The organism is Streptomyces sp. NPDC097107 (assembly GCF_044762405.1).
Classification (GTDB): domain Bacteria; phylum Actinomycetota; class Actinomycetes; order Streptomycetales; family Streptomycetaceae; genus Streptomyces; species Streptomyces thinghirensis.
The window spans coordinates 113,040-170,710 of the sequence record NZ_JBIWEF010000002.1; the positions used below are offsets into that span (position 1 = coordinate 113,040).

The following is a 57,671-nucleotide window of genomic DNA, read 5'->3' on the forward strand; positions in this document are numbered from 1 at the left end:
CCCCCACGGCGGCCGGCCCACGGCCCGCCTCCTCGATCCCGAAGACGCCCGCGTGGTCGATCCCGAAGACGCCCGCGTGGTCCACGCCCCGGAACGGCTCCGGCGTCAGCGACTCCGGCCAGCCGCCGAGCGCCACCGCCCGCGCGTGCAACTCCGCGATCTCGGCCGCCCGCTCCGCCTCCGTCCCCGGCAACCCGGCCCGCACCGCCCGCTTGTGGGCGTACGGGATCCGGTCGGGCACGCCCAGCGCGGCCCGCAGCAGCTCCTCGGTCCGGCGCGCGGACATCAGGGGCCCGCAGCCCAGCCAGCTGAAGCAGACGGCTCCCTGCTCCAGCAGCCGGGCGGCTCCCCGCTCGTACGCGGTGATCCCCACCTTGACGAGGCCCGGTCCGAACCACGCCAGATAGACGCGGTACGGCCGCGGATCGTCCGCGATCGTGTCGGCGGCCACGGAGTGCGCCCGGTCCAGGCGCGCACACTCCTCGCACCGCGCCCCCGTACTCCGCCCCGTCACACCGGCCCGCACCGGACACGCGTGCCCCCGCGCTCCCACGCATGTCCGCACACCCCCCTCGGCGACCCCGAAGGCCACCCGCTTCCCCCGGGACAGCGCACTGCCGCGGCCCCCGACCCACGTCAGCACGGGACCTTCGCCCGTCCAGCGAAGCCCCGCGCACTTCCATGCCTGTGCCATCGCCGTCGAGACTAGAGGCAGCCACCGACAACGGCGGAAGTACCGTATGGGTATGGCAGAGAGTGAGCCGATGTGCCCCGAGCGGCTGGTCATGGAGCACGTCACCAGCCGCTGGGGCACCCTGGCCCTGATCGCGCTGCTGGAGCGCCCGTACCGCTTCAGCGAGCTGCGCCGTGAGATCGGCAGGGTCAGCGAGAAGATGCTGGCCCAGACCCTGCGCACCCTGGAGCGCGACGGTTTGGTCCACCGGGACGCCAGGCCGGTGATCCCGCCCCGCGTCGACTACTCCCTGACCGGCCTCGGCCGCGAGGCCGCCGAGCAGGTCAGGGAGCTGGCGCTGTGGACGGAGCGGCGGATGGCGGCGGTCGAGCGGGCCCGCGAGGCGTACGACGCCGCGGAAGCCTGACCGCCACCGCCTCCGGCTCACTGCCGCAGGACCGCCTCCATGACGCTCTTGGCGATGGGCGCACCCAGACCGCCACCGGAGATGTCCTCACGGGAGATGTCCATGTCGGTCGGGTCGATGAAGACGGCCACGGCGACGGACGACCCGTCGTCCTTCTTGCCGTAGGAGACGAACCAGCCGTACGGCACCTCGTCGTCCACGTTGACCCCGCGCTGGGCGGTGCCGGTCTTGCCGCCGACCGTGATGCCCTCGATCTGGGCGCGGCGGGCGCTGCCCTCCTTGGCGGTGAACTCCATCATCTGCTGGACCTTCTGCGCGGTCTCGGCGGAGACCGCCTCGCTCATCACCGCGGGCTCGGTCTTCTCGAGGGTGCCGAGATCGGGGCCCTTGACCTCGTCGACGATGTAGGGCTGCATCACCTTGCCGTCGTTGGCCAGCCCGGCGGTGACCATGGCCATCTGCATGGGCGTACTGGTGAGGCTGCCCTGTCCCATACCGGTGAGCGCGGTGCCCGGCGCGTCGAGGTTCTCGGGGTAGAGGCTCTTCGTGGCGAGCAGGTCACCGAAGTCGTCGGAGTAGACGTTCTCGTTGAAGCCGAACTTCTCGGCCGTCTCGCGCAGCTTGTCCTGGCCCAGCTTGGCGGCGGCGTCGAGGAAGACGTTGTTGCACGAGTACTGCATCGCGGTCTTCATGGAGGCCTTGTCGCAGACCGCGTCGCCGGCCTCGCTGCCGATCTTGTTGCTGGACTGCGGCAGGGGGTACGGGGAGACGGCGTCCGTACGGGCGTCGACATCGGTGACGGCCCCGTGCTCCAGCGCGGCGGCCGCGGTGAGGATCTTGAAGGTGGAGCCCGGCGGGTAGGTCTCCCGCAGCGCGCGGTTGGCCAGCGGCTTGTTCTTCTTCTTGTCGAGCGCCACGAAGCGGTCGGACTCCTTGAAGGTGCTGCCCGCGAACACCGACGGGTCGTAGGAGGGCGCCGACACCATGGCCAGCACCTTCCCCGTCGCCGGATCCAGCGCGACCACGGCGCCCCGCGCGCCCTTCAGGTCGGTCAGCCCCTTCCAGGCGGCCTTCTGCGCCTTCGGGTCGATGGTGGTGACCACCGACCCGGCCCGCCGGCCCTCACCGCTGACGACGTCGGCGAACCGCTGGAAGGCCAGCCGGTCGTCCTTGCCGGTCAGGATGGAGTCGTAGGTCTTCTCCAGCAGCGTCATGCCCTGGGCCTGCGACGCGTATCCCGTCACCGGCGCGTACATCAACCCGTCGACGTAGGTGCGCTTGTACTTGAGGTCGGTGCCCTCGGTCTCGGTGGAGCCGGTGATGGCCCGGCCACCGACGATGATGTCCCCGCGCGCGGTGGCGAACTGCTCGATCTGCACCCGCCGGTTCTTGGTGTCGGAGGCGAGCTCCGGGGCCCGGACGTACTGCAGCCAGTTCGCGCGGATCAGCAGGCCGAGCACCAGCAGCCCGCAGAAGATCGCCACGGCCCTCAGCGGCTTGTTCACCGGCGTCCTCCGTCGAGGCTCGGCCGGATGGATATCCGGTTTGATATGAAGAAGCGTCCTCGCAACATGGGCACACCCTAGACACAGTCGCGAACGGCGATCACCCCGCGGTGGAACGCCAGAGGCCCCGTCGATCAACTCGACGGGGCCTCTGCTCTGCTGTGCACTCGGCAGGATTCGAACCTGCAACCTTCTGATCCGTAGTCAGATGCTCTATCCGTTAAGCTACGAGTGCTTGTTTTGTTCAGTTTTACCGCCGCTTCCGGCCCTTTCGGCCCGCTCGCGGCGACAGGAAGAACATTACATGACTGCCGCCGCCATGTGAAATCCATTGGCCGCACCGCTTGTGACCTGCGGAAACGAGCTATCGAGGCCGCACGTGCCCGGACAGCACCGAAGCCCCGGCCGAGTGGGCCGGGGCTTCGATGATCCGTGCGGAGGCGGAGGGATTTGAACCCTCGATGGGCTTTAAGACCCAAACCGCATTAGCAGTGCGGCGCCATAGACCGGACTAGGCGACGCCTCCAGACAACATCACCATCTCGCGTGCGAGCGCGAGTGGCGCGTGCCGATGATGACACAGTTGAGCGCGCTGTCACCAATCGACCCCTACGGTACTAGGCGGGCAGGCCGCAGGGCAAAGCCTTACGGCCCGGTCGCGCAACGTCCGGCAGGTCGGCGCGTTAGTCAGGTCATGGTCCAGGTCACCCGCCTCCCCGCCGCCGCCCGTCTCCTCGGCGCCGCCGCCCTGTCCGTCGCCTCCCTCGCTTCCCTGTCCGCCGCGCACCCGGTCGCCACCGCCGCTGCCGAGGCGCCGAGCGTCGATCACCTGACGGTCACCGTCCGGGACGCCGGCGCGGGCGCGGACGGCACGTACGAGCTGTACTGCCACCCCCGCGGCGGCAGCCACCCCGACCCGGACGGCGCCTGTGCCGTCGTCGAGCGCGACACGCGGTGGGGGGAGGACACCTTCGCCTCCGTCCCGGAGGGCAGCGTCTGCACCATGCAGTACGGCGGCCCCGCCACCGCGCACGTCACGGGGGCCTGGGCCGGACGCCCTGTCGACGTGACGTACGACCGCCGCGACGGTTGCGAGATCTCCCGCTGGGACCGCATGGTGCCGCTGCTGCCCGAGGTGGGGTCGCAGGCCCGGGGACGGTCGTAGGCGCTCCGGTACGGCATCGGGAAGGTGGCCCGGGCAGCGCCGGAGGACATGCCGGTACGGCACCGGGAGAGTGGTGCGCGGGCGCTCGGTCACACGTTCTGCGTCACTTTCTCGTGCGTCCTCCCTGCCATCCCACGCCGCCCGCCCGGCCCCAACCCTTAGACTCCCTCGCGTGACACGCTGTGGGCCGATTGGCAAGATGGCCCAGGCGGTCGGCAAGTGCGGTAACAGGAGGGAAGCGTCTCGTGAGCAGCAGGCCATCCCGAGGCACTGCTCGCCTCGCAGCCATACTGGACGCTCTGCCGGACGCGTTGGTACTGGTCAACGCCAACGGCACCGTCGTCAACGCCAACGCCATCGCGCTGGAGGCCTTCGAGACCCCGGGCACCGCGCTGGTCGGGCGCGGGCTGCTGGATCTGCTGCCGCAGTTCGACTCGCGGCTGATCCCCGGGTCCATGCGGCGGCCGGACCACATCGATCCGCGGGCGCGTACGAAGCCCACGCGGATGGTCGCCCGGCGCACCGACGGGACCGAGTTCCCGGTCGAGGTCACCAGCGCCAACCTGGAGACCGGCCAGCAGGCCTACGACAACTACGGCTACTCCGGCGACGAACTGCTGATGCTCGTCGTCCGCGACCTCTCCGGCACCGTCGACACCGAGGCCGAGCTGGCCCGTTCGCAGCGGCAGACCGAAATGATCCTGCGGGCCGCCTCGGAGGGCGTCGTCGGGACCGACACCGACGGCCGGATCGTCCTCGTCAACCCGGCCGCCGCCCAGATACTGGGTTACCGGGCCAGCGACCTCGGCGGCCGTGAGCTGCACACCCTCATCCTGCACTCGCGGGCCGACGGCTCTCCCTTCCCGTACGACGAGTCCCCGCTCGCCGACACCCTGCGCTCGGGTCGCAAGCACCGGGTGCGCGGGCAGGTGGTGTTCGCCAAGAGCGGCGACCAGCTGCCGGTCGACCTGACGACCGCGCCCGTCCGCGACGGCGACCAGCTCGTCGGCGCCGTGATGACCTTCACCGACCGGCGCCCCTACGACGCGCTCGTCAAGGAGCACGAGGACGCGGAGCAGCGGCACGCCGAGGAACTTGAGCGGCTCGCCGAGGAGCACGCGTCCGAGCTGACCGCGCTGCGTCAGCAGCACGTGAGTGAGCTGGAGGAGCTGCGGGAGAAGCACGCGGAGGAGGTCGCCGCGGACGCCGACCGCTACGCCGCGCTCGGCGAACGGGAGAAGGACCGCTACGAGGCGATCGCCGCCCGGCACGAGCAGCTGCTCACCCTCCTCGGCGGCTCCCTGCGCGGGCCCCTGGACGAACTGCGGCAGGAGCTCGCCGCACTGGCCGCGGACGACGCCGGGCAACTGTGGCCCGAGGCCAACCAGGTACTGCACCACCTCTCGGCCGGTTACTCGCGCATCACCACCCTCATCGACAACGTCCTCGGCTATCAGCGCCTCGACGTCGGCAACGAGAGCGTCTCCCGTTCGAAGGTGATGCTCGACGCCGTCGTCGCCGCCGGTGTCGACGGGGCCGTGGATCTGATCGGGCCGGGACGGGTGCAGTTCGCCGTGCACGCGCCGCCCATCGAGGCCGAGGTCGACGCCCGGCTGCTGGCCACCGCGCTCGCGCACCTCGTCGCGGACGTCGCGGGCGTCGACGCCACCGGCAACTCGCCCGTGTCGGCGACTGGCGGCTACCTGGACAACACCGTCGTGGTCGCGGCGGCGCAGCGCGGCGAGGTCGTACGCATCGAGGTGCGCGGTCCGTACACCGGGGGCGACCCGGTGCACGAGCCGATCGTGCGGGGAATCGTGCGGGCGCACGGTGGCGTCCTGCAGACGCACGAGGTGCCGGGCATGAGCGGCAACGCGTACGTGCTGGAGGTGCCGATCGGTGGCGGGGCGGGGGCCGTTGAGGCCCGGGCTCCGGGCGCGGCCCACGGACAGGCACAGGCGCAGGCGCAGGCCGACGACGTCGAGGGTGCGGCGCATGCCGCGGGGGTGGGCAACGCCCTGGCCGTTCAGGAGCCTGCCCATGGTGGCGGGCGGCGGCGGGCTCGGCGGGCATCCGTCGACGCGTTCCTGGAGAGCGAGGTCGCGGGCGCGGCGGGCGAGGACGACGAAGGGGCCGTCGCCGGTCCCGAAGGCTCGGGTACCGCCCCGACCGGACGGCGCAGGCGGCGTGCGGCGCAGGCTCAGGCTCATGAGCAGGGACAGGGGTCGCTGGAGCAGGGACAGGGGTCGCAGCCGCAGGGCCCGGGGTCGCTTGAGCAGGGTCAGGTGTCCGTACCGCTTCCGGTTCCCGCGCAGGCGGCGCCGGGCGAGGGGGCCGGCGGTACCGGGCGCCGGCGCGGGCGGCCCGCCGAGGCCGTCGGCGCCTCCGTCGAGGGGCTGCCCCAGGGCCTGCCCGCCGAGGGCGCCGTCGTCATGGCCGGCGAGCACGGCGGAGGGTCCGCGGCCTCCAACACCGGTCTCGGCGGGACCGTACCGCCGCAGGGCGTGCCCGCACCCGGCGGTCGGCGCGCCCGGCGGGACGGTGGTGAGCAGCAGGCGCTGCCGCCGGCCCTGCCCGCGCAGGCCGGCGAGTCGGACCCGGACGACGAGTCCCGGCCGACCGGACGCCGGCGCCGCGCCCTGGCGTCCGCGAACGAGCGTGCCGCCGCGCAGGAGGCGGCGCCGCGTCAGGTGTTCGCGCTGCCGCCCGCCGACGCGGACCGGCCGTCCGACGGGGCGGCGCAGCCGCACGGGGCAGCCGGCGCCGTGGCGCCCTTGACGGCTTCCACGGGGCAGGCCCAGGTGCCCGGTCCGGCCGCTTCCGGGGACGCCCTGCTCGACGACGGCCGGCACGACGCCGCACCGCACGACCAGTCCGACGACCACACCCCGCCGCAGCCGCACCCGGCCGAGGCACCCACGGGACGGCGCCGCCGGGCCGGTGCCGCCGCCCCGCAGCCCGGAGAAGCGGTGCCGGCGGCGGCGCGAGGTGCCCGTCCGGCGGAAGGCGGCCTCGCGCCGGGCGGCCCCGCGCGGGAGGCAGCCGTGCACGGAGCCCCCATGCACGGAGCCGCCGTGCACGGAGCCGCCGTGCACGGAGCCGCCGTGCACGGAGCCGCCGTGCACGGAGCCCCCGTCCCTCCGCAGACCACCGCCGCGCAGAACACGGCCGCGCAGAACACGGCCGGTCAGGGCATGCCCGCCCAGGCCGCACCGGCGCCCGAGCCCGCTCCCGGGACCGCACCCGCCGCCCAGCCCGAGTCGCCCCACCCCGGATCGCCCCACCCTGTCGAGCCCACCGCCGATACCGCGCACGCCGCTGCCGCCGGTCAGCCGGCACCGCAGCCGTGGCCCGCCGCAGCGGATGCCACAGGCGTCGGCACCCCCGTACCCCCGGGCACCGGCACCCCCGTACCCCCAGGCACCGGCACCCCCGTACCCCCAGGCGGCACCCCCGTACCCCCAGGCGGCACCCCCGTACCCCCAGGCGGCACCCCCGTACCCCCAGGCCGCGCCACCGCCCCCGCACCTGCCGCGTCCTCCGCCACGGCGCCCCCGCAGGGCGTCCCCGCCTCCACGCCGAGCCGGGGAACGCCGCTGCCGCCGGAGAACGCTCCCGCTCCGCGCGCGGCTCAGCCCCTGCCCGCCGAGGCGTCCGCGCCCGTCGACCCGGGTTCGACGCAGGGACGGTCGATCAGCGTGCGGACGCTGGGCCAGGGCGTGCCGTTCAACCGGCAGGCGGTCCAGGTGCAGCAGCCGTCGGCCACCCCCGCCCCGCACCAGCCAGGCGGCTCGGGCCGGCGCCGCAAGCTGGGTACGCCGCCCGACCCGGCCGCCACGCACTCGGAACCGTCGGCCCGCCCGCATCCGTCGGCCGAACAGCCGCCCGCCGCGGCGCAGCAGCAGCCCCAGCCCCAGGGCCGGGCGCACGGGCAGGAGCAGCCGTCGCCGGCCGGCGGTCAGCCCCGGCGCGCGCCGGTCACCGAGGGCGCCGGACGGTCGTACGCCATAGGAGCGCCGGACAAGAACGCCGCCGAGGGGCCCGAGCCGCTGGACGGGCCCGGCGGGGCCGTGGAGGTGGCGGACCCGCCTCGTCCGCAGCCGATGGACGACGAGCTGCCGCCGGAGCCGCTGGACAACCCGCGCCGGCTGCTGGTGTGGCCCGCACCGGACGTCTCCACGCAGCAGGCGCTCAGCGACCGCGGTTACCGGCCGGTGATCGTGCACTCGCGCGAGGAGGTCGACGCGCAGATCGCGGCGTTTCCCGCCGCGCTGTTCGTGGACCCGCTGACCGGGCCGATCACGCGTACGGCGCTCCAGTCACTGCGCCAGGCCGCCGTGGCGGCCGAGGTGCCGGTGCTGGTCACGGCCGGGCTCGGACAGGCCTCGCGCGATGCCGCCTACGGCGCCGACCCGGCCGTACTGCTGAAGGCGCTCGCGCCCCGGGACAGCGAGCAGCACCCGCCGCGCGTGCTGCTGATCGAGGAGCACGCGGAGATCGCGCTGGCGCTCACCTCGACGCTGGAGCGGCGCGGGATGCAGGTGGCGCGGGCTGCGAGCGACGCCGACGCGGTGACGCTGGCGGGGCAGTTCCGGCCGAACCTGGTCGTGATGGACCTGATGCAGGTACAGCGGGGACAGGCCGGCTACGCCGGGATCATCGACTGGCTGCGCGCGAACGGGCAGCTCAACCGCACCCCGCTCGTCGTCTACACCGCCGCCGTCGACCAGGCCGACCTGCCGCGGCTGGCCTCGGGCGAGACGGTGCTGTTCCTGGCGGAGCGTTCGACGAGCGGTGAGGTGCAGTCCCGGATCGTCGAGCTGCTCTCCCGGATCGGGACCAACTGACGCCGGTACGGGCTCAGCGGACCAGACCGGAGACGATCCTGCGCGCCGCCTCCTTGATCGAGGCGCGCAGGCGGTCGGCGTCCGTGTCCTCGCCACCGACCAGGATGCGCTTGTGAGCACGGACGGCGACAACGGCCGCAGGGACGCGGTGAGCACGGACGGCGACGACGGCCGCAGGGACACGATGAGCACGGACGCCGGGAACGCTCACGCCGGGCAGGTACCCGCCCGGCGTGAGCGCGTCGGAAGTGAGGGTGCCGGCACGCCCGTCAGAGCCGGGTGACGTCCAGTCCCCCGTCGGCGTACTGCCTGCGCAGCACCTTCTTGTCGAACTTGCCGACGCTCGTCTTCGGCACCGCCTCGATGACCGTCCAGCGCTCCGGGAGCTGCCACTTGGCGATCTTTCCGTCCTCGGCGAGGAAGGCGCGCAGGTCCTCGAAGCCGACGCTCGCGCCCTCCTTGAGGACGACGGTGGCCAGCGGGCGCTCGCCCCACTTGTCGTCGGGGACGGCGACCACGGCGGCCTCGGCGACGTCCGGGTGGGACATCAGAGCGTTCTCCAGCTCGACGGAGGAGATCCACTCGCCGCCGGACTTGATGACGTCCTTGGCGCGGTCGGTGAGGGTGAGGAAGCCGTCGGGCGAGATGGTGCCGACGTCGCCGGTCTTCAGCCAGCCGTCCTCGCTGAACTTGTCGGCGGGGCGCAGCGGCTCGGCGCCCGGACCGTTGTAGTAGGCGCCGGCGATCCAGTTGCCGCGGACCTCCAGCTCACCGGCGGACTCGCCGTCCCAGGGGAGGCGCTCGCCACCGGGACCGGTGAGACGGGCCTCGACACCGGCCGGGAAACGGCCCTGGGTGAGGCGGTACGCGAACTCCTCCGGCGTGCCGACCGCGTGGGCCGGCGGGCGGGCGACCGTGCCGAGCGGGGAGGTCTCCGTCATGCCCCAGGCGTGGCAGACCCGCATGCCGAGCGCGTCGAAGGCCTCCATCAGGGACGGGGGACAGGCGGAGCCGCCGATGGTGACCTGGGTGAGGGAGGAGACGTCGCGGGGCTTGGCGGTCAGCTCGGCGAGCAGGCCCTGCCAGATGGTGGGGACGGCGGCGGCGTGCGTCGGCTTCTCGCTCTCGATCATCTCGGCGAGCGGTGCGGGCTGCAGGAAGCGGTCCGGCATCAGCATGTTCACGCCGGTCATGAAGGTGGCGTGCGGCAGTCCCCAGGCGTTGACGTGGAACTGCGGGACCACGACCAGCGAGGTGTCCTCGTCGGTCAGACCCATCGACTGGGCCATGTTGACCTGCATGGAGTGCAGGTAGATGGAGCGGTGGCTGTAGACCACGCCCTTGGGGTCGCCGGTGGTGCCGGAGGTGTAGCACATGGCGGCGGCGGCCCGCTCGTCCAGCTCGGGCCAGTCGTACGCGGTCGGCTTCCCCGCGATCAGGTCCTCGTACTCGTGCACCTGGACCGCCGCCTCGGCCAGCAGGGAGCGGTCGCCGGGGCCGGTGACGACGACGTGCTCGACCGTCTTGAGGTGCGGCAGCAGCGGGGCGAGCAGGGGAAGCAGGGAGCCGTTGGCGATCACGACGCGGTCGGCCGCGTGGTCCACGATCCAGGCCAGCTGCTCGGGCGGGAGGCGAAGATTGAGGGTGTGGAGGACCGCGCCCATGGAGGGGATGGCGAAGTAGGCCTCGACGTGCTCCGCGTTGTTCCAGGCGAGAGTCGCCACCCGTTCGTCGTCCTGGACCTGGAGGTCCTCGCGCAGTGCGTGCGCCAGCTGGGCGGCACGGGCACCGATCTCGGCGAAGGAGCGGCGGTGCGGCTCTTTCTCACCGGTCCAGGTGGTCACCTGGGAGCTGCCGTGGATCGTCGACCCGTGGGTCAGGATCCTCGATATCAGCAGCGGTACGTCCTGCATCGTGCTCAGCACGGTGTCCTCCCGGGGCGACATTGCCTACGCGGCGGTAAGGTTTGCGCTGATTCTGCGCACATACCGCGCGGTATGTCACTACTCCGGGGTGATCGATCAGTGCCCGTTGCCCGGCAAGGCGTCCGACGGGGACATTCACCGACGGCCCACGGAGCGGTTCGTCACCGAACAAAGCCCAGCTCAGGATCCTCCCGGAGCTTGCCGAGCGCTCGCGACACCGCCGACTTCACCGTGCCCACGGAAACTCCGAGCACTTCGGCCGTCTGGGCCTCGCTGAGGTCCTCGTAGTACCTGAGTACGACCATCGCCCGCTGCCGGGCGGGCAGCTTCATGATCGCCCGCCACATCGCGTCGTGCAGGGCCTGCCGCTCCGCCGGGTCGTCGCTGGCGAGGACGGGCTCCGGCTCCGGCAGCTCGTCGCAGGCGAACTCGTCGACCTTGCGCTTGCGCCACTGCGACGTCCGCGTGTTCAGCAGCGCCCGGCGCACATAACCGTCCAGCGCGCGATGGTCCTCGATGCGCTCCCAGGCCACGTACGTCTTGGTGAGCGCGGTCTGCAGCAGGTCCTCCGCGTCGCTCGGGTTCGCGGTCAGCGATCGGGCGGTGCGCAGCAGCACCGGCTGGCGGGCCCTCACGTACGACGAGAACGACGGGTACGGGAAGGTCTGCTGCTTGGCTGCGCCCATGGCTGTGGCCTTGACCGGGGCCTTGGCCGGGGCCGAGGCCGGGGCGGCGTTCGAAGCGCTGGTGCAGACGGGTGTGGTCATGGCTCAACGCTATGAGCGAGAGGGTGTCCGGCGGATCGGCCGCAGGTCCCGAAGCAGAGTCCGCCTCAGGTTGTAGGGGTGGTGCCGGCTGCACCTCCTGTAGGTGGACTAGGGGAGGAGGGGTACTGCGGGTTCCCCCGTGGGGGCTCCCCGGAAGGCAGGGGCCACACGACGTACGCGTCGTGGGCACGAGCCGCGCGCGTCAGGCGGACGTCACGCGCGGGCGTCGTGGGCACGACGTCCGCGTGCGGAAACGCCTGGGCGGCGATACCGGAGTACCGCCGCCCAGACGCCTTGCGACCCCATGAAGCACACCCGCACAGAGACTGAGGGGCCGGCGCGGGAGCGCACCCGCGCCGGTCCCTCAGCTCACCACCACAGCGGGGTGAAGCTGACGGCCACGTTCTCGTTGCCCTGGTTGACCGCGGTGAACGCGGAACCGTCGACCTGCGCGGTGTTGCTCTGGTTCGAGGCCCCCGAGCCGACCGCCTGCTGCTGCGTGGTGGACGAGTTGCCGTTGTTGTCCCCGCCGACGCCGCTGCCGAGGATGCCCGCGAAGGCCTCCGAAGCGGTCGCGTTCGATCCGTCGTCCGCGAAGGCTCCACTGTCCGCCGTCGCCATGCCGCTGAAGAGGGCGGCGGCGAGCGGAAGGGCGGCGACAGCGGCGACGACGCGGGCGGTACGGATGCTTGCCATGTTGTTCCTCCAGAACAATTGCGCACCGGCTTGTGGCCGACGGCGCGAGAAGTACGTGAAGTAGAGCGGCAGTAGAGCTGTAGTGGATCCGACGTGGGTCCGAACTGGGTCCGAAGTGGAACCTTCGCCAAGGCAGTTGGCCGACCACCTCGACACTGTGCCTGTGCACGACGTCGCGTGATCAGAGTTGCCCACCGAATCCCCGGCGAACCACCCCGGAAGCCCTGATTCGCCCTCAAGCGTGAGGACAAGTCGATAAACCCCTTTGCTTCCCTTCCGTATCAGCTCAGGACAGTGCGGACAGCTCCTCCCCAAGCGCCGCAAGAGGTGAAGCGTTCCGGCACTTTCTCCGCCCGCCACTCCTCCCCGGCGCGTCGCGCGCATTCACCCTTCCCTTTTTCGAACGTACGTACGAACATAGAGCCATGGCCACCACCGACCGGCAGGCCACGACGCTGGCCCTCGCACACGCCCTGTCAGCCGCCGAGCGCGGACTGGCCGTCATCCCCCTGTCCCGGACGAAGCTCCCGGCCCTGCGCTCCCCCCACCGCGACGACCCGGCACCGGCCCCCTGCCACGGCGAGTGCGGCCGCCTCGGCCACGGGGTCTACGACGCCTCCACCGACCCCGCCCGCATCCGCGAACTCTTCGCCGCCGCGCCCTGGGCGACGGGTTACGGCATCGCCTGCGGCCTGCCGCCACACCACCTGATCGGCGTCGACCTGGACACGAAGTCGGAGACGGACTCCTCGGCCGCCCTGCGCGAACTCGCCCTGCGTCACCTGTTCACGATCCCGCCCACCGTCGTCGTACTGACTCCCAGCGGAGGACGCCACCTCTGGCTGAGCGGCCCGCCCGACCGCGTCGTCCCCAACTCGGCAGGCCGCCTCGCCCCCGGCATCGACATCCGCGGCGCCGGCGGCTACCTGGTCGGCCCCGGCTCACGCACCCGGCACGGCGCGTACGCCGCCGCCCCCGGCACGGCCCACCTCGCCCCCGCGGCCTGCCCACCCTCGCTCCTGCGCCTCCTGCTCCCACCGCAACGCGCACACCAGCCGACCCTCTCCACGACGGAAGCGCACGGTCAGGGACTCGTCCAGTTCGTCCTCGCCGCCCACGAGGGCCAGCGCAACACCCGCCTGTTCTGGGCCGCCTGCCGCGCCTACGAGGACGGCATCGGCCCCGCCCTCGTGGACCCCCTGATCGAGGCGGCCCGCGACACCGGCCTGGGCGAACGCGAGGCCCGAGCGACGATCGCCTCAGCGGCCCGCATGACGGGCCACCACCCCTGACACGACGACCGGCACACACCAGCCGGGACACACACCGGCCGCGCCCGCAGGGCCGACCAGAGCGCCAGTACTCATCTCGCCCCCGAGTACGCGAGACCGTCCACGTAGGCCACCCGGGCGCCGCCCGCCCGATCAGCCCTCCCGGGCGACGCGGCGCCCGGAGAACCAAGCCCGTCGGCGGATGAGCCACGGCGGTGTCCGGCGGGTAGCGCGCACGACGACAGCCCCCGACCATAACGCCTGGTCAGGGGCCGTCAAACACCGCGGTGGGTGTGGGATTTGAACCCACGGTGACATCGCTGCCACGACGGTTTTCAAGACCGTTCCCTTAGGCCGCTCGGGCAACCCACCTTGGCCCCGTCCCACCTGGGGCGGAGCGGCTACAGCCTACCGGCCTCCAGCCTCGCACGGGGGCCGTGGTCCACACGGGGTCCACTGGCTCCGTTTCGGGGCACTTCCTGACCTGTAGCCCTCCACACGCGGCACGCGGCCTCGGTGCCGTCAAGGGTAGAAGCCCCGACGGATGGAGCAAGATGCCTCGCCGCCTGATGGACTGCCGGCGCCTCACTTACAGGGGGGCGCGCTGATGCTGGAAGAAGCCGAAGAGATCGGCGACCGCGTACGCCGCGCTCGGCTCCGCCTGGGCAAGACTCAGGCCGACCTCGCTGCCGCCCTGGGCAAGACGCAGGGCTGGGTGTCCAAGATGGAACGGGGACTCATCGAACTGGATCGCGTCGGCCTGCTCAACCTGATCGCCTCGGAGCTGCACGTACACCCGAACGACTTGATCGGGCGGCCGTACAACAGCTCCCCGGCCGAGAATTCAGTGGCAGATCTCTGCCGCAGCCATCTTGCGCGAACTGCGCCGTTACGACCTTGCTCCCGTCTTCGACGGGACGCCTCGCCCAGCTCGTCAGCTGTGGCAGGAAACCACTCGGCTTCATCGCCTCCGCGATGCTGCGGCCAACACGGCCATCATGGAGGTACTTCCCGACCTGTTCCGCGAGACGCGCGCCCTGGCCGAAGTCGCCACGGGCCACGAACGGGAAGAGGCGTATGCGATCTACGCCGTGTGCTGCAAGTTCGCTCACACGTCCGCGCACGCCCTGGGGCACCCGGAGCTGGTCGCCATGGCGTGTGAACGAGCCGCTTGGTCAGCGCGACTGTCGGGCGACCCGGTCATGCCTGCCGTCGCCGACTGGATGCGCGTGTGGGACATGTGGGCTACCGCGGACTGGGATGACGCGATTGCCCTGTCTGACCGGGCGCTCCGCAGCATGCAGCAGGAATACGACCGTGGTGAGCCGCTGGCCGTGCGGGCGTGGGGGTCGCTGCAACTGCGCGCGGCTGTCTCGGCTGCGCGGGGCGGTCGCAAGGCCGAAGCAAAGGACCGAATCAAGCACGCGCGGGCTGCCGCCAAGCGGATGACGGAGGCCGCCGGCCCTCCGGTCTACGACCGCCACAGCCTCACGTTCTCGCCAGGCAACGTTTGTACGCCGAGCGGACGAGCACCCGCGAGAAGCTGCGCCGCATGTCAGACCGCTTCCACCTCGACGGATGAGGGTCGTATTGAAGTTTCCCCGTGATGCTGGACACTCGATGCTTACGCTGCGAGGGCGTGTTCTTGCTCGTGTCGCTGCCGGGTCTCCAGCGGGGTGAGGTAGCCCCAGACTGGATGCCTCCGCAGCCGCTTGCGGTTGTAGAAGGTCTCGATGAAGGTGAAAATCTCAGCGCGGGCGGTAATCCGGTCGGGCCGGCGGCGGGTGCCGATCTCCGCTTTCAGCAGCGCGAAGAAGCTCTCGGCGGCGGCATTGTCGTAGCACGAGCCAGTTCGCCCCATGCTCTGCCGCAGCCCCAACCGGCTTACCTCCCGGCGGAGTTCGTCAGCGGTGTACTCCGCTCCGCGGTCCGAGTGCACGACGCAGCCGGGCTGGAGGTCGCTGCGGCCGTCGGCCATCGTCAATGCGTCGACCACCAGGGAAGCGCGGTGGTGGTCGGCCATCGAATAGCCCACGATCTCGCGGGTCGCCAGGTCCAGCCAGGTCGCCAGATACAGCCAGCCCTCGTCGGTGGGGATGTAGGTGATGTCACCGACCAGTTTCTGCCCCGGGGCGGCGGCCGTGAAGTCGCGGCCGATCAGGTCGTGAGCAGGCACCGCCTTCTTTGCCGGACGGGTCAGCGACCGGCGCTTGCGCCGCGTGACCCCGGTGATGTCGCGCTCACGCATGATCCGCTCCACTCGCTTGCGGTTGACCCGCCGGTCCAGCCTGCGCAGTTCGGCATGGATGCGCGGCACTCCGTAGGTGCACCGGGAGGCGATGTGCAAGACGGTGATCTCGTGGGCCAGGGCGTCGTCGGCGGCCCGGCGGACGGCGCGGGCCTGCTCGCCGGCCATCCAGGCGTAGAAGGAGGAGCGGGCCACCTTCAGCAGCCGGCACAACAGAGCGACTGAGTGGGTGGTCTTCTCCGCCTCGATGAACGCATACACGTCGTTCATCGATCGCTCTCCTTCGCGAAGAAGACCGCCGCTTTTCGCAGCACCTCGATTGTCTCGGCCTGCTCACGGTTCTGCCGCCGCAGCCGACGCAGTTCCTCCCGCTCCGCCCTCGTGAGCTCGCCCGGCACCCCTGCCCGCGGTCGATCGTGTCCTGCCTGACCCAGTTCCGCAGGCCCTCGGCGCTGACCCCGATCTCCCGGGCCACCTCGGTGACGGTCTTGCCGGAGGAGCGGACCAGCGCGACCGCGTCGCGCTTGAACTCCTCCGAGTACCGCCTGCTGCGGTTGCTCTTGCTTCCCACCTGGCACTACTTCCTCTGGAACCTCACGTCCCAGTCTCCAGGTGTCCAACATCAAGGGGAAGCTTCAGAAGCAGCTTCCCCCCTGGCTGACGTCCCTTACTCACTGCGTCACGCAGGCGTCTCGCTCTGGCTTGAGTCAGGAGTCTCCCCGGCTGAGGTCGCGCGGCGGGCTGGCCACAGCATCGCAGTCCTCTTCCGCTTCTACGCCAAGGCGATTCACAGGAATCAACAGCGCTCGAACGAGCAGATCGAGCGAGCCTTGGAGGCTGCCGAAGGCGAGTAGTTCGAGTCTCACCCGACCACAGACGCCATCCTCAGCCTCACTGGGGCGAGGATGGCGCCCTACTTGGTGGGACGCATCCTCCATCGCCGCCCAAGGCCAGAACATCGAGGCTGCCGACGTCGCCCGCGAGCCCGTGAACAGGAAGCGGATCGATCAGTTCCCGCCAATCGGCACCCTGCGGGTGATGACAGGGTCCGGTAGCTGCACCGTTGTGTCGCTGTCTTCCTCCCTTGATCCGTTTCGGTCCAACACGTCAACTCCACAAAGGCTGAGCATCGTTCGCAACTCATTCCGTTTCCTACACCCTCTCACCGTATGTGTCCGGGTCAATCCGGTCAGTGGTTCAGGTCGGCAATCAGTCTCCCCTTCGCAATCCCCTGGCTCACTGAGCGTCACCTATGTGATCGTTTTGGCAACTGGGACGACGGCGCGGGATCGTGGCATGGCGCCATGCCACGGCAACTCAGCCCGTCCACCAGACAGATGTCCAAGGAGGGGAACGGAATGAAGAGAGTCAAGTTCGTCGCAGCCACCCTGCTCACCGCCGCACTCGCGGTACCCACGGCCACGGCCGTCGCCGCGGACTCCTACGGCGGCGGCGCCCACGCCTGGTCGCCCGCAGCCGGCGACAGCGGGAGGATATCCGTCAAGGACGGCAGCTCGGACGGTGACCCGGCGAAGGCCGAGTACTACCGGACGGCCAGCGCGGACACGAAGCGGACCCTGTGGAACAAGAGTGGTCCGGGAACCACGGCCACCTCGGGTGACGGGTCGCGGATCTACAAGTTCAAGGCGTGCGACGTGAACTACGGCGACCCGGACGACTGCGGCGGCTGGGTCATCCCGTAACGGGACATCCACGGATACCTCGCCGCACCAGCCTGCCCGGGCTGGTGCGGCGTTCCCCTGTTTCTGAGACAAAAGGCTAGATTCTGTGAAACCAATCGATTCGTCTGGGCTCCAGGTGAGCGGCCTGTGCTATCAGGTCGAGGGCCGTACCCTCCTCGACGGTGTGGAACTGTCTGTCGCGCCCGGCGAGTCGGTCGCGGTGACCGGTCCCAGCGGGTCCGGCAAGTCGACGCTGCTCATGTGCATCCTCGGCCTCATCAAGCCGCAATCAGGCACGATCACCGCTGGCGGCCGGGAGATCACCGGGCTCGGGGCCGCGCGGCTTGCGCAGGCGCGTCGGGACGCTCTCGGCATGGTGTTCCAGTTCGGCGAACTCCTCCCTGAACTCAGCCCGGTGGAGAACGTGGCCCTGCCGGTGTTGCTCGACGGGGGCCGCCATCAGGACGCCTACCAGCGTGCGGAACAGCTTCTCGGCGAACTCGGCGTCCCGGCCGGTTCCACCCCCACCGGAATGCTCTCGGGAGGCGAGCGCCAGCGCACCGCCGTCGCCCGTGCTCTCATCACTGAGCCAGCCGTACTCCTCGCTGACGAGCCCACCGGCGCCCTTGATCCCGAGGCCAAAGAGGGGGTAGCCCAACTCCTCTTCACCACCGCCCGCGACCGGAACTGTGCGCTGCTCCTGGTCACGCACGATCCCTCGGTCGCCGAGCGGGCCGATCGGCGACACGAACTCCACGGCGGGATCCTGGCCGAAGTAGGAGTGCTCTGATGCGCACGCGCATGCGCACTGCGGGCACACTGATCCGGATCGGCCTGGCCGCGAGCCGTTCCAGCCCCGGCGACCGACTGCGCCGGTGGGGTCTGTTCGGCGCGTCTCTCGCCGTCACCTTCGTCGTCCTGGCGAACGTGGCCACGTTCGCCACCTACGACGGGCGCGAGACCCGAGCGGACTCCAGAGGGCCAGTGATCACCGACAGCAAGCACGCTGCTCTGCTGTACCGGGAGGGCGCTGACACCGTCGGCACCCGTCCTGTGTCTGTCGTATTCGTTCACCCCCTCACCTCCAGGGCCCCAGTCCCGGCCGGTGTCACCCGCTGGCCCGAGCCGGGCGGGGTACTGCTGTCCCCCGAACTCCTGAGAACAGGGGACTCAGAGGGGATCCGCACCCGGTACGGCTCGTTCGCCGGAACCATCACCACTGATGGCCTGGTAACTCCCTCCGAGCGAATCGCCTACGTCCGGGTAGCCGACATGCCACCGCCCAGCGACCATCGATGGCTGCCGGTAGCCGCCTTCGGGAGCAGCGGCGGTGCAACAGGGGAAATGGTCGATCAAGTCGCCGTGACGTCCCCCCTCACGGCGCTGTGGGCTCTGGCCGGCCTGCCCGCTCTCGCCCTGGCGGTGATCAGCGCGCGAGTCGGTTCTCGCTCCCGGGACCGGCGCAGCAGCCTGCTGCAAGCGCTCGGCGGCACATCGCGGCACCGGATGATGGTCAACGTCGGTGAGGCTGCGTTCCCTGTTGCACTGGGAACCCTCGTCACATTTGTCCCGTACGCCATCGCCTCCCTGCGCGACATCCGCCTTGGCCCCACCGGATACATCCTGGACCACCGCGACGTATGGGACGCGTGGCCCATGGCCGCCGGGGCGGGCGTCATCTCGTTGCTGGCCGTGGTGGCCATCGTCGTGACCACGCACCGTGTCCAAAGGGACGGCAGGTCCACCCGCCCGACCTCGTTCACGTCCCGCGTTCCGGCATGGCGCCTGCTGGCATGTGGAATCGGCGTCGCGCTGGTTCTGACCAGTCAGTATGTTCCCCGCAAAGCGCAACTCATCGTGTTCACCACTGGAACCGTCGTGATGTGGGCGTTCCTGTCCTCCGTCGTGGCTCTGGCCACCCGCCATCTGGGCGCCTGGCTCGCCGAAAACGGCAGACGTCGGGGACACGCGGGCCGCCTCATCGGCGGGCGGTGGACACACGCTCACCCCGGAGTCATCGTGCGCCTCGCACTGGCCATGGTGATCGGCATCGGAATCGTCGCCCAGATGCAGGTATGGACGAGCCGACTCGGAGAGCACTCCAAAGCGGCTGTAGCTACCCACCAGCGCATCAAAGACACCGTGATCGAGTTGACCACCAGCGGCATGACCTCGGCGCAGACCGAACGATTCCGCGCCTCACTGCCATCCGGATCACTCCTACTGACCCGCACCATGCACGACCCCGGACCGCCCAAAGATCCATGGGTGTCGATCGAGGGCTCTTGCGACGACCTTCGCGCCCTGCACGTGGCCTGCACCGGAGACACCAGCCCCGCAGCAACGAGCGTCCAAGTGGAAGAGCTGCGCCGCTGGTACGGCGACGTCAAGTTCACCCAAGCCTCCCAGATCACGGTGAGGCCGGACGGCACGCAGTCTCTCCTCGTCGTGACTCCCACACCAGGCCACCTCGCCGCGGTGAAGAAGGCCGCGTACACACTCCCCAACCCTTCGGTGCAAGTCACCGAACTGGGCGGAACCTGGCTGGGTTCCTCGCGGACCCGCCTTCCGAACTGGATCCAGCTGTTCGGCGTCACCGGCCTTTTCTTCCTCCTGGTCGCCGGCGCCGTGAGCGCTGCGGCGGAATTCGTCCGTATCCGCCACGCACTCGCACCACTGTCCGTCCTGACCGGCCGCCGCCACGTGTTCCGGTCCGTGAGCTCCTGGCATCTGACCGTCCCCCTCCTGATTGCCACGGTCGTGACCGGCGCCGTAACGGCGTGGCACTCGGTGTTCTTCATCGCCCTGGTACAGGAGGGCTCCGTGTCCTGGACCGTCCTGGCCGTCGGCGTCACGACCTGCGCTCTGGTTTCTCTCGCCGTCGGGTTCCTCGGCGCTCGCGCAGCGGCGCGAGAGGCCGACCAGTGGAGGCCCGCGGCCGACTGAACAAGAGGTCTCCCGGTGGCTCGCATCCACCGGTTCTTGGTCCACAGCCGGTCCACACGCACTGATCCACAACGCGACATGACCGGATAGAACGAGACAGGCTCCATACAGAAGGGGTGCCCCTCGTCGAAGGACGCCCCTTCTGACCAGCAAGTCTATGAACTGGGAAGTCGTCGAGTCCGGACTCGCGGGAACCGGGTTCACGTCCTCACGTTTTTCAAGACCGTTCCCTTAGGCCGCTCGGGCAACCCACCCCGCGCCGTTCGTGATCGACGGCGCGGGACCAGGGTAGCGGGTCGGCGCGAGGGTGCGTGGGTCAGTCGTCGCCGATCTTGGAGCCCAGGGTGAGCTCGGTCGTGCGCTCCTTGCCGCCGCGCTCGTAGGTGACCGTGACCTTGTCGCCGGGCTTGTGGGTCCAGATCTCGCCGATCAGGGTCGGGCCGCTGTCGATCACGCGGTCGTCGAGCTTGGTGATGACGTCACCGGGCTTGAGGCCCGCGTCGGCGGCGGGGCCGCCCTGCTCGACCGGCTCGGAACCGCCCGCCCCCTGCTCGGTGAGCTTGGCGCCGTTCGTCGTCTCCTCCAAGGAGACGGAGGCGCCGATCTTCGCGTACACCGGCTTGCCGGTCTTGATCAGCTGCTTGGCGACGAACTCGGCCTGGTTGATGGGGATGGCGAAGCCCAGGCCGATCGAGCCGGCCTGGCCGGTGCCGAAGCCGCCGTTGCCCGTGGACTGGATCGCGGAGTTGATCCCGATGACGTTGCCCTGCGCGTCCAGCAGCGGACCGCCGGAGTTGCCCGGGTTGATCGACGCGTCGGTCTGCAGGGCGCTCATGTAGGACGCCTTGCTGCTGGCGCTGCCGTCGCTGGAGGCCACGGGGCGGTTCTTGGCGCTGATGATGCCCGTGGTCACCGTGTCGGACAGCCCGAAGGGGGCGCCGATGGCGATCGTGGAGTCCCCGACGGCGACCTTGTCGGAGTCGCCGAGGGCCAGCGGCTTCAGGTCCGAGGGGGCGTTCTCCAGCTTGATGACCGCCACGTCGTAGCCCTGGGCGTGGCCGACCACCTCGGCGGCGTACTTCTTGCCGCTGGGGAAGGTCGCGCTGAGCCTGCCGCCGTCGACCGCCTCCGCCACCACGTGGTTGTTGGTGACGATGTGGCCCTGCTTGTCGAAGACGAACCCGGTGCCGGTCCCGCCCTCGCCGTTGCTGCCCTCCGCCTGGATGGTGACCGTGCTGGGCAGCGCCTTGGCGGCCACGCCGGCGACCGTGCCCGCGTCACGCTTGACGGAGCCGCCGGTGTCGGAGGCGGAGACCGTCGTGGAGCCGGACTCGTCGTTGTTCTTGGCCAGGGTGTAGCCGAGGCCGCCGCCCAGACCGCCCGCGACCAGCGCGGCGACCAGGAGCGCGGCGACCACGCCGCCACGTCCGCGGCCCGGCTTCGGCGCGGGCGGCTGGTACGAGGAGCCCCAGCCGCCGCCGGATCCGTCACCGCCTCCGCTGCCGTACGACGGGGTGCCCGGCGGTGGAGGCGGCGGCCAGGAGGCGTCGGGGGCGGAGTACCCCTGGGGCGCCGCCGGGCCGTGGGCGGCATGCGGACCGTGGGCGGCGCCGGGGTCCTGCGGGGCGGCCTGGTGCGGGGCGTCGGTGGGAGCGGCGGCCTGCCCGAAGCCGTCGAGCGGTCGCGGTCCCGCGGGTGCGTGGGAGGGCGGCTGTTCCGGGCGCGGCACGGCCGGCTGGGCGGGGGCTGCGGGAGATTCCACCGGCACGGGAGGCGCGGACGGGGCCGGGGGTACCGCGGTGCCCTCGTTCTCGGTGCTCACAGCTTCTCTCCTCGTTCCACGGCTGTTGTCGGTCGCACTGGTCACACTGGTCGCGCTCAGCGACGCTCACGCGGCGCTCCACGGTCCGGCGCGACGCAGATGTGCAGTGTTTTCGTATGCCATCAGCTTTTCCCATGGGCCGTCAGAGCACCATAAGCGGTTGCTGTGGGTTCACGACCGACCTTTACATGGGTCATCCAAGACTAAACGGGCATGTTGTCGATGACTCCGATGGCACGTCCACCCGCCCGCGGTGGCACCATGACGCGGTGACTCACGCACGACAGCACCGGATCCAGGTCGTCGCCCACCGGGGAGCCTCCGAGGAGGCACCCGAGCACACCCTGGCCGCGTACCGGAAGGCGATCGAGGACGGGGCGGACGCCCTCGAGTGCGATGTGCGCCTGACCGCCGACGGTCATCTCGTCTGCGTCCACGACTGGCGCGTCAACCGTACGTCCAACGGTCGCGGCGCGGTGTCGGCGCTGGAGCTGGCCGATCTGGCCGCGCTGGACTTCGGCGCCCGCAGGACCCGGGAGTTCTGGCGGACGCGCGACGAGCAGCCCGACTGGGAGCACCGGCCCGAGGACCGGGAGGAGACCTCCGTCCTGACCCTGGAGCGGCTGCTCCAGCTGGTGTCCGACGCGGGGCGGCGGGTGGAGCTGGCCATCGAGACCAAGCACCCCACGCGCTGGGCGGGGCAGGTGGAGGAGCGGCTGCTGGTGCTCCTGAAGCGCTTCGGACTCGACGCCCCGGCCTCGGCCGCCGAGTCCCCGGTGCGTGTGATGAGTTTCTCCGCCCGCTCGCTGCACCGGGTCCGGGCCGCGTCGCCGACCCTGCCGACCGTCCATCTGATGCAGTTCGTCTCGCCCCGGCTGCGGGACGGGCGGCTGCCCGCGGGTGTCCGGATCGCGGGCCCCTCGATCCGGATCGTGCGGAACCACCCCTCCTACATCGAACGCCTGAAGCGGGCCGGTCACCAGGTGCACGTGTGGACCGTGAACGCGACCGCGGACGTGGATCTCTGCGCCGACCTGGGCGTCGACGCCATCATCACCAACCGGCCGCGCGCGGTACTGGACCACCTGGACCGCTGATTCGCCCGCGCCTCGTGCCGCCTTCACCCCGCCCCTACCCCTGATTCGTCCGGAAGTCTTGACCCGACGGCCCGTTTCCGCATTCTCCGGTCTCGGCCACACCGACGAAATCCAGCCACGCGGTTACGGGGAGTGCTCCGGCGCGTTCGGTAGGTGTTCGACCGTGTCGAATGCGTCACTGGGCGGGGACCGGCCGGTTTCCGGTTCAGGCCAGAAGGGCATCCACACCGTGGCGTGGGGCGAAGGAGGTCTCGGGGGTGGCGTTGGTGGTGGCACAGGAGGTGCCCACGTCGTCGAGCATGGCCGTTCCTCATGGTCCTGCGGGCGTGGGGAAAGCAAGGCACCGGATGCGGGAGCAGTTGCGCAGCGGCGGTGTCGCGGAATCGGTCATCGACGACGCCGTACTGGTCCTTTCCGAACTCTTGAGCAACGCGTGCAAACACGGCCGTCCGCTGGGCGACGCCCTGGCCGGTGACGGCGACGTGCGCGCCGCGTGGCAGGTGGACGTGGGCGGCCGGCTCGTCGTGGAGGTCACGGACGGCGGCGGACCGACCCGCCCGGCCCCGGCGACCCCTTCTGTCACCGCACACGGCGGCCGGGGGCTGAACATCATCACCGCGCTCGCCGACGACTGGGGCGTACGGGACGACGCGCGCGGTGAGGTCACGGTGTGGGTCGTCGTCCAGGACGACGTGCACGACCCGGACGCCGGGCACCGGCGCGACGACTTCGCCACCCGGATCACGGCACCGGCGGTGTCGGAGATCCCCGGCCTGGACTTCGCGGAGGTCTTCGAGGACCTGGGCTGACCGGGCCCGGCGAGTGGGCGCGCGCGTCGGCCCGGCGAGTGGGCACGCCGGCCCGGCCGGGGTGAGCGCGCGGAGAAGCCGGAGGGCGGCGGAGGGAAGCCGTAGCGAGAACCCGGGGCGGTTGTCCACGGGAAGCTCGTTGTCCACAGGGTCACGTCGGCCAGGTTGTGAACGGCTAGGCTCGCGCCGTACGAGATGAGCCGCAACCGGGAGACACCCACGATGGCCAAGAAGCGACCCCAGACGAAGGCCAAGCGCCCGCAGCCCACCGGCGCTGACGGGAACTTCCCGGTCGTCGGCGCCCGCGAGCCCTGCCCCTGCGGCAGCGGCCGCCGCTACAAGGCCTGCCACGGCCGGGCCGCCGCACAGGCCACGACCGAGCTCGTACAGCGTCCGTTCGAGGGGCTGCCCGGCGAGTGCGACTGGGTGGCCCTGCGCGAGCTGGTGCCGGCGGCCACGGTCGGGCTGACACTGAAGGACGGCCTGCCCGACGGGGTCCCCTCGGTCACCCTGGCCACGGTGCTCCCGATGGCCTGGCCGGCCCTGCGCCGCGACGACGGCTCGGTCCTGCTCGGCCTGCAGAACGACACGGCGTCGGGCGACATCAGCCGCGACCTCGCCGACACCCTCCAGCGGGCACTGACGGCCGCACCGGGTACTCCGGTGCAGGGCCGCCGCGCGCCGGCCGACGGCCCCCGGCTGCAGGACCTGCTCGCGCCCGAGGGGGCGTTCGAGCCGGACGTGCACGAGGGCTTCGAGTTCTGGGTCCCGGACCCGGAGAACGCCACGCCGGAGGTGACCGCCTCCCTGGAGCGGGCCAACGCCGCCGCCATCCCGACCGTCCGGCTCCACGGCGTGGACGCCGCCTACTGGTGCGAGACGCCGGAGAAGAACCACCTGCGCTGGGTCATGCCGCACGAGGAGGAGCGGCTTCTGGACGCTCTTGCCCGGCTGCACGCCGCAGGCCGGTCGTCCCTCGGCGAGGGCACCCGCCTGGTCGGCTCCTTCCGCGCTCACGGGCTCACCGTCCCGGTGTGGGACCTGCCGAGCGAGATCAGCGCGCAGGACACGGAGAAGCCGGCGGCCGAGTTCGCCGAGCGCCTCGCCGAGGCCCTAGCCACCGACGCCCCGCTCACCCCCGACGAGCGCCGGGCCCGCGGCGGCCTGACCAACCGACAGGTGACGCTCAGCTGACGCACAGCCGCAGGGCCGGCCCGGCTGACCGACCGGTCAGCCGGGGCTCCCGTCCGGGAAGGCGTGACTCCGGTCACAACTCCCGGCGGAGACAGGCCAGTCGGTGACCGGAAAACAAGAGATCGAATTTGCTAACCGCCGATCTCTTGTTACCGTTCGAGTAGCCCGGTTGCTGGTGCATCCCCCGTCGCCAGCAACCGGGTCTTTCCATGCGCCCGGTCGCGCACGCACCGCAGTCGCCCGTCAACTCCCCGTTCCCGCAGGTGAGTTGCTCGTCCCGTCACCGCTGTGCCCAACGGCTCCATCGCTCCCGGCGCCTCCGTTGCCGTCACCGCTCCCGCCACTGCCGCCGCTCTCGTCGCTCCCGTCACTACGGTTGCTGCCGGTGCGCAGCAGCAGTGGCCCGTACCCGGCCCGTACCGCGAACTCCGCGACCGCGGTGTACGCCGTCGGCTCGCCCCGGATGCGTTCCCTGGGCGTCTCGCAGGCGCCCGGAGCGTCCTCGGCCCCCACCGCGCAGCGCGTCCGCACGCTGCGTCCGTCAGGTCCCATGAGGCTCAGCACGGATTCGAGCGGGTCGCCGGTCGCGTTGCGGTAGTAGGTGCGTGCCCAGGTCTCCGTCCCCTGCGTCACGACGCAGGTCTGCGCCTCGACACCCTCGGGCGAGGTGAGTTCGGGGCCACAGCGCACGGCGGTGGCCGGGCCGGGGGGCAGCGGGGACCGGGCAGCCGCGGCCGGGGCGCGGCCGGCTCCTTCGGGTGCCTTTCCGTCCCCGACCCCGACCCCGTCCCTCCCCCCGTCCCCCTCCCCGTCCTGCGAGAGGAGGCGGACGGCCGGAGGGTTCTCCCCGCCCCCGCCGCCCGGGGGCCCCGCGGACGCCACGGCGAACGGCAGCACGACCGCGCACACCACGGCACCGGCGAGCCCGTACAGACGGACCCGCCGGGGGTCCGGGCCCCTGCGGCGTGGCCCTGCGCGGTCCGGCCCGGCGGCGCGGTGCGTCCTGGCGGCGCGGTGCGACCCGGCGGCACGGTGCGACCCGGCGGCACGGTGCTCCCCAGCATGAAGCGGCATGGGGCGGACGATAACGACCACAGGCGTGCGCGGACTTCCGCGCACGCCGGACACCCCTACAACTCGGGCGCGCTCACACCCGTACGAGTGAGGGCGTCGACCACGGCGTCCACCACGGCCTCCACGTCGGGCACCCAGGGTGAGGCGGAACCGGGCAGCGGCGCCCGCTCCCACCGGACGGTGCCGCCACCGGTCTCCGACGGGGGCAGCGCGAGATAGCCGCCCTCGCTGTGGAAGCGCAGTGAGCCGGGGACGAAGTCCTTGGCGTAGAGCAGCTCGCCCAGCTGCTCCATCGAGTACGGCTTGACCAGCAGCGCCCAGCGGGTGGGCGAAGCCACGACCGGGCCGAGCCGCAGGCCCGCGCGGTCGAGCGCGGCAAGGGCGTGGGCGGCCGGCAGGGCGGGCAGGGAGACGGCACACGGGGCGATGCCCCCGGTGGCCAGGACGATCGGCGCGGTGGGGCGGTTGGTCCACCACCAGCGCACCATGCGCCCGTCCGTGGTGGCGGCGAGGAGGCCGGGGTCGAAGGGGTGCGCGCCGGGCACCGTGCACTCCGGGTCCGGGCAGCGGCAGCGCGACCGCGCCCGCGGGTCCGCTGCCACGCCCGGGAGTACGGGCCACTGCCATTGCGTCGCATAGGTCAGGGCCGCGCCGATCAGCTCAGGCTGTCCGTCGTCGTGCTGGGACAAGAGCCTGCGTCGCCTTCCGAGGATCTCGCGCATGAGCGCTCGTTCCTTTCCGTTGCACGCCTGGCAACACTGTGGTCACATCACACCATGTGTCGATCTCTTCGCTGTGCGTAGCTGGTGGCGCATCACACCCCTGCCAAGCAGGTCATCGCTGCCAAGGGCAAGGGAAACCCCTGTGGGTCGAGCACTGACTGCGTCCGCGGCGGTTCCGTCCACACTGCGTCGGTCAAAGCATGGGCCTGGCGCGGGGGTGGCGAAGTCTGGCGTTTACCGTCCCGCGTATTTCTCTCCGCCTCCGCCACGGGAGGATGGGGCACGGTCGTCGGTGGATAGGACGCCCGGGTCCGCCGCCAGGTTCCAGGTGGCCCCCAACCACCCCTGGCCTTCTCCGAGTACGTACCCATCACGACCGCTGTGACGCTCCGTAAAGCACCCTCAGTCGACCGCAACAAGGCGTCCCCTGGGGAAGTTTCAAGCCAATCTCGAATTTCCGCAAGAGGTCGGGAAGGAGGGCACTCGCACCTCACGGACACCAGGAATACCAGCAGGACAATGCTGGACATCCCCTTACGAGTGCGTGTACATGTGGAGACACTGCTAGCGGCGCAGAATGACATGGGGGTTCGCGATGCTTTTGAGCAGTAAGCGCCGGTCGGAAGGCCGGACGCCATGAACGCCCCGCACCCCGCGAAAGTGGCCGGAATCGATTCGACGGTTCCGTCCCCGGCACACACTGTCGCGCCCGCAGCCCCGGGCGCCTCCCCGGCCACCGCGCCGAACGCCACGGACGCCGCAGAGGCCACGGCGGCGCCAGGAGCCCCCTGTGCCCCCGGCGCCCTGCTCCAGGACCGGCTGGCCGGCTGGGTGTCGGACCTGACGACCCTGCACGAGCTGACCGAGCGCCTGGTCCGTACGGACTCCCTCTCCGAGGGCCTCCAGGAAGTACTGCGCGCCGGAGCCGCCCTGGTGGGCGCCCGGCGTGGTCTCGTCGTCCTGGAACCGGCCGACGGACTCGGCCCGCACACCACCGTCGGCCTCGGGCTGACCCGCGCCGACCTCGGCCATATCGAGACCGTCCCCCGAAGTGCCCTGTCCTACGGGCGGATTCTGGACGGGTTGCCGGTCGGCGCGGACGGGATCGCCGAGCCCGACCTGCTCGCCGAGAAGAACCTCGACCCCCGCCACCGCGAGGTCGCCGCCCGCCTCGGCTACACCGCCAGCTACGCGCTTCCCCTGTCCACCGAAGACACCGAGGACACCGGGGCCACCGGGGCCACCGGGGCCACCGGGGCCACCGGGGCCACCGGCCGCCTCGGTGCCGCCGTATGGCTGTACGACGAGCCCGCCGAACCCGGTGAGCGGCAACGCCATCTCGCCGGCCGCTACGCCCGGTACGCCGCCCAGCACCTGGCCCGCCTGCTGGAGGTCGAGCGCACGCGCGCGCGCATGGCGACGATGGCCGAGGAGCTGCTGCCCTCCCGCCTGCCGCGGGTGCCCGGCGTGCAACTCGCCGCCCGACACCGCACCGGCCCGCGTGGGGGCGGCGACTGGTACGACGCCCTGCCGCTGCCGGACGCCGCGCTCGGTCTCGCCGTCGGGTCCGTCACCGGGTCCGGGCCCAGCGCGGTCGCCGCGATGGGCCGGCTGCGCGCCTCCCTGCGGGCGTACGCCGTGATGGAGGGTGAGGACCCCGTCGCCGTGCTGTCCGACCTGGAGCTGCTGCTGCGCCTCACCGAGCCCGCCCGCTCGGCCACCGCCCTGTTCGGCTACTGCGAGCCCGCGCTGCGCCGGATCACGCTGGCCGGCGCCGGGCACAGCCCGCCGCTGCTGATCGGGGAGCGGCGCACGGAGTTCGTCGAGACGTCCGTCTCCGCGCCGCTCGGCATGCTCGCCTGCTGGGAGGCGCCGAGCGTGGAGTTCCAGGCCGAACCGGGAGAGACGGTTCTGCTGTACACCGACGGACTGCTGCACCGCACCGGCGCCCCGGCCGACCGAGCCTTCGCCCGGCTGAAATCGGCGGCGGCCGGCATCCCCCGGGCCGAGCGCCACGACCCGGCCGCCGTCGCGGAGCACGTCCTGCGCACGGTGCTGCCGGACGGGAAGGCCGACGCGGACTCGGAGGAGGACGTCGTCCTGCTGGCGGTCCGGTTCGAATAGCGGGGCACTGACCCCCCGCACGCCACACATAACGGACGGTAGTGCCTCCATGTAACAGGCCCTACGGCCCTGGGCCCCCTTCCGTACGTCCGTACGATGGGGGGTGGTCCAGTGCCGTATCAAGGAGGATGACCGTGTCGGAGGAGCTCACCCCGGCAGTATCCGATCCTGCTGCTGACGCAGCGGGCCCGGAGAACGAGACCGAGGATTCGATCAAGCAGCGCAAGAACGGCCTGTACCCGGGCGTGTCCGACGAGCTGGCCGAGAACATGAAGTCCGGCTGGGCCGACACGGAGCTGCGCGACCTGGAGCCGATCGCCCAGGCCGCCGAGACCGCCGCCCGGCGCGCCGCGCTGTCCGCCCGCTTCCCCGGCGAGCGCCTGGTGATCCCCGCGGGCAATCTGAAGACCCGCTCGAACGACACGGAGTACTCCTTCCGCGCCTCGGTCGAGTACGCCTACCTCACCGGCAACCAGACCGAGGACGGCGTCCTGGTCATGGAGCCCGAGGGTGACGGCCACACCGCGACGATCTACCTCCTGCCGCGCTCGGACCGCGAGAACGGCGAGTTCTGGCTCGACGGCCAGGGCGAGCTGTGGGTCGGCCGCCGCCACTCCCTCACCGAGGCGGAGAAGCGCTACGGCATCCCCGCCTCCGACGTGCGCGAGCTGGCCGCCCGCCTGCGCGAGGCCACCGGCCCGGTGCGCGTCGTGCGCGGCTTCGACGCCGGCGTCGAGGCGGCCCTGACCGACAAGGTCACCGCCGAGCGCGACGAGGAACTGCGCGTCTTCCTCTCCGAGGCCCGCCTGGTCAAGGACGAGTTCGAGATCGGCGAGCTGCAGAAGGCCGTCGACTCCACCGTGCGCGGCTTCGAGGACGTCGTGAAGGTCCTCGACAAGGCCGAGGCGACGTCCGAGCGCTACATCGAGGGCACCTTCTTCCTCCGCGCACGCGTGGAGGGCAACGACGTCGGCTACGGCTCGATCTGCGCCGCGGGCCCGCACGCCTGCACCCTGCACTGGGTGCGCAACGACGGCCCGGTCCGCTCCGGCGACCTGCTGCTGCTCGACGCGGGCGTGGAGACGCACACCTACTACACCGCGGACGTCACGCGCACGCTGCCGATCAACGGCCGCTACAGCGAGCTGCAGAAGAAGATCTACGACGCCGTGTACGACGCCCAGGAGGCCGGCATCGCGGCGGTGCAGCCGGGCGGCAAGTACCGCGACTTCCACGACGCGTCCCAGCGCGTGCTGGCCGAGCGGCTCGTCGAGTGGGGCCTGGTCGAGGGCCCCGTCGAGCGGGTGCTGGAGCTGGGCCTGCAGCGCCGCTGGACGCTGCACGGCACCGGCCACATGCTCGGCATGGACGTCCACGACTGCGCCGCCGCGCGCGTCGAGTCCTACGTCGACGGCACGCTGGAGCCCGGCATGGTGCTCACCGTCGAGCCGGGCCTGTACTTCCAGGCCGACGACCTGACCGTGCCCGAGGAGTACCGGGGCATCGGCGTCCGCATCGAGGACGACATCCTCGTCACCGCGGACGGCAACCGGAACCTGTCCGCCGGACTGCCGCGCCGGTCGGACGAGGTCGAGGAGTGGATGGCCGCGCTGAAGGGCTGATCCACGATGAGACGGCCGGGTACCGCACGAGGTACCCGGCCATCGACGTGCCTGCCGTCAGACCGCCACCAGCGGAGTGCCCTCACGCCACTTGAGGATCTTGTCGAAGCTCACCACGGCCCCGGACCGGCCCGGCGTGCTGCCGATGTGGACGTGGTCGGCGAGTTCCCGGATGAGACACAGGCCGCGGCCGTCCTCGGCGTCGTCGGAGACCGGGCGGGCCACTGCCCCCGGTCGGCCCGGAGCGGACGCGGGGAACCCCGGGCCCGTGTCGGCGACCTCGATGCGGCACAGTTCGCCGTCGAGGTAGGCCGTGACGCGGTACGCCTCCGAGGAACCGTCGGGTGCGTGGTCCCCACCGTGCTCCACGGCGTTCGCGCAGGCCTCGCTCAGCGCGACGGAGAGGTCGAAGGAGATGTCGGGGTCGACGCCCGCGGTCTCCATGGTGCCGATCAGCAGGCGGCGGGCCAGGGGCACGCTCGCAGCCTCGCGCCGCAAATGGAGTGACCACCAGATGCTCATGCTCCAGCCTCCCGGCCGCGGCTCGACATACCGTTACGTATTGCCCCCCGTGGCCGGGCGTAAGCGCGGAGTCCGCGTGAGACCGCCCATACGGCGGATGCGTACATGCCGCCGATCGGTGTATGTGGGACGGCTCGCACCAGAGAGTGATCTTCCGGCGCTCTTCCGGTCGTACGGCATCTTGTGGACCTGCCGTACGGCGCGAGGGGTGCCAGTGCGATGATGAGGCCGCCATGACTGCCCCCCACCCGCCAACGGCGCGCTCCGGAAACGATCTCCGGATCCTGCGGGCCGCGGTGTTCGCCGCGGTCTGCGTCGTGCTGGCCGCGGCGGGGCACACCCTCGCCTCCTGCGCCAGTGTTCCGCTGTGGTCGCTGGGCGCGGGATTCCTCGGGGCGGTCGTGGTCGCCGCGCCCCTCGCCGGACGCGAACGCTCGCTGCCCGGCATCGCGGTGCTGCTCACCGTCGGACAGACCGCGCTGCACACCCTGTTCGGTCTCGGCCAGCACGGTGCCACCGCGGTCACGGCGTCCGGTACGACCGCCGTGTCCACCGGCGGGCCGGGCGCGCTGTCCGACGCGTCACTGGTCCAGCAGGCCGCACGGCTGGTGTGCGGGACCACCGCGGCGGCACTCAGCCCGGCCCAGGCCCAGCGCATCCTCACCGACGCGCGGATCGCCCCGGACGTCCGCGCCGGCGCGGGGCACCACCCCGCCGACGCTCTGTCCACCGCCGGCTCCCCGGCCTCGCTGCTGCCGTCCCTGCCGATGCTGCTCGGCCACGTCCTCGCGGCCCTCGCCGCCGGCTGGCTGCTGCGGCGCGGCGACCTGGCCCTGGCCCGGCTCGTCGAACTGTCGGCGCACTCGGCCCACTCGGTGGCCGAGGCCGCGCTCGTACGCGCACTGCGCGCGGCGCTCTCCCTGGTCCACGCCCTGCACGCCGGGCTCGCCGGCCTCCCCGGGACGGGCCCGCGCCTGCCGCACACCGCTCGGTTGGCGCCGCCCCGGCCCCGCACCACCGCACTCCAGCACACGGTGATCAGGCGCGGTCCGCCGAGCGACGCGTTGGCCCTCGCCGCCTGACACGACGCGACCACCACCCCGCTTCGGCCTCATCGGCCGCCGTGCGGAGGGGCCGCCGTCGTGCGGCACGCGCGCGTTGCGCGCATCCCTCCCGTCACCCGTCACCGGCCCACACCGGTGACCCACTCGAAGCGGAGTGATCCGTCCATGAAGGTCTCTCGTATCGCCGCCGTCGGCGCCGTCTCCGGCATCGCCGTCCTCGCCCTGTCCGCGCCCGCTTTCGCACACGTCAGCGTGCAGGCGGAGGGCACGGCCGCCAAGGGCGGCTACGCGGTCGTCGGCTTCAAGGTCCCCAACGAACGCGACAACGCCTCCACCACCAAGCTGGAGGTCAACTTCCCCACCGACCACCCGCTGGCGTCCGTGATGCCGCAGCCGGTCCCCGGCTGGAAGGCAGTGGTCACCAAGACCAAGCCTGCCAAGCCGCTGGAGTCACACGGGAAGCAGATCACCGAGGTCGTCAGCAAGGTGACCTGGACCGCCGACGGCAAGGGGATCGAGCCCGGCTACTTCCAGAAGTTCCCGGTCTCCCTCGGCGCTCTGCCCGAGGACGCCGACGAGCTGGCGTTCAAGGCGATCCAGACGTACGACAACAAGGAGGTCGTGCGCTGGATCGAGGTGCCGCAGGAGGGCCAGGAGGAGCCCGACCACCCGGCGCCCGTGCTGGAGCTGGCCGCCGCCGAGGACGACGCCCACGGATCGTCGGGCGCGAAGGCCGAGGACGACACCGAGGCGGCCGCGCAGAACACCGCCGCCTCGTCCGACTCCGGTGACGGCAGCGACACCACCGCCCGTGTCCTCGGCATCGTCGGCATCGTCGTCGGCGCCGCGGGCGTCGCGTACGGCGTGCTGGCCGGACGTCGGCGCGACTCCGGTGCGTCGGCGTAGCAACGCCCGTGCCGGTGCGGCGGCGTAGCGACGCCGCCGCATCCTCTCGTCCGGTGCGCGCCGGGCACCCTCCGTCGGTCCGACGGACCCCCGGCGCGCTTCGGAGCACCTCACATCTGGGACATTTTTCTATGCGCAAGAAGACGTTCGCCGCGGCCGCACTGCTCGCCGCCGCCTCCCTGACCCTGACCGCCTGCGGCAGCGGCGCCGACAGCGACGCGCCCGTCGCCGTGGTCTCCGAGGACGCCGGCCAGCAGGCCGCCACCGTCCTCGACAAGCCGTTCGAGAAGCCCGACCTGGTCCTCACCGACACCCAGGGCAAGGAGTACGACCTCCGCGAGCGGACCGCCGGCAAACCCACCTTGATCTACTTCGGCTACACCCACTGCCCCGACGTCTGCCCCCTGACCATGAACAACGTCGCCGTGGCCAAGAAGCAGCTGTCCCAGGCCGAGCAGGACAAGCTCCAGATCGTGTTCGTCACCACCGACCCGGAGCGCGACACCCCGGCCGCGCTCGGCAAGTGGCTCAAGGGCATCGACCCGCGGATCGTCGGTCTGACCGGCGAGTTCGACACCATCCAGGCCGGCGCCCGCACCCTGGGCATCTCCATCGACCCACCGACCAAGGACAAGGACGGCAAGGTCGTCTCGACGCACGGCACCCAGGTCGTCGCCTTCTCCCCGAAGTCCGACGCCGGCTACGTCCTCTACGGCGAGGACGCCACCGTCGAGGACTACACCAAGGACCTCCCCGAGCTCGTCAAGGGGGAGAACCCGTGAGAGGCCGTCCCACCCTCGCCGCCGTGACGGTGATCGGCGCCCTGGTCCTCGCGGGCTGCGGCGACTCGGACTCCGGCTCCGACTCCTCGGCCGCCGGTGCCGAACTCTCCGTCGGCGCCGCCTACATACCGCAGCCGGTGTCCGACTCGATGGCGGCGGGCTTCCTCACCATCACCAACAAGGGCGACGCCGAGGACGAGCTGACCTCCGTCACCAGCGAGGCCGGTGACGTCACCGTCCACGAGACCGTCGACGGGACGATGAAGGAGGTCGACCGCCTCCCGGTCCCCGCCCACGGCCGACTCGTGTTCAAGAGCGGCGGCAACCACCTGATGTTCGAGAAGCTGAAGCAGCAGCTCAAGCAGGGACAGACGGTCTCCGTCGAACTGCACTTCGCCCACTCCGGTCCCGTCACGGTCAAGCTGCCCGTGAAGGCGGCCACTTACCAGCCCACCGCCGGACACTCCGGACACTGAGGGAGGGACCACCTTGACGCAGACCATCGCCCCGCGCGTCCGGACCCTGGTGCTGCTGCTCCTGGCCGCGGCCTGCGCGCTGCTCGCCGGCGCCGGGCCGGCCTCCGCGCACGCCGCACTGACCGGCAGCGACCCCGGGCAGGGGACGGTGGTCGACAAGGCTCCGGCCCAGGTGTCGCTCACCTTCTCCGAGTCGGTCTCCATGGACGACGACTCGCTGCGCGTCCTCGACCCCAGGGGCGAGCGCGTCGACGACGGCAGGCCGTCCGGCACGGGCGGCACGACGTACACCGTGAAACTGCACGCGGGGCTGCCCGACGGCACGTACACGGTGACCTACCAGGTCGTCTCCGCCGACAGCCATCCCGTCGCCGGTGCCTACACCTTCTCCATCGGCGCCCCGTCCGAGACATCCGTCTCCGTCAACGGCACGGAGGCGGGCGGCGGGGCCGTCGGCTGGCTGTACGGCCTCGGACGGTACGTGTCGTACGCCGGATTCACCGTGCTGGTGGGCGGCGCCGCCTTCGTCCTCGCCTGCTGGCCGCGCGGCTCCGGCGTCCGGGCCGTGCAGCGGCTCGTGGTCTCCGGATGGCTCGCGCTGACCTCCGCCACCCTCGTACTGCTCCTGCTGCGCGGCTCCTACACCGGTTCCGGGAAGCTCGGCGACGTCTTCGACCTGAACCTGCTCGGCGAGGCGCTGCAGACCAAGACCGGCGCCGCGCTGGTCTCCCGGCTGCTGCTGCTCGCGGCCGCCGCGCTCTTCGTCGCCGTGCTCTTCGGCGCCTACGACAAGCGGGAGGACGAGGAGAAACGGGACGGCACCTTCGGGCTCGCGGTCGGCGGAGCCGTGGTGGCGTCCGGACTCGCGGCGACCTGGGCGATGTCCGAGCACGCCTCGGTCGGCCTCCAGGCCGGTATCGCCATGCCCGTCGACATCGTTCACCTGCTCGCCGTCGCCACCTGGCTCGGCGGGCTCACCGCCCTGCTCGTCGCCCTGTACCGAGCACCCGCGGACACGCCCGTCGCCGCCTCTGCCGTACGGCGGTTCTCTCGCCTCGCCTTCGGCAGCGTGATCGCGCTGGTGGTGACCGGCACCTACCAGTCCTGGCGCCAGCTCGGCTCCTGGACGGCCTTCACCGACACCCGGTACGGGCAGCTGCTCCTCGTCAAGATCGGACTCGTGGCGGTGCTGGTCGGCATCGCCTACCTCTCGCGCCGGTGGACGGCACAGCTGGCGGAGGCGGTGCCGGCCATCGCCCGCCAGCGGGAGAAAGAGCAGGTCGGGGCGTCCGACGGCCGTAAGACCGCGGAGGCGGAAACCGCAGCGAAGGCCAGGTCCGCCGAGAAGGCGAAGGCCGCCGAGAAGGTGCCCGGGGCAGCGAAGGGGGCCGGGGCAGCGAAGACTTCCGGACAGGGTTCCGGGGCCGGAGCCGCGAAGGGCTCCGGTACCTCCCGGCGCGACGCCCAGCTCGCCCGGCAGCGCGCGGCCGTGGACGCCGCCCGGCAGAAACGGCAACGAGACGCCGACCCCCACCGCTTCGGACTGCGCCGCTCCGTGCTCGCCGAGGCGGGCATCGCCGTCGTCCTGCTCGCCGTCACCACCGTCCTGACCCAGACCGAGCCCGGCCGGACCGAGGAGGAGGCCAAGGCCGCCAACCCGTCCTCCGCCGCCACGACCGGCCGCTCCTCCGGTGCGGTCACCCTGGACATGCCCTTCGACACCGGCGGCCAGAACGGCAAGGGAGTCGTACGGGTCGAGCTCGACCCCGCCCGGGTGGGCGCCAACGACATGCACCTCTACGTCGAACGCCCGGACGGCAAAGCCTTCGACATCCCCGAAGTGAAGGTCGCCTTCACCCAGAAGGCCAAGGACATCGGGCCGCTCCCCGTCGTCCCCGACCACATCACCACCGGACACTGGTCGGCGAGCGGGGTGCAGATCCCGATCGCCGGGGACTGGGAGGTCGCCGTGACCGTCCGGACCTCCGACATCGACCAGGTGACCGTCTCGAAGAACGCGCAGATCGGCTGAACCGCACCATGGCTGACCAGTCCATCCCGGAGGCCCGTACCCCCGAGGCGACCCGCGGCGCGCCCGGCGGACCCGGGCCGCTCGACTCCGAGAACACCACCGCGCGCCAGGGCGTCTCGCGGCGGCGGCTGCTCGGCACCGCAGGCGCCACCGGGCTCGTACTCGGCGCGGCCGGCGGCGCCGCGGGTTACGCCGCCGCGCCCTCCTCGGCCACGCCACTCACCTCGCTGGGCGACGAGGAGGTGATGTTTCACGGGAAACATCAGCCCGGCATCACCACCCCGATGCAGGCCTGCGGGCATCTCGTCGCGTTCGACCTGGTGGCGGGCGCCGGCCGCCGAGAGGCCGCCGCGCTGCTGCGCCGCTGGTCCGAGACCGCCCGGCGGCTGATGGCGGGGGAGCCCGCCGGTAGCCGTGACACGGGCGTGGCCCGGGACGCGGGGCCCTCCTCGCTGACCGTCACCTTCGGCTTCGGGCACAGCTTCTTCGGCCGGACCGGCCTGGCAGAGCGCCGCCCGGTAGCTCTCGACCCGCTGCCCGACTTCTCCTCCGACCACCTCGACAAGAACCGCAGCAACGGCGATCTGTGGGTGCAGATCGGCGCCGACGACGCCCTGGTCGCCTTCCACGCCCTGCGTGCGATCCAGCAGGACGCCGGGTCGGCCGCCCGCGTCCGCTGGCAGATGAACGGCTTCAACCGCTCACCGGGCGCCACCGCCCAGCCGATGACGGCCCGCAATCTCATGGGCCAGGTCGACGGCACACGCAACCCGAAGCCCGCTGACGTCGACTTCGACCAGCGGATCTTCGTTCCCGAGGGGCCCGAGAAGAACGAGCAGGCATGGATGACGAACGGCTCCTACGCCGTCGTACGCCGCATCCGCATGCTCCTCGACGACTGGGAGAAGCTTCCGGTCAAGGCTCAGGAGCATGTCATCGGGCGCCGCAAGTCCGACGGGGCCCCGCTGTCCGGAGGCGGCGAGACGACCGAGATGGACCTGGAGAAGACGGACCAGGCCGGGAACCTGATCGTCCCGATCAATGCCCACGCCCGCATCACCCGCCCCGACCAGAACGGCGGCGCGGCCATGGTCCGCCGCCCCTTCTCGTACCACGACGGCTTCGACGCGGACGGCGTCCCCGACGCGGGACTGCTCTTCATCTGCTGGCAGGCCGATCCGCTGCGCGGCTTCGTTCCGGTCCAGCGCAAGCTGGACCGGGGTGACGCGCTCTCGCGGTTCATCCGGCACGAGGCGAGCGGTCTGTTCGCGGTGCCGGGCGGGGCGGCGGAGGGAGAGTACGTGGGACAGCGGCTGCTGGAGGGGTGAAACCGGCCGGGAACCACCTCGAAGAGCGGGTTGCGCGAGACGCGTGAGCCCGGTCTTCCGGGGCCTATTAGGGTGAGGTCATGCCAGCCAGTTACGCGTATCTCGGCCCCGAAGGAACCTTCACCGAAGTCGCTCTGCGCACACTTCCGGAGACGGCGACCCGGGAGCTGGTCCCCTACGTCTCCGTCCAGTCCGCGCTCGACGCGGTCCGCACCGGCGAGGCCGAGGCCGCGTTCGTGCCGATCGAGAACTCCGTGGAGGGCGGCATCACCACCACCCTCGACGAGCTGGTCGCCGGCCAGCCACTGATGATCTACCGCGAGGTGCTGCTGTCCATCACGTTCGCGCTGCTGGTCCGCCCAGGCACCCAGCTGTCGGACATCAAGACGGTCACCGCACACCCGGCGGCCCAGCCCCAGGTACGCAATTGGATCAAGGCGCACCTCCCGGAGGTCGCCTGGGAGTCGGCCGCCTCCAACGCCGACGGCGCCCGCCTGGTGCAGGAGGGCCGTTACGACGCGGCATTCGCCGGCGAGTTCGCCGCGGCCCGCTACGGCCTGCAGGTCCTGGAGGCCGACATCCACGACGCGGAGAACGCGCAGACGCGCTTCGTGCTGGTCGGTCGGCCCGCCAGGCCCGCGGCACCGACCGGCGCGGACAAGACGTCCGTCGTGCTCTGGCAGCGCGACGACCACCCCGGCGGCCTGCGCGACCTGCTGAGCGAGTTCGCCACCCGGGGCGTCAACCTGATGCTGCTGCAGTCCCGGCCCACCGGTGCCGGCATCGGCAACTACTGCTTCTGCATCGACGCCGAGGGGCACATCTCCGACCGTCGGGTGGCCGATGCCCTCATGGGCCTGAAGCGGACCTGTCTCCAGGTGCGCTACCTCGGGTCGTACCCGCGGGCGGAGGTCGAGCCGGCGGACGTGGACGCGCTGCGGCGGGGCACCTCCGACGAGGACTTCGTGGCGGCGGCGGACTGGGTGGCGCGCTGCCAGGACGGCCGTTTCTGACGTCACGGAACCGGCCAGTCCTACCTGCTGATTTTCGTCGTCCACAGGAGCACTCCGAGTTATCCACAGGTCCGCTTCTCGACCTGGGGACAAGTCGACAACGAAGTGGCACTCAGTCGACAAATCCTCCTACAGCCCCCCACTTCATCCACAGGCGCCCAGGTCACCCTTCGTCCACCCGTTTCTCGCCCGCCATCCTCCGGAGTGACACCGAACGTCCCGTTTCCACTCAAAAGTGGGAGCGGGAAGGGTTTGGGTGGCTCATCTCAGGAATTGGGAATGATCAACTCCGCGAGTCCACAGATCTTTCGCACAGCCTGTGGATAACTTTTCCGGGCTGGGGGATTCCTGTGGACAGACGAGCGCGCGGTAGGCCTCAAGTCCCGTTCCCCACAGGGAAATCCGGTCAACCCGCCGCTCGTCGACCGCTTCGTTCCGGGGAATGGGACGCCTTTCACCGACACGCGTGAACCACGTACTTACAAGAACCACATATGCCGCAATTCCCGCGTAGCGGAACGCTCGGCCCGCGTTCGGCAATAGTGAGTCGAGACCCGTGTCCGCACACCGGTAGCCTTGACCGCGTGATTGACCTTCGCCTGCTCCGTGAGGACCCCGACCGTGTGCGCGCGTCGCAGCGCGCCCGTGGAGAGGATGTCGCGCTCGTCGACTCCCTCCTGTCCGCCGACGAACGGCGCAGGTCGTCCGGCGTCCGCTTCGACGAGCTGCGCGCCGAGCAGAAAAGCCTCGGCAAGCTCATCGGCAAGGCCTCCGGAGACGAGAAGGCCGAACTGCTGAAGCGGGCGAGCGGACTCGCCGCCGACGTCAAGGCGGCCGACGCCGAGCGCGACGCAGCCGACGCCGAGACCCAGAAGCTGCTCCAGCGACTCAGCAACCTCGTCCACCCCGACGTGCCCGTCGGTGGCGAGGAAGACTTCGTCACGCTGGAGACGCACGGCACGCACCGAGACTTCGCGGCCGAGGGCTTCGAGCCCCGGGACCACCTGGAGCTGGGCCAGCTGCTCGGCGCCATCGACGTCGAGCGCGGCGCCAAGGTCTCCGGCTCGCGTTTCTACTTCCTGACCGGCGTCGGCGCGCTCCTGGAACTCGCCCTGGTCAACGCGGCGATCGCCCAGGCCACGGCGGCCGGCTTCACGCCGATGCTGACTCCGGCGCTGGTCCGCCCGCAGTCCATGGCAGGCACCGGCTTCCTCGGCCAGGCCGCCCAGGACGTCTACCACCTCGACAAGGACGACCTGTACCTGGTCGGCACGTCCGAGGTGCCGCTCGCCGCGTACCACATGGACGAGATCCTCGACGCCGACCGCCTGCCGCTGCGCTACGCCGGCTTCTCACCCTGCTTCCGCCGCGAGGCGGGCTCGCACGGCAAGGACACGCGGGGCATCTTCCGCGTGCACCAGTTCGACAAGGTTGAGATGTTCTCCTACGTCCTCCCCGAGGACTCGCAGGCCGAGCACGAGCGCCTGCTGGAGTGGGAGAAGCAGTGGCTGACGTCGCTGGAGCTGCCGTTCCGGGTCATCGACGTCGCCTCGGCCGACCTGGGTTCCTCGGCCGCGCGCAAGTACGACTGCGAGGCGTGGATCCCGACCCAGGGCAAGTACCGCGAGCTGACCTCGACCTCGGACTGCACCGAGTTCCAGTCGCGCCGGCTGTCGATCCGGGTCCGTGAGGACAAGAAGGTGCGCCCGCTGGCGACGCTCAACGGCACGCTGTGCGCCGTACCGCGCACGATCGTGGCGATCCTGGAGAACCACCAGCAGGCCGACGGTTCGGTGCACGTGCCCGAGGTGCTGCGCCCGTACCTGGGCGGCCGGGAGGTCCTGGAGCCGGTGGCCAAGTGACTGACACCGGCTCCGCCACGGGTCCCGGCACCGGTTCGGCCGGGGGGTTCCCGTACCGGCTGATCGCGACCGATCTCGACGGCACGCTGCTGCGCGGTGACGACACGATCTCGCGACGCACCCGCGACGCGCTCACCGCGGCCACCGCGGCGGGCGCGGCCCACATCGTGGTCACCGGCCGCGCGGTCCCGTGGACCCGGCACATCCTCGACGACCTCGGGTACGACGGGCTGGCCGTCTGCGGTCAGGGCGGTCAGGTCTACCACGCCGGGGAACACCGGCTGCTGACCTCGGTCACGCTGGACCGGCAGCTGGCCGGGGTGGCACTGGCCAAGATCGAGGCGGAGACCGGCCCGCTGTACCTGGCCGCGAGCCGTGACGGTCTGGACGGCGACGTCCTGGTCGGCCCGGGCTACGCGGTCGGGGGCGACCTGCCCGCGGTGCCGTTCACCGACGCCTCGGACCTGTGGTCGGCGCCGCTGAACAAGATCTACATCCAGCATCCGACCCTGTCGGACGACGAGCTGGCCGAGGCTGCCCGGCACACCGCGGGCGGCTTCGTCACGGTGACCATGGCGGGCGCGGGCATCGTCGAGCTGCTCCCCCTCGGCCTGTCCAAGGCCACCGGGCTGTCGCTGGCGGCGCGTCGGCTGGGGCTGAGGGCCGCGGACACGATCGCGTTCGGCGACATGCCCAACGACGTCCCGATGTTCGGCTGGGCCGCCCGGGGTGTGGCGATGGCCAACGCCCACGAGGAGCTGAAGGCGGTGGCCGACGAGGTGACGTCGTCCAACGACGAGGACGGTATCGCGGTGGTGCTCGAGCGGCTGGCGGTCTGACTTCGGCCCCGAGGCTCCCGGTCTCTGAGACCAGGTCGCATCCCCCGGTCTCTGAGGCCGGGGGCACCGGGCGCACGGTTCGGACGGCGCCGGCATCCCCGTCGGTCGGCCCACGCGAGGCGTCTCGCGTGCTCGAAGCGGCCGCCCGATTCACCGGCGCCGTCCGGCCTCGTGCACCACAGTGCCGGTATGGAAAGCCGGGCGCCACCGATTAAAAGCGGACGTACGCGCCTTATCGCCGGTGCCACCTGCGACGGCGGCCCTTGCTGAAGAACCATCCGGCGGGCGGCTCGTCGGAGCGCCACGGCTGCGGCTCCGGCTTCTCATCGCGCCAGCGGGCGGCGAGCATCCGGGAGCGGGCCGACGGCTCGGAGGTACCGGCGTCGCGTACGAAGTCCTCGTCCAGGACGAGCCCGTCCCAGGTGTCACCACCGGCGCCGTCCGTGATGCCGTGCCCGGCGGCGTCACCGACACCGTCCGTGGTCCCGTCGCAGGTGTCGTCACCGGCGCCGTCCGTGATGCCGTGCCCGGCGGCGGTCCCCGCGCCGTCCTCCGGCTGTCCGCGGCCGTCCGGCTGAGGTGTCTGGCCCGTCATCCCGGTTCCTCCCAGCCCTGCGTCCCCCGTGTCTCCCCCGTGCCTTCCTCGGCCCAGTGTGCCCGGGCCGGGGTGAAGGCCCCGTCAGGGCCGGGGCCCGGTCACTCCTCCCCGGCGAGCTTCAGCGTCCGCAGCTTCTGGCCCGCGTACCAGGTCGCGAGCACGGTGACCCCGGCCAGCAGAACCGTCGCGGTCGGCAGGCCGACGTCGGAGGTCACCAGGTTTCCGTCGGCGACCTTCTGCGCCACCGCCAGCGACCACTGCTGGACGCTCAGGGTCCGGGCGCCGGGCACCAGGGAGCCGAACAGGGCTTCCCAGACGAGGGCGTAGACGAGCCCGAAGACCACCGCGTGCCGGGACACCGTGCCCAGCAGCAGGAACAACGCGGCGTAGGCGATGGAGGCGACCAGCGCGGCGATGGTGTAGGCGACGGCGACCTGCTGACCGTTGCCGTTGAGAATCAGACCGGCGAGCAGGGTGGGCACGGCGGAGAAGACCATCGTCACGGCGATGGCGACGATCAGCTTGGTGAAGATGATCGTCGGCCGCTTGATCGGCTTGGACAGCAGGTACACCACCGAGCCGTCGTCGATCTCCGGGCCGATGGCTCCGGTACCGGCGATGACACCGATGATCGGCACCATGGTGGCGAGGGCGAATCCGCCCAGCACGTCCGCCGCCGTCTGGTCGTCGGCGCCGGCGAGCGCGCGCACCGCCACGGCGATGACGAGCAGCAGCAGGGGCAACGCGCCCAGGATGAGGGCCCGGCGGCGGCCGAGCAGGGCTCGGTAGGTGAGCCTGGCGACTGTGGGGTCGTACATTCTTCGGCCTCCTACGCCGCGACGAGATACGAGAAGACGGACTCGAGGGACTCGTCGGACGGCGAGACCGTGAGCAGCCGGATGCCGTGGTCGCGGGCGACCTTCGGCAGCAGGGCCGTGAACCGGCCGAAGTCGACGGCCTGCACGCGCAACGCGCCCTCGGCGAGGTCGACCTCGATGCCGGACGTCGACGGGTCGGCGATCAGCGCCGCCGCGAGGGCCCGGTCGTCACTGGAGCGCACCAGGTAGCGGTGCGGCCGGTCGGTCATCAGGCGGCGGATCTTGCGGAAGTCACCGCTGGCCGCGTGCCGTCCGGCGACGATGACCTCGATGTGCCAGGCGAGTTGTTCGACCTCTTCGAGGATGTGCGAGGAGAACAGCACCGTGCGGCCCTCGTCGCCCATACGGCGCAGCAGATCCATCAGCTGCATGCGCTGGCGCGGGTCCATGCCGTTGAAGGGCTCGTCCAGCAGGAGCAGCGAGGGGTTGTGGACGAGGGCGCTCGCCATCTTCACGCGCTGCCGCATGCCCTTGGAGTACGTGGCGATCTTCCGGTCCTGCGCGTACTCCATCTGGACCGTGGCGAGCGCTTCGTGGGCCGCCTTGGCGCCGAGGCCGTGCAGTTCGGCGTTGGCGAGGACGAATTCGCGGCCGGTGAGGAAGTCGTACATCGCCTCACGCTCGGGGACGATGCCGATGTGCTTGTAGATGGCTTCGTTGCGCCAGGTCGGCTGTCCGTCGAGGGTGACGCTGCCGGTGGAGGGGGCGAGGAAGCCGCCCATCATGTTGATGAGGGTGGACTTTCCCGCGCCGTTGGGGCCGAGGAGGCCGGTGACGCCGGGGCCGATCGTCATGGTGATGTCGTTGACGGCGACCACGTTGCCGAACCAGCGGGAGACGTGGTCGATGTTCAGCGTGGTCACAGTCCCACCTTCTGGTAGCGGCGCATCAGCAGGCCGTAGGCGCCGGCGATCAGGCCCAGGGTGACGAGGACATAGACCGCACCCTCGCCGTTGCTCGGGCCGACCCCGCCGGGGAAGGCCGAGGTGGCGCCCAGGAAGGCGGACTGCACGCCGTCGATGAGGGTGATCGGCGAGAACAGGCCGATCCAGGCGACGGACCCGGAGCTGCCCTGGACCTCCGCGATGGCCTGGAGCGTGGAGACCGCGCCGTAGGTGATGGTCAGGACGGCGATGACGGCCGCGATACCGAAGCCGCGGCGCGGGGTGACCGACGCGACCACCAGGCCGAGGCCGGCGAAGAGCAGCGAGAGCAGTGCCACGGAGACAAGTCCCTGTGCGAAACCCTTGGTCTGGTCCGCGAAGTCGAGTTTGGCGAGCAGCGCGCCCACATAGAGCACCAGCAGGGGGGCGGCGGTGAGGATGAACAGGGCCGAGGCCAGTGAAGCGTACTTGGCCCGGACGTAGTCGGCGGTCTCGATCGGCCGCGAGAAGTACAGCGGCACGGTCTTGAAGCGCAGGTCGCGCGAGACGGACTGGGGTGCCTGCGAGGCGACGTAGAGGCTGATGACGGCCTGCAGGACGATCGCGTAGCGCGTGTAGTCCAGGGGCAGGTCGTTCGCCTTGGTGGCGACGGCGACGGCGACCATGATGGCCGCGGGCAGGCACATCACCACGAAGAGCAGCATCGGCAGCACCTTGGACTTGGCCGAGCGGCCGAGGCCGTAGGCGCCGCGCAGGGACTGCGAGTACAGCGAGCGGCGGGCGTAGGCGCGGCCGAGGCGAGGACCGTCGTAGCTGCGGTAGCCGATGTTGTGGATGCGGGTCTGGTCACCCGGCACCGTGGCTGTGGGCTGTTCAGCTGCCATGGCCGACCGCCTCCTTCCGTTCTGCGTCGCTGTCCTGGAAGACCTCCGAGATGTGGTGCCGGCGCTGCTCCATGCGCACCAGGCCGAGGCCGAGATCGGCGATGACGTCTCTGACCAGGTCGTAGGTCTCCTCGCCCGCCGCGGTGAGCAGCAGGACGTGGCCGGCGCCGGGCAGGCCGCTGCCGTCCTGGACGGTCACCCCGCGCGCGTCGAGCGCGTCGCGCACCGCGCGGGTGCCGTCGGGGTGCTCGTCGATGTCGGTGACCTCGATCGCGAGGGTCGTCGTGGTCTGGGTGAAGTCCGTGGTGGAACTGGAGCGCAGCAGCTTGCCGCCGTCCACGACGACGACGTGGTCGCAGGTGCGTTCCAGTTCGCCCAGCAGGTGCGAGGTGACCAGGACGGAGATGCCGAAGTCGGTGTGGATGCGGCGGATGAGGCCGAGCATCTCGTCGCGGCCGACCGGGTCGAGACCGTTGGTGGGCTCGTCGAGGAAGACCAACTGAGGGTCGTGGACGAGGGCCTGCGCGAGCTTCACGCGCTGCTTCATGCCGGTCGAGTAGCCGCCTATGGGCCGGTAGCGCTCCTCGTACAGACCGACGTGGCGCAGGGTGTCGGCCGTGCGTTCGCGGGCGGCGGTGGGTGGCAGGCCGGACATGCGTGCCATGTGGACGACGAACTCGGTGGCCGAGACGTCGGGCGGCAGGCAGTCGTGCTCCGGCATGTAGCCGACTCGCTCGCGGATGTCGGCGCCCTTGGTGGCGACATCGAGTCCGAGCACTTCGGCCCGGCCCTCGGTGGCGGGAGACAGACCCAGCAGGATCTTGATCAGGGTGGACTTGCCGGCGCCGTTGGCACCGACGAGTCCGGTCACACCGGGTCCGACGTCCACGGAGAGCCGGTCGAGCGCGGTCACCCGTGGGTACCGCTTGCTCAGGCTTTCGGTCGCGATCACAGTCACATCCACGACAGTAGTGACGCGCACCACTGAGGTCGTCAGACCGGAGAGCCGTCTTGGAGTCAGACTCGAGTAGTACGGGCCCGTAGGGGATACCGTGCCTGAGAGCTACGGAGCGGTCTTCCGGGGCCGTGTGCCCGCCCTTCGCCCACACTATTGACGCGAGGTCTAACAGCTGCGAGATTCGGCGACGTCACGTTACGCGCGAGTAGCTCGGTCGGCACGGGCCGTGCCCGGCTCGTGGGCGGGTGGACGGACCGACGGGTGGGACGGGGTGGCATGACGATGGAAGTGACACCGGAACCAGGCGCGGAGTCCCGTACGGAGCTGCGCGGATTCCGGCAGGTGCAGCGTCTCGCCTACGAGTGCGCCGAGGCCGTGGCGGCCCGGCTGGAACCGGGGGTGACCGAGCGGGAGGCAGCCCGCATGCAGCGCGAGTGGCTGCGGGAGCGGGGCGTGCGGGACTGGTTCCACCTGCCCTTCGCCTGGTTCGGCGACCGCACGGCCTTCACGGACTTCCGCGTTCCGCTGCAGTTCTTCCCGACTGGGCCCCGGCTGGAGCCGGGCATGCCGTTCATCCTGGACATGGCCCCGGTGCACGGGGGTTTCACCGCCGACATCGGCTACTCCGGCTCGCTCGGCCCCAACCCCGTGCAGCGGCGGCTGATGGCCGACCTGGAGGCGCACCGCGAGCTGATCCTGCGCGAGGTGCGCGAACGCCGCCCGCTGCGGGAGATCTACGAGGACGTGGACCGGCTCATGGTCCGCCAGGGCTACGCCAGCCGACACCGCGCCTACCCGTTCGGCGTGATCGCCCACAAGGTGGACCGAGTGCGGGCACGACGCCTGTCCCCACGCCTGTTCGGCTTCGGCACACAGTCACTCAAGGGCCTGGCGAGCGACGCGCTGCACGGCCACCGCGAGGGCTGGTCCCCGCTGTGGTCGCCGTACCGCTTCTCCGACCACCCGCCCCGGCCGGGGCTGTGGGCGGTCGAACCCCACCTCGGTTTCCGTGGCACCGGCGCGAAGTTCGAGGAGATTCTCGTCGTCACCGACTCCGCGGATCCCGAGCAGAGCGCCTTCTGGCTGGACGACGATCTGCCGCATGTGCGGCACTGGGCGGAGGAGAAATGACGGTGCTGGACGGTGCGCGGGAGCGCTGGGTGCGCACGGGCGGGGTCGAGCTGTGCGTGGCCGAACTGGGCGACCCGCACCAGCCCACGGTCGTCCTGGTGCACGGCTACCCGGACAGCAAGGAGGTCTGGTCCGAGGTCGCCGCCCGCCTCGCCGACCGTTTCCACGTGGTCCTCTACGACGTCCGGGGCCACGGCCGGTCCACCGCGCCGAGCCCGCTGCGCGGCGGGTTCACGCTGGAGAAGCTGACGGACGACTTCCTGGCCGTGGTGGACGCCGTCAGTCCCGGCCGGCCCGTGCACCTGGTGGGCCACGACTGGGGCTCGGTGCAGTCCTGGGAGTTCGTCACGGTCAAGCGCACCGAGGGCCGCATCGCCTCCTTCACCTCGATGTCCGGTCCGTCCCTCGACCACTTCGGCCACTGGATCAACAGGCGTCTGAGGCGCCCCACCCCGCGCCGGGTCGGCCAGCTCCTCGGCCAGGGCACCAAGTCCTGGTACGTCTACCTGCTGCACACGCCCGTACTGCCCGAACTGGCCTGGCGCGGCCCTCTGGGGAAGCACTGGCCGGGCATCCTGCGACGCGTCGAGAAGGTGCCCGGCGGCGATTACCCGACCCCTTCCCTGCCATCGGACGCGGCGCACGGGGCATGGCTGTACCGGGACAACGTCCGGCCCCGGCTCCGCCGCCCGCGCGACGACGCCTACGCACACGCGCCCGTGCAACTCATCACGCCCCTCGGCGACGCGTTCCTGTCGGAGCGGCTCTACGACGAACTGGAGCTGTGGGCACCGCGGCTGACCCGCCGCGCGCTGCCTGCCAAGCACTGGGTGCCTCGCACCCGTCCTGACCGGCTCGCGGACTGGATCACGGAGTTCGTCACCGCCGTCGACGGCGGCCGGCCCGAGGCCGCGGCGAGCGGGAAGTACGCCGAACGCTTCGGCGGCCAGCTGGTGCTGGTCACCGGCGCGGGCAACGGCATCGGGCGGGCCACGGCGTTCGCTTTCGCCGAGGCCGGCGCACGCGTGGTGGCCGTCGACCGGGACGCCGAGGCCGCCGCCCGCACCGCGGAGCTGTCCCGGCTGATCGGTGCGCCCGCGGCCTGGGCGGAGACCGTCGACGTCTCCGACGAGCAGGCCATGGAGAAGCTGGCGGACAAGGTCGCCGCCGAGTACGGCGTGGTGGACGTCCTGGTGAACAACGCCGGGATCGGCATGTCGGGCTCCTTCTTCGACACCACGCCGGAGGACTGGAAGAAGGTCCTGGACGTCAATCTCTGGGGCGTGATCCACGGCTGTCGCCTCTTCGGCAGGCAGATGGCGGAGCGCGGGCAGGGCGGCCACATCGTCAACACCGCGTCGGCGGCGGCCTTCCAGCCCTCCAGGGCGCTGCCCGCCTACAGCACCTCCAAGGCGGCGGTGCTGATGCTGAGCGAATGCCTGCGCGCCGAGCTGGCCGGGCAGGAAATCGGCGTCACGGCGGTCTGCCCCGGCCTCGTCAACACCAACATCACCTCCACGGCGCACTTCGCGGGCGTCGACGCCGACGAGGAGAAGCGACGTCAGCGGCGCACGGCACGGTTGTACGGGCTGCGCAACTACCCGCCGGAGAAGGTGGCCGACGCCGTCCTGGAGGCGGTCGTGCGCAACAGGGCCATGGTCCCGGTGACGCCGGAGGCGCGTGGCGCCCATCTCTTGTCCCGGTTCGCTCCTGGGGCGTTGAGGCGTCTCGCGCGTGTGAAGCCACCACTGTAGTTTCCACAGACTGCTCCAACCAGCCTGTGGATAACCACACTTGGCTGTGGATCAAACATGGGCAGCAAAATCGATCGCGTGACGCGTGCCTCTCTCGGCACGCTGATTCCATGCAACAAGACCACATGGACGACAGACGCACCGTGAAGGTGTCCAGGTATCTGTCGAAGCATCTGCGCCACCAGCCGGAGAGAATCGGGCTCGCGCTCGACGAGGTCGGCTGGGTCGAGATCGACACGCTGATCGCCGCAGCCGCGACGCACGGCCTCCGCTTCACCCGCGAGGAACTCGACCACGTGGTCGCCACCAACGACAAGCGGCGCTCCGCGATCGAGGGCGCCCGCATCCGCGCCAGCCAGGGCCACACCATCGACGTGGACCTCGCTCTGCCCGCGGCGCCCCCGCCGCCGTTTCTCTACCACGGGACCGTGGCCAGGCACCTGGAGGCGCTCCGCGCCGAGGGGCTGAGGCCGATGAACCGGCACGACGTGCACCTTTCGCCGGACCGCGAGACCGCGACCCGGGTCGGTGCCCGCCGCGGCCGGCCGGTCGTGCTGTCGGTGGAGGCCGCCGCCATGCACCGCGACGGCCATGCCTTCCACGTCAGCGCCAACGGGGTCTGGCTGACGAAGAGCGTGCCACCGCGGTACGTGCGCTTTCCCGCTCGACACTGATCTCACACGATCGGTGGCATCCCAAGGGCGCCGCCATGATCACGGTCGAGAACGTATCAACGGGCGCCCCTTTCCGCCCGGCTTCGTCCGGCGATCCTCCTCACCCCGTGGCTGAGCAGTCGCGTACGGTGACGCCGGTGGTTGTTTCACGTGAAACGGGGGCCGGCCGCATAGGCTCGGAAGCATGAGTCTGCGTCTGAGCACCGTCATCCTCCCGTACCGCCGCTGGCACGAAGGCGGCCGTTCGACCTGGACGCGTGCCGAGCAGCTCGGTTTCCACACCGCGTACACCTACGACCATCTGTCCTGGCGGAGCTTCCGGGACGGCCCGTGGTTCGGTGCCGTGCCGACGCTCACCGCCGCCGCGGCCGTCACCGAGCGGATTCGCCTGGGCACCCTGGTGACCTCGCCGAACTTCCGGCACCCGGTGACGCTCGCCAAGGAGCTGATCTCCCTCGACGACATCTCCGGCGGCCGGGTCACGCTCGGCATAGGAGCGGGCGGCACGGGCTTCGACGCCACCGCGCTCGGCCAGGAGCCGTGGACTCCCCGAGAGCGGGCCGACCGGCTCGCCGAGTTCCTCCCGCTGCTCGACCGGCTACTGACCGAGGACGCCGTGTCGTACGAGGGCGACTACTACTCGGCGCACGAGGCGCGCAACGTCCCGGGATGCGTGCAGCGTCCCCGGCTGCCGTTCGCGGTGGCCGCGACCGGTCCGCGCGGGCTGCGGCTCGCCGCGCGGTACGGACAGGCATGGGTGACGACCGGCGACCCGAAGCTGTACGAGAACGGCACTCCCGAACAGTCGGACCGGGCGCTGCGGGAGCAGAGCGACAAGCTGGCCGACGCCTGCGCCGCGATCGGCCGCGAGGTGAGTCAGCTGGACAGGGTCCTGCTCACCGGCTTCACCCCCGACCGCAGTCGGCCGCTGGAGTCCGTGAACGCGTTCGTGGACTTCGCGGGCCGGCACCGCGATCTGGGCTTCACCGAGCTCGTCGTCCACTGGCCGATCCCCGACTCGGATTTCACGGCGGACGAGAAGATCTTCGAGCGGATCGCCATGGAGGCGCTGGCCCAGCTGAAGGAATGAGAGCCGTAGCTCACAGATGTGCGGACTCGCGCACGGCCGTGCAGGCATATGCGTGACAATGACCCGGTGACCTCAGCGACCCGACAGCCCGAGCCCCCGGCCGCCGCCACCCGCCCGCGGCTCATCGCCACCGACCTCGACGGCACACTGCTGCGCGACGACAAGTCGGTCTCACCGCGCACGGTCGCCGCGCTGGCCGCCGCTGAGAAGGCGGGCATCGAGGTCTTCTTCGTCACCGGCCGCCCCGCCCGCTGGATGGACGTCGTCAGTGCTCACGTCCACGGTCACGGCCTGGCCATCTGCGGCAACGGCGCCGCCGTGGTCGACCTGCACGGCGGCCCCGGCACCCACCGGTTCGTGAAGGTCCGGGAGCTGGCCCGGGACAACGCGCTGGACGCCGTGCGACTGCTGCGCGATGCGGCGCCCGGCACGGTGTACGCGGTCGAGCAGACGTACGGCTTCCACCAGGAGCCGGCGTATCCGAAGCTGCACATGGAGGTCCCCGACGACCGCCTGCCTGCCGAGGAGATCCTGGCGCCGGGCGGTCGCGCCGCCGCCGAGCCGGTCCTCAAGATCCTCGCCTTCCATCCCGAGCTGGACCCCGACGGCTTCCTCACGCTGGCCCGCCTCGCCATCGGCGACCGCGCCAACGTCACCCGGTCCAGCCCCAGCGCCCTGCTGGAGATCAGCGGGCCGGAGGTCTCCAAGGCCAGCACACTCGCCCTGTGCTGCGCCGAGCGCGGCATCTCGCACGAGGAGGTCGTCGCCTTCGGTGACATGCCGAACGACGTGGAGATGCTCACCTGGGCGGGGCGGTCGTACGCCATGGGCAACGCGCACCCGGACGTGATCGCCGCCGCGTCGGGGCGGACGGTGGCCAACAACGACGACGGGGTGGCGGTCGTGATCGAGCGGTTGCTGACGGACCTGTCCTAGCGGCCGGCCCCGTCAGAGCAGCACACCACGTTGCGACAGCCACGGCACCGGGTCCAGCCCCGAGCCCATCTCCGGGGTGACCCGCACCTCGAAGTGCAGGTGCGGTCCGGCGGAGTTGCCGGTGCTGCCCGACTGCCCGACCCACTGGCCGGGACGGACCCGGTCGCCCTGGTCGACGGCGACAGCGGCGAGGTGGGCGTACTGCGTGTAGTAGCCGCCCGCGTGCTGGACCAGGACCTGGATGCCGAAGGCGCCGCCGCACGACACCTTCACCACCCGGCCCGTGCCGACCGACCGCACCGGTGTGCCGACCGGCACCGCGAAGTCTTGGCCGGTGTGCCGGTTCGCCCACCGGCTCCCGGCGCTGCCGAAGGACGCCGACAGCTCGTACGTCTCCACCGGGGCCACCCAGGACCGGCTGGAGCGCCCGCCCGGCTGGTCGAGGCGGACCGCACCGGGACACGAACCGGCCGCGACAGAGGCGTCCGCCTGCCCCTCCAGTCGTGACCGCGCCGCCTCCAGCTTGCCCTCGATCTTCTTCTTCAGCTCCGCCAGACCGGCGTTGCGCTCCTCCAACGCCTGCCAGGCCGCCTGCGCCCTGGCCTCGTCAACGGCGAGGCGGGCCTCGGCCCGCAGGCTCTTGCCGATGGCGTTGTTGACAGCCAGATCCGCGCGTGAAAGCGCTCGCTGTCCTCGCATCAGTTCGTCGTGGTCCTCCGCGAGGATCATCTGCGCGCTGAGCGGGAGCCCGCCGCCGCTGCGGTACTGGGCGCGGGCGATGCGGCCCAGGTCTTCGTGCATGGCGTCGATCTTCTGCCGCTGCCGGTCGAGCCGTTTCTCGTACTCGAGGGCCTTCGACCGCTGCGCCTCGGCCTCGCGCCGCCCCTCCTCGTACTGCTGGGTGGCCTTGCCCGCGTCCTCGTACAGCCGCGCCACCTGAGCACCGAGAGGGGGCCCGGAGCCGCCGTCCTCGTCCGTGGCGTCGGCGGGGCGGGCGGCGAGCACGGCGAGTGCGCACAGCAACACCGGAACGAGCAGCGGATGGCTGCGAGGTGAGCGCATGTCAGCGATCGTGGACCGAACGGGGGCGCACGGTCTTGTTCAGGTCGTACGAGCGGGCGCCGATTGCTGCACTCGGCTCAGTGCGGCTGCTGCACATGGGGCAACACCGCGTCGGCAGCCCTCAGTACGGTGCCTCCCACAGCACCGTCGTGCCGGCGCCGTCCGCACCGATGCCCGGCCCGAGCCGACTGCCGCCGCCGACGGTCTCCGCTCGGCGCTCGAGGTTGTGCAGGCCGCTGCGCCGACCGCCCTCGGGGATGCCGACGCCGTCGTCCGCGACGGTCAGCCGCACGCCCCGCCGACCTCCCGCCAGAGTCGCCGTCGCGTCGACGACCACTTCGATCCGGGTGGCGTGGGCATGCCGGAAGGCGTTGGACAGAGTCTCCCGCAGCGCCGCGATCAGGTTCTTGCCGGTCAGCTCGCCGACGGCGGCGTCCACCGGGCCGACGAAGCGGTGCGAGGGCGTGAACCCGAGCGGGACCGCGGCCATGGTGATCTCGCGCAGCACACGGGTGCGCAGCCCCACGGGCGCCTCGGCCGGCTGCCGCAGCGCGAAGATCGCCGAGCGGATCTCCTGGATGGTGACGTCGAGTTCGCCGACGGCCCCGCCCACCCCGTCGCGCACCTCGGGGACGACCGACCTGCGCTGGGCGCTCTCCAGCATCATCCCCGTGGCGAACAGCCGCTGAATGACGAGATCGTGCAGGTCCCGGGCGATGCGGTCGCGGTCCTCGTACACCGCGAGCCGCTCCCGGTCGCGCTGGGCGTCGGCCATCATCAGCGCCAGCGCGGCCTGCGAGGCGAACCGGTCGCCGAGTGCGCGTTCCGCCCGGGTGAACGGATGACCTCCCCGGGCGCGAGGCATGACGAGGCTCCCGAGAACCCGCCCGTCCCGGCACAGGGGCAGCAGCATGACCGGACCGTAAGCGCGCACCGGTCCGGCCTCCAGGCGCGGGTCGGTGGCGGCGTCGTCCACGAACAGGGCTCGCCCCGCGAGTAGTTCGGCGACGATGCCGTTGTCCGGCGGGATGACCCTGCCCAGGTCGTTCGTGGGATGCTCCGCTGCCACGGCCGCGATCTCCAGCCCGCCCCCGTCGGCCGGCAGCAGCACGATTCCGGCGGCCGCTCCGGAGAGCCGGCGGGCCTGTTCGGCGACGACCTGGAGGGCGTCGTCGATGTCGCCGCCGGACAGCAGCGCGGTGGTCACGGCGACCGACCCGTCGATCCAGCGCTCCCGCTGCCGGGCGGCCTCGTACAGACGCGCGTTGCCGATGGCGATGCCGGCCTCCGTGGCCAGGACGCGGACCATGGCGAGGTCGTAGTCGTTGAACGGCTCACCCGCGTGTTTGTCCGTCAGGTAGAGGTTGCCGAAGATCTCGTCCTGTACGCGGATGGGGACGCCGAGGAAGCTGCGCATCGGCGGGTGGTGCTCGGGGAAACCGCACGAGCGCGGGTCCTCGCTCAGGTCCGTGAGCCGGAACGGCTCCGGGTCGCGGATGAGGGCGCCCAGCAGGCCCTTGCGGCCGTCGGGCAGGTGGCCGATGCGTCGGACGGTCGCCTCGTCGACGCCGTGGTGCACGAAGTCGGCGAGGCCGTCGCCGTCCTCGGCCGCGACGCCGATGGCCGCGTACCGGGCGTTCGACAGGTCGGCCGCCGTCTCGCAGATCCGGTTCAGCGTGGAGTGCAGCTCCAGTCCGCTGCCGACGGACCGCATCGCGTCCAGCAGTTTCGGTACCCGTGCCAGGAGCTCGGCCGATATCCCCTCGCCGTGCGGCGGGGGGCCGGGAGGCGGTGCTGGAGGCATGACCCGAGCCTAATGTGACCCTTTTGTGCGGGAAAGTCGAGTTCGCTGAGAATCTTGTCGTGCCTCGGTCCGGATCTGCCGGTCAGTGGGCTCCCACCAGCAGCTCCGCCGCGGCCTCCCGCTCCGCCATCGCCCGCAGCGGCCCCGGCACCGCGGCCAGTTCCGCGTACGGCCCCCGCTGCGCGACCCGGCCCTCGCCCAGGACGATCACCTCGTCCACGGCCTCCAGACCTGCCAGCCTGTGCGTGATCAGCAGGGTGGTACGGCCCTCGGTGGCGGCCAGTAGATCGCCGGTGAGCGCGTCGGCGGTCGGCAGGTCGAGGTGCTCCGCGGGCTCGTCGAGTACCAGGACGGGGAAGTCGGCGAGCAGCGCCCGGGCGAGTGCCAGCCGCTGCCGCTGCCCGCCGGACAACCGTGCCCCGTGCTCACCGACCAGCGTGTCCAGGCCGTCGGGCAGGCCGTCGGCCCACTCCAGCAGCCGGGCCCGGCCCAGCGCGTCGCGCAGCTCGTCCTCGGTGGCGCCCTTCCTGGCCAGGAGCAGGTTCTCGCGCACCGAGCTGTCGAAGAGGTGCGCGTCCTGGGCGCACAGCCCGACCAGGCGCCGTACGTCGTCGCCGGCCAGGGCGTAGGCGTCCACGCCGGCCAGCGTGTAGGAACCCGCGTCCGCGTCGAGGAACCGCAGCAGTACCTGGGCCAGCGTCGTCTTGCCGGACCCGGAGGGACCGACCACGGCGATACGCCGGCCCTCCGCCAGAGTCAGGTCCAGCCCTGCCAGGGCATCCCGGTCCTGCCCGGCGTGGCGCGCGGCCAGCCCCTTGAGGACGACGGGGAACGGCGACGCGGGCGCCTGCCGGGGCGTCTCCGGCTCCCGTACGGGCTCGGGGGCGTCGAGCACCTCGTACACCCGCTCCCCGCTCCTGTGCACGCGCTGCCGGTACTGCACGGCCAGCGGCAGCCCGAGTACGGCCTCGAAGGCGGCCAGCGGCGTGAGTACGACGACGGCCATGGCCACGCCGGCGAGTCGGCCGTCGGCGACCGCCTGGATCCCGACGAGGGCGGCCCCGGCTACGGTCAGGCCGGAGATCAGCGCGGTGAGACCGTCGCCCAGCGCGGTGGCGGTGGCGGCACGCGAGGCGATCCGGGTGAGCGTGCCGTCGGCTCGGCGCGCCTCGGCGGCCCGGGTGGGCAGAGCGCCGGCGACGGTCAGCTCGGCGGTACCGGTGAGCAGATCGGTCACCCTGGTGGCCAGCACGCCTCGGGCGGGGGCGAGCCTGCGCTCGGCCCGCCGTGCCACCGCGCCGGTGACGAGCGGGACCCCGACTCCGGCCGCCAGCAGACCGACCGCGAGGACGACGCCGGCCTCCGGCAGCAGCCAGGCCGTGAAGCCGACCGAAGCGGCGGAGACGACGACTGCGGACGCGGCGGGCAGCAGCCACCGCAGCCAGTAGTCCTGCAGGGCGTCGACGTCGGCGACGAGCCGGGACAGCAGGTCGCCCCGGCGGCTGCGGCGAAGCCCCGCGGGTGCCAGCCGCTCGAGGCGCCGGTACACGGCGACCCGGGTGTCGGCCAGCATCCGCAGCACGGCGTCGTGCGACACGAGCCGCTCGGCGTAGCGGAACACGGCCCGCCCGATCCCGAAGGCGCGCGTGGCCGTCACGGCCATCATCAGATACAGCACCGGCGGCTGTTCGGAGGCCCGCGAGATGAGGTAGCCGGAAGTGGCCATCAGACCGACGGCGCTGCCGAGCGCCAGGCTGCTGAGCAGCAGCCCGAGGACGAGCCGTCCGCGCCGGGCACCGGACATCGCCCGCACCCGGGCGAGGACGCCTCCTCCGGCGGGCATCGAGGGAGCCGCGTCCTCCGGGGGAGCCGGAGCAGTGGCTCCGACTACCTCGTCGAGGGGGCGGGCAGCGGGCGTCACGGAAGGACCGTCGACCGCGGCGACGGGCGTCGGCTCCTCCAGTCGCACCACCCGGTCGGCCACCTCCAGCAGCGCCGGGCGGTGCACCACCAGCAGTACCGTCCGCCCCTCCGCCAGCCTTCGCACGGCCGCCACGACCTCGGCCTCGGTCGCCCCGTCCAGGGTGGCCGTCGGCTCGTCGAGCAGCAGTACCGGCCGGTCCGCGAGGAACGCCCGGGCCAACGCCAGCCGTTGCCGCTGCCCGGCGGACAGCCCGGCGCCGTCCTCCCCGAGCACGGTCCCCGTCCCCTCGGGCAGCGCGTCCACGAACTCCAGCGCGCCCGCGTCCCGCAGCGCCCGCTGCACGGCGGTGTCGTCGGCGTCGGGCCGGGCCAGGCGTACGTTCTCGGCGATGGTGCCGGCATATAGGTGCGGGTGCTGAGGCACCCAGGCGACGCGGGCGTGCCACTGCGCCAGGTCGAGGGAGGTGAGATCGGCTCCCCCGATGCGGATTCGCCCACCGGCCGGGTGCACGAATCCGAGGAGGGCGTTGAGGAGCGTCGACTTGCCCGCCCCACTCGGGCCGACGAGCGCGACCGTCTCCCCGGGCTGGACGGTGAAGCTCACGTCCGTCACGGCGGCCGCGGCGCGTCCGGGATAGCGGATGGTCACGCCCTCGGCGGACAGCGCACCGTCCGTCGGCAGAGGACCGGCCCCCGAGGCCGGGACGGGCCGCTCCAGCACCTCGAAGATCTCCTCGGCGGCGGCAAGCCCCTCCGCCGCCGCGTGGTACTGCGCCCCCACCTGCCGCAGCGGCAGATAGGCCTCGGGCGCCAGCACGAGTACCACCAGGCCGTCGTACAGGGCCATGTCGCCGTGGACGAGCCGCATGCCGATGGTGACGGCGACGAGAGCCACGGAGAGCGTGGCGAGCAGTTCCAGCGCGAAGGACGACAGGAAGGCGATCCGCAGCGTCCGCATGGTCGCCTGCCGGTATTCGCCGGTGATGCGTTTGATCGATTCGGCCTGCGCCTTGGCCCGCCCGAAGACCTTCAGCGTCGGCAGCCCGGCGACCACGTCCAGGAAGTGTCCGGAGAGCCGGGACAGGAGCCGCCACTGCCGGTCCATCCGGGACTGCGTGGCCCAGCCGATCAGCACCATGAAGATCGGGATGAGGGGCAGGGTGCCGACGATGATGGCCGCCGAGACCCAGTCCTCGGTGACGATGCGGGTGAGCACCGCCACGGGTACCACCACCGCGAGACCCAACTGAGGCAGATAGCGCGAGAAATAGTCGTCGAGGGCGTCGACTCCACGGGTGGCCAGCGCCACCAGCGACCCGGTCCGCTGCCCGCTCAGCCAGCCGGGACCGAGCGTGGTGGCCCGCTCCAGCAGCCGGCTCCGCAGCTCCGACTTCACTGCCGCGCTCGCCCGGTGCGCGGCCAGCTCGGTGAGCCAGCCGACCAGCGCACGGCCGCAGGAGACAGCCACCAACAGCAGCAGTGGAGTACGGAGTTCGCTGGTTGCCATGCCGTGCTGGAAAGCGCCCACCACCACCTCGGCGATGAGCATCGCCTGTGCGACGAGCAACCCGGCCCCGACGGCACCCAGGACGACGACCGCCGTCAGAAAGAACCGGGTGGCGCGGGCGTACCGCAGAAGACGTGGATCGATGGGT

44 protein-coding genes, 3 tRNA genes and 4 pseudogenes (2 of these 51 cut by a window edge) are annotated in these 57,671 nt (G+C 71.5%); 28 read left to right on the top strand and 23 right to left on the bottom strand.

Annotated features, from left to right (window positions below):
- On the bottom strand, positions 1-694 hold the 5' portion of the coding sequence (locus ACIQ1J_RS04210; protein WP_403553967.1) for a DUF2797 domain-containing protein. 212 nt of this gene lie to the left of the window's left edge; only the first 694 of its 906 coding nucleotides appear in the window; the start codon lies at positions 692-694; its stop codon lies beyond the left edge, outside the window.
- A gap of 46 nt (positions 695-740) precedes the next feature.
- Here ACIQ1J_RS04210 and ACIQ1J_RS04215 point away from each other — a divergent pair, with 46 nt between their 5' ends.
- Complete coding sequence (locus ACIQ1J_RS04215; RefSeq protein ID WP_210962209.1) at positions 741-1,100, top strand: helix-turn-helix domain-containing protein; 360 nt, start codon at positions 741-743, stop codon at positions 1,098-1,100.
- 17 nt (positions 1,101-1,117) lie between these two features.
- Here ACIQ1J_RS04215 and ACIQ1J_RS04220 read toward each other — a convergent pair whose 3' ends face one another.
- The 3 genes from ACIQ1J_RS04220 to ACIQ1J_RS04230 all read right to left on the bottom strand — a co-directional run bounded on the left by ACIQ1J_RS04220 (position 1,118) and on the right by ACIQ1J_RS04230 (position 3,131).
- The gene (locus ACIQ1J_RS04220; RefSeq protein WP_403553970.1) at positions 1,118-2,605 is read right to left on the bottom strand and encodes a peptidoglycan D,D-transpeptidase FtsI family protein; all 1,488 of its coding nucleotides are present in this window, start codon (positions 2,603-2,605) and stop codon (positions 1,118-1,120) included.
- Positions 2,606-2,767: 162 nt separating this feature from the next.
- Positions 2,768-2,840, bottom strand: a tRNA-Arg gene (locus ACIQ1J_RS04225).
- Positions 2,841-3,040: 200 nt separating this feature from the next.
- Positions 3,041-3,131 (bottom strand) — tRNA-Ser (locus ACIQ1J_RS04230).
- Between the two features lie 168 nt (positions 3,132-3,299).
- On the opposite strand from ACIQ1J_RS04230, the gene ACIQ1J_RS04235 reads away from it, so the two are divergent.
- Together ACIQ1J_RS04235 and ACIQ1J_RS04240 are read left to right on the top strand one after the other, a co-directional pair.
- On the top strand, positions 3,300-3,770 hold the full coding sequence (locus tag ACIQ1J_RS04235) for an SSI family serine proteinase inhibitor (protein ID WP_403553972.1): 471 nt from the start codon (positions 3,300-3,302) through the stop codon (positions 3,768-3,770).
- 245 nt (positions 3,771-4,015) lie between these two features.
- Positions 4,016-8,617: a PAS domain-containing protein gene (locus ACIQ1J_RS04240; protein WP_403553974.1), complete on the top strand. Its 4,602-nt coding sequence runs from the start codon at positions 4,016-4,018 to the stop codon at positions 8,615-8,617.
- A gap of 13 nt (positions 8,618-8,630) precedes the next feature.
- Here the strand turns inward: ACIQ1J_RS04240 and ACIQ1J_RS04245 are convergent, their stop codons facing one another.
- The 4 genes from ACIQ1J_RS04245 to ACIQ1J_RS04260 form a co-directional block, all read right to left on the bottom strand.
- Positions 8,631-8,828, bottom strand: coding sequence for a hypothetical protein (locus ACIQ1J_RS04245; RefSeq protein WP_403554835.1), 198 nt, complete (start codon positions 8,826-8,828; stop codon positions 8,631-8,633).
- A gap of 58 nt (positions 8,829-8,886) precedes the next feature.
- Entirely contained in the window at positions 8,887-10,563 is a 1,677-nt protein-coding gene (locus ACIQ1J_RS04250; RefSeq protein ID WP_403553976.1) for a long-chain fatty acid--CoA ligase, read from the bottom strand.
- 140 nt (positions 10,564-10,703) lie between these two features.
- Entirely contained in the window at positions 10,704-11,309 is a 606-nt protein-coding gene (locus ACIQ1J_RS04255) for a SigE family RNA polymerase sigma factor (RefSeq protein ID WP_403553978.1), read from the bottom strand.
- Positions 11,310-11,678: 369 nt separating this feature from the next.
- Positions 11,679-12,005, bottom strand: coding sequence for a hypothetical protein (locus ACIQ1J_RS04260; protein ID WP_403553980.1), 327 nt, complete (start codon positions 12,003-12,005; stop codon positions 11,679-11,681).
- A 425-nt stretch (positions 12,006-12,430) separates the two neighbouring features.
- Between ACIQ1J_RS04260 and ACIQ1J_RS04265 the strand changes: the two genes are divergently transcribed.
- Positions 12,431-13,297: a bifunctional DNA primase/polymerase gene (locus tag ACIQ1J_RS04265; protein WP_403553982.1), complete on the top strand. Its 867-nt coding sequence runs from the start codon at positions 12,431-12,433 to the stop codon at positions 13,295-13,297.
- 264 nt (positions 13,298-13,561) lie between these two features.
- Here ACIQ1J_RS04265 and ACIQ1J_RS04270 read toward each other — a convergent pair.
- Positions 13,562-13,648, bottom strand: a tRNA-Ser gene (locus ACIQ1J_RS04270).
- Between the two features lie 235 nt (positions 13,649-13,883).
- Between ACIQ1J_RS04270 and ACIQ1J_RS04275 the strand changes: the two are divergent.
- Positions 13,884-14,787: pseudogene (locus ACIQ1J_RS04275) on the top strand (helix-turn-helix domain-containing protein); the annotation flags it as partial.
- A gap of 113 nt (positions 14,788-14,900) precedes the next feature.
- On the opposite strand, the pseudogene ACIQ1J_RS04280 reads toward ACIQ1J_RS04275, so the two are convergent.
- A pseudogene (locus ACIQ1J_RS04280) lies at positions 14,901-15,818 on the bottom strand (IS3 family transposase); the annotation flags it as partial.
- 121 nt (positions 15,819-15,939) lie between these two features.
- A pseudogene (locus tag ACIQ1J_RS04285) lies at positions 15,940-16,095 on the bottom strand (transposase); the annotation flags it as partial.
- A gap of 64 nt (positions 16,096-16,159) precedes the next feature.
- On the opposite strand from ACIQ1J_RS04285, the pseudogene ACIQ1J_RS04290 reads away from it, so the two are divergent.
- The 4 genes and pseudogenes from ACIQ1J_RS04290 to ACIQ1J_RS04305 all read left to right on the top strand — a co-directional run.
- Positions 16,160-16,378 (top strand): annotated as a pseudogene (locus tag ACIQ1J_RS04290) (site-specific integrase); the annotation flags it as partial.
- A 504-nt stretch (positions 16,379-16,882) separates the two neighbouring features.
- The gene (locus ACIQ1J_RS04295) at positions 16,883-17,227 is read left to right on the top strand and encodes a hypothetical protein (protein WP_403553984.1); all 345 of its coding nucleotides are present in this window, start codon (positions 16,883-16,885) and stop codon (positions 17,225-17,227) included.
- Positions 17,228-17,342: 115 nt separating this feature from the next.
- Complete coding sequence (locus ACIQ1J_RS04300; protein ID WP_403553986.1) at positions 17,343-17,996, top strand: ABC transporter ATP-binding protein; 654 nt, start codon at positions 17,343-17,345, stop codon at positions 17,994-17,996.
- Positions 17,996-20,152: a permease gene (locus tag ACIQ1J_RS04305; protein WP_403553988.1), complete on the top strand. Its 2,157-nt coding sequence runs from the start codon at positions 17,996-17,998 to the stop codon at positions 20,150-20,152. Before ACIQ1J_RS04300 ends, ACIQ1J_RS04305 begins: the two co-directional genes overlap by 1 nt.
- A gap of 316 nt (positions 20,153-20,468) precedes the next feature.
- Here the strand turns inward: ACIQ1J_RS04305 and ACIQ1J_RS04310 are convergent, their stop codons facing one another.
- Positions 20,469-21,974, bottom strand: a complete 1,506-nt coding sequence (locus tag ACIQ1J_RS04310; protein WP_403553990.1) for a trypsin-like peptidase domain-containing protein — start codon at positions 21,972-21,974, stop codon at positions 20,469-20,471.
- A 269-nt stretch (positions 21,975-22,243) separates the two neighbouring features.
- Here ACIQ1J_RS04310 and ACIQ1J_RS04315 point away from each other — a divergent pair, with 269 nt between their 5' ends.
- From ACIQ1J_RS04315 to ACIQ1J_RS04325, 3 genes are all read left to right on the top strand, one after another.
- Positions 22,244-23,071 (top strand): glycerophosphodiester phosphodiesterase, encoded by an 828-nt coding sequence (locus tag ACIQ1J_RS04315; RefSeq protein WP_403553992.1) that lies wholly within the window; start codon positions 22,244-22,246, stop codon positions 23,069-23,071.
- Between the two features lie 257 nt (positions 23,072-23,328).
- The gene (locus ACIQ1J_RS04320) at positions 23,329-23,880 is read left to right on the top strand and encodes an ATP-binding protein (RefSeq protein WP_403553994.1); all 552 of its coding nucleotides are present in this window, start codon (positions 23,329-23,331) and stop codon (positions 23,878-23,880) included.
- Between the two features lie 222 nt (positions 23,881-24,102).
- The gene (locus ACIQ1J_RS04325) at positions 24,103-25,074 is read left to right on the top strand and encodes a DUF5926 family protein (protein WP_403553996.1); all 972 of its coding nucleotides are present in this window, start codon (positions 24,103-24,105) and stop codon (positions 25,072-25,074) included.
- A gap of 243 nt (positions 25,075-25,317) precedes the next feature.
- Here the strand turns inward: ACIQ1J_RS04325 and ACIQ1J_RS04330 are convergent, their stop codons facing one another.
- Both ACIQ1J_RS04330 and ACIQ1J_RS04335 read right to left on the bottom strand, forming a co-directional pair.
- Positions 25,318-26,148: a hypothetical protein gene (locus ACIQ1J_RS04330; RefSeq protein WP_403553998.1), complete on the bottom strand. Its 831-nt coding sequence runs from the start codon at positions 26,146-26,148 to the stop codon at positions 25,318-25,320.
- Between the two features lie 56 nt (positions 26,149-26,204).
- Positions 26,205-26,870 carry a bifunctional DNA primase/polymerase gene (locus ACIQ1J_RS04335; RefSeq protein WP_403553999.1) on the bottom strand — a complete coding sequence of 222 codons (666 nt, stop codon included), beginning with the start codon at positions 26,868-26,870 and terminating at the stop codon, positions 26,205-26,207.
- A gap of 636 nt (positions 26,871-27,506) precedes the next feature.
- Here ACIQ1J_RS04335 and ACIQ1J_RS04340 point away from each other — a divergent pair.
- A complete protein-coding gene (locus ACIQ1J_RS04340) occupies positions 27,507-28,994 on the top strand; it encodes a PP2C family protein-serine/threonine phosphatase (RefSeq protein ID WP_403554001.1) in 1,488 nt (495 codons plus the stop codon).
- A 134-nt stretch (positions 28,995-29,128) separates the two neighbouring features.
- Positions 29,129-30,616, top strand: a complete 1,488-nt coding sequence (locus ACIQ1J_RS04345) for an aminopeptidase P family protein (protein ID WP_403554003.1) — start codon at positions 29,129-29,131, stop codon at positions 30,614-30,616.
- Positions 30,617-30,673: 57 nt separating this feature from the next.
- On the opposite strand, the gene ACIQ1J_RS04350 is transcribed toward ACIQ1J_RS04345, so the two are convergent.
- Positions 30,674-31,138 carry an ATP-binding protein gene (locus tag ACIQ1J_RS04350; protein WP_210960151.1) on the bottom strand — a complete coding sequence of 155 codons (465 nt, stop codon included), beginning with the start codon at positions 31,136-31,138 and terminating at the stop codon, positions 30,674-30,676.
- Positions 31,139-31,371: 233 nt separating this feature from the next.
- On the opposite strand from ACIQ1J_RS04350, the gene ACIQ1J_RS04355 reads away from it, so the two are divergent.
- The 9 genes from ACIQ1J_RS04355 to ACIQ1J_RS04395 all read left to right on the top strand — a co-directional run bounded on the left by ACIQ1J_RS04355 (position 31,372) and on the right by ACIQ1J_RS04395 (position 41,440).
- On the top strand, positions 31,372-32,220 hold the full coding sequence (locus ACIQ1J_RS04355) for a hypothetical protein (RefSeq protein WP_403554005.1): 849 nt from the start codon (positions 31,372-31,374) through the stop codon (positions 32,218-32,220).
- 147 nt (positions 32,221-32,367) lie between these two features.
- Positions 32,368-33,108 carry a YcnI family protein gene (locus tag ACIQ1J_RS04360; protein WP_403554006.1) on the top strand — a complete coding sequence of 247 codons (741 nt, stop codon included), beginning with the start codon at positions 32,368-32,370 and terminating at the stop codon, positions 33,106-33,108.
- Positions 33,109-33,239: 131 nt separating this feature from the next.
- Positions 33,240-33,890 (top strand): SCO family protein, encoded by a 651-nt coding sequence (locus ACIQ1J_RS04365; protein WP_210960148.1) that lies wholly within the window; start codon positions 33,240-33,242, stop codon positions 33,888-33,890.
- Complete coding sequence (locus ACIQ1J_RS04370) at positions 33,887-34,366, top strand: copper chaperone PCu(A)C (protein ID WP_403554008.1); 480 nt, start codon at positions 33,887-33,889, stop codon at positions 34,364-34,366. The genes ACIQ1J_RS04365 and ACIQ1J_RS04370 overlap by 4 nt, the downstream gene beginning before the upstream one ends.
- 13 nt (positions 34,367-34,379) lie before the next feature.
- Entirely contained in the window at positions 34,380-36,398 is a 2,019-nt protein-coding gene (locus tag ACIQ1J_RS04375; RefSeq protein ID WP_403554010.1) for a copper resistance CopC/CopD family protein, read from the top strand.
- Positions 36,399-36,406: 8 nt separating this feature from the next.
- The gene (gene efeB, locus ACIQ1J_RS04380; RefSeq protein WP_403554012.1) at positions 36,407-37,726 is read left to right on the top strand and encodes an iron uptake transporter deferrochelatase/peroxidase subunit; all 1,320 of its coding nucleotides are present in this window, start codon (positions 36,407-36,409) and stop codon (positions 37,724-37,726) included.
- Between the two features lie 80 nt (positions 37,727-37,806).
- Positions 37,807-38,739, top strand: coding sequence for a prephenate dehydratase (gene pheA, locus ACIQ1J_RS04385; protein ID WP_403554014.1), 933 nt, complete (start codon positions 37,807-37,809; stop codon positions 38,737-38,739).
- 584 nt (positions 38,740-39,323) lie between these two features.
- The gene (gene serS, locus ACIQ1J_RS04390; protein WP_403554016.1) at positions 39,324-40,601 is read left to right on the top strand and encodes a serine--tRNA ligase; all 1,278 of its coding nucleotides are present in this window, start codon (positions 39,324-39,326) and stop codon (positions 40,599-40,601) included.
- A complete protein-coding gene (locus ACIQ1J_RS04395) occupies positions 40,598-41,440 on the top strand; it encodes an HAD family hydrolase (RefSeq protein WP_403554018.1) in 843 nt (280 codons plus the stop codon). Before serS ends, ACIQ1J_RS04395 begins: the two co-directional genes overlap by 4 nt.
- A gap of 232 nt (positions 41,441-41,672) precedes the next feature.
- Here the strand turns inward: ACIQ1J_RS04395 and ACIQ1J_RS04400 are convergent, their stop codons facing one another.
- The 5 genes from ACIQ1J_RS04400 to ACIQ1J_RS04420 all read right to left on the bottom strand — a co-directional run bounded on the left by ACIQ1J_RS04400 (position 41,673) and on the right by ACIQ1J_RS04420 (position 45,636).
- A complete protein-coding gene (locus ACIQ1J_RS04400; protein ID WP_403554792.1) occupies positions 41,673-41,888 on the bottom strand; it encodes a hypothetical protein in 216 nt (71 codons plus the stop codon).
- Between the two features lie 248 nt (positions 41,889-42,136).
- Positions 42,137-42,856: an ABC transporter permease gene (locus ACIQ1J_RS04405; RefSeq protein ID WP_121747941.1), complete on the bottom strand. Its 720-nt coding sequence runs from the start codon at positions 42,854-42,856 to the stop codon at positions 42,137-42,139.
- An 11-nt stretch (positions 42,857-42,867) separates the two neighbouring features.
- A complete protein-coding gene (locus ACIQ1J_RS04410) occupies positions 42,868-43,779 on the bottom strand; it encodes an ABC transporter ATP-binding protein (RefSeq protein WP_121747942.1) in 912 nt (303 codons plus the stop codon).
- A complete protein-coding gene (locus ACIQ1J_RS04415; RefSeq protein ID WP_210960141.1) occupies positions 43,776-44,684 on the bottom strand; it encodes an ABC transporter permease in 909 nt (302 codons plus the stop codon). The genes ACIQ1J_RS04410 and ACIQ1J_RS04415 overlap by 4 nt, the downstream gene beginning before the upstream one ends.
- Entirely contained in the window at positions 44,674-45,636 is a 963-nt protein-coding gene (locus ACIQ1J_RS04420) for an ABC transporter ATP-binding protein (RefSeq protein ID WP_403554794.1), read from the bottom strand. The genes ACIQ1J_RS04415 and ACIQ1J_RS04420 overlap by 11 nt, the downstream gene beginning before the upstream one ends.
- A 282-nt stretch (positions 45,637-45,918) precedes the next feature.
- Between ACIQ1J_RS04420 and ACIQ1J_RS04425 the strand changes: the two genes are divergently transcribed.
- The 5 genes from ACIQ1J_RS04425 to ACIQ1J_RS04445 all read left to right on the top strand — a co-directional run bounded on the left by ACIQ1J_RS04425 (position 45,919) and on the right by ACIQ1J_RS04445 (position 51,227).
- Positions 45,919-46,773, top strand: coding sequence for a M24 family metallopeptidase (locus tag ACIQ1J_RS04425; RefSeq protein WP_403554021.1), 855 nt, complete (start codon positions 45,919-45,921; stop codon positions 46,771-46,773).
- Positions 46,770-48,527 carry an SDR family oxidoreductase gene (locus ACIQ1J_RS04430; RefSeq protein WP_403554023.1) on the top strand — a complete coding sequence of 586 codons (1,758 nt, stop codon included), beginning with the start codon at positions 46,770-46,772 and terminating at the stop codon, positions 48,525-48,527. The genes ACIQ1J_RS04425 and ACIQ1J_RS04430 overlap by 4 nt, the downstream gene beginning before the upstream one ends.
- A gap of 125 nt (positions 48,528-48,652) precedes the next feature.
- Complete coding sequence (locus tag ACIQ1J_RS04435; protein WP_403554025.1) at positions 48,653-49,201, top strand: RNA 2'-phosphotransferase; 549 nt, start codon at positions 48,653-48,655, stop codon at positions 49,199-49,201.
- A gap of 184 nt (positions 49,202-49,385) precedes the next feature.
- Entirely contained in the window at positions 49,386-50,291 is a 906-nt protein-coding gene (locus tag ACIQ1J_RS04440; protein WP_403554027.1) for an LLM class flavin-dependent oxidoreductase, read from the top strand.
- 48 nt (positions 50,292-50,339) lie between these two features.
- The gene (locus ACIQ1J_RS04445; RefSeq protein ID WP_403554029.1) at positions 50,340-51,227 is read left to right on the top strand and encodes an HAD family hydrolase; all 888 of its coding nucleotides are present in this window, start codon (positions 50,340-50,342) and stop codon (positions 51,225-51,227) included.
- A gap of 12 nt (positions 51,228-51,239) precedes the next feature.
- Here ACIQ1J_RS04445 and ACIQ1J_RS04450 read toward each other — a convergent pair whose 3' ends face one another.
- From ACIQ1J_RS04450 to cydD, 3 genes are all read right to left on the bottom strand, one after another.
- On the bottom strand, positions 51,240-52,289 hold the full coding sequence (locus tag ACIQ1J_RS04450; RefSeq protein ID WP_403554031.1) for a peptidoglycan DD-metalloendopeptidase family protein: 1,050 nt from the start codon (positions 52,287-52,289) through the stop codon (positions 51,240-51,242).
- Between the two features lie 121 nt (positions 52,290-52,410).
- Positions 52,411-54,093, bottom strand: coding sequence for a GAF domain-containing sensor histidine kinase (locus ACIQ1J_RS04455; protein WP_403554033.1), 1,683 nt, complete (start codon positions 54,091-54,093; stop codon positions 52,411-52,413).
- An 82-nt stretch (positions 54,094-54,175) separates the two neighbouring features.
- Positions 54,176-57,671: the 3' portion of a thiol reductant ABC exporter subunit CydD gene (gene cydD / locus ACIQ1J_RS04460; RefSeq protein WP_403554795.1), read on the bottom strand. Its footprint extends 5 nt past the window's final position; only the last 3,496 of its 3,501 coding nucleotides appear in the window; its start codon lies off the right edge, out of view — the gene reads right to left on this strand; it ends in the stop codon at positions 54,176-54,178.

Excerpts from the sequence above, each read along its gene's own strand:
- ACIQ1J_RS04215 (WP_210962209.1), top strand. The coding sequence starts at position 741 with ATGGGTATGGCAGAGAGTGAGCCGATGTGCCCCGAGCGGCTGGTCATG.
- ACIQ1J_RS04235 (WP_403553972.1), top strand. The coding sequence starts at position 3,300 with ATGGTCCAGGTCACCCGCCTCCCCGCCGCCGCCCGTCTCCTCGGCGCC.
- ACIQ1J_RS04250 (WP_403553976.1), bottom strand. The coding sequence starts at position 10,563 with ATGTCGCCCCGGGAGGACACCGTGCTGAGCACGATGCAGGACGTACCG.
- ACIQ1J_RS04255 (WP_403553978.1), bottom strand. The coding sequence starts at position 11,309 with ATGACCACACCCGTCTGCACCAGCGCTTCGAACGCCGCCCCGGCCTCG.
- ACIQ1J_RS04260 (WP_403553980.1), bottom strand. The coding sequence starts at position 12,005 with ATGGCAAGCATCCGTACCGCCCGCGTCGTCGCCGCTGTCGCCGCCCTT.
- ACIQ1J_RS04265 (WP_403553982.1), top strand. The coding sequence starts at position 12,431 with ATGGCCACCACCGACCGGCAGGCCACGACGCTGGCCCTCGCACACGCC.
- ACIQ1J_RS04295 (WP_403553984.1), top strand. The coding sequence starts at position 16,883 with ATGAAGAGAGTCAAGTTCGTCGCAGCCACCCTGCTCACCGCCGCACTC.
- ACIQ1J_RS04305 (WP_403553988.1), top strand. The coding sequence starts at position 17,996 with ATGCGCACGCGCATGCGCACTGCGGGCACACTGATCCGGATCGGCCTG.
- ACIQ1J_RS04325 (WP_403553996.1), top strand. The coding sequence starts at position 24,103 with ATGGCCAAGAAGCGACCCCAGACGAAGGCCAAGCGCCCGCAGCCCACC.
- ACIQ1J_RS04330 (WP_403553998.1), bottom strand. The coding sequence starts at position 26,148 with ATGCCGCTTCATGCTGGGGAGCACCGTGCCGCCGGGTCGCACCGTGCC.
- ACIQ1J_RS04335 (WP_403553999.1), bottom strand. The coding sequence starts at position 26,870 with ATGCGCGAGATCCTCGGAAGGCGACGCAGGCTCTTGTCCCAGCACGAC.
- ACIQ1J_RS04340 (WP_403554001.1), top strand. The coding sequence starts at position 27,507 with ATGAACGCCCCGCACCCCGCGAAAGTGGCCGGAATCGATTCGACGGTT.
- ACIQ1J_RS04350 (WP_210960151.1), bottom strand. The coding sequence starts at position 31,138 with ATGAGCATCTGGTGGTCACTCCATTTGCGGCGCGAGGCTGCGAGCGTG.
- ACIQ1J_RS04355 (WP_403554005.1), top strand. The coding sequence starts at position 31,372 with ATGACTGCCCCCCACCCGCCAACGGCGCGCTCCGGAAACGATCTCCGG.
- ACIQ1J_RS04360 (WP_403554006.1), top strand. The coding sequence starts at position 32,368 with ATGAAGGTCTCTCGTATCGCCGCCGTCGGCGCCGTCTCCGGCATCGCC.
- ACIQ1J_RS04365 (WP_210960148.1), top strand. The coding sequence starts at position 33,240 with ATGCGCAAGAAGACGTTCGCCGCGGCCGCACTGCTCGCCGCCGCCTCC.
- efeB (WP_403554012.1), top strand. The coding sequence starts at position 36,407 with ATGGCTGACCAGTCCATCCCGGAGGCCCGTACCCCCGAGGCGACCCGC.
- pheA (WP_403554014.1), top strand. The coding sequence starts at position 37,807 with ATGCCAGCCAGTTACGCGTATCTCGGCCCCGAAGGAACCTTCACCGAA.
- ACIQ1J_RS04405 (WP_121747941.1), bottom strand. The coding sequence starts at position 42,856 with ATGTACGACCCCACAGTCGCCAGGCTCACCTACCGAGCCCTGCTCGGC.
- ACIQ1J_RS04415 (WP_210960141.1), bottom strand. The coding sequence starts at position 44,684 with ATGGCAGCTGAACAGCCCACAGCCACGGTGCCGGGTGACCAGACCCGC.
- ACIQ1J_RS04425 (WP_403554021.1), top strand. The coding sequence starts at position 45,919 with ATGACGATGGAAGTGACACCGGAACCAGGCGCGGAGTCCCGTACGGAG.
- ACIQ1J_RS04430 (WP_403554023.1), top strand. The coding sequence starts at position 46,770 with ATGACGGTGCTGGACGGTGCGCGGGAGCGCTGGGTGCGCACGGGCGGG.
- ACIQ1J_RS04435 (WP_403554025.1), top strand. The coding sequence starts at position 48,653 with ATGGACGACAGACGCACCGTGAAGGTGTCCAGGTATCTGTCGAAGCAT.
- ACIQ1J_RS04440 (WP_403554027.1), top strand. The coding sequence starts at position 49,386 with ATGAGTCTGCGTCTGAGCACCGTCATCCTCCCGTACCGCCGCTGGCAC.
- ACIQ1J_RS04445 (WP_403554029.1), top strand. The coding sequence starts at position 50,340 with ATGCGTGACAATGACCCGGTGACCTCAGCGACCCGACAGCCCGAGCCC.
- ACIQ1J_RS04450 (WP_403554031.1), bottom strand. The coding sequence starts at position 52,289 with ATGCGCTCACCTCGCAGCCATCCGCTGCTCGTTCCGGTGTTGCTGTGC.
- ACIQ1J_RS04455 (WP_403554033.1), bottom strand. The coding sequence starts at position 54,093 with ATGCCTCCAGCACCGCCTCCCGGCCCCCCGCCGCACGGCGAGGGGATA.